The organism is Flavobacterium soyae (genome assembly GCF_021245985.1).
Lineage (GTDB): Bacteria > Bacteroidota > Bacteroidia > Flavobacteriales > Flavobacteriaceae > Flavobacterium > Flavobacterium soyae.
In genome coordinates this window covers 173015-230685 of record NZ_JAJQXA010000006.1, presented here as the reverse complement: position 1 = coordinate 230685, position 57671 = coordinate 173015, and the positions used below count along the sequence as shown (strand labels likewise).

The 57671-nt window shown below is 32.7% G+C and carries 50 protein-coding genes and 2 tRNA genes (2 of these 52 running past the window's edge); 18 read left to right on the top strand and 34 right to left on the bottom strand.

Annotated elements, in window-relative coordinates; translation table 11 throughout:
• Nucleotides 1–77 carry the 5' portion of an HmuY family protein gene (locus LUU93_RS10185; RefSeq protein ID WP_232680868.1) on the bottom strand. 1009 nt of this gene lie to the left of the window's left edge, so 77 of the gene's 1086 nt are visible here — the first part of the coding sequence; the start codon lies at nucleotides 75–77; the stop codon falls past the left edge of the window.
• A 19-nt stretch (nucleotides 78–96) separates the two neighbouring features.
• On the bottom strand, nucleotides 97–2211 hold the full coding sequence (locus LUU93_RS10180; RefSeq protein ID WP_232680866.1) for a TonB-dependent receptor plug domain-containing protein: 2115 nt from the start codon (nucleotides 2209–2211) through the stop codon (nucleotides 97–99).
• 102 nt (nucleotides 2212–2313) lie between these two features.
• Here LUU93_RS10180 and LUU93_RS10175 point away from each other — a divergent pair, with 102 nt between their 5' ends.
• Entirely contained in the window at nucleotides 2314–3219 is a 906-nt protein-coding gene (locus tag LUU93_RS10175) for a DUF6607 family protein (protein ID WP_232680865.1), read from the top strand.
• Nucleotides 3220–3287: 68 nt separating this feature from the next.
• On the opposite strand, the gene LUU93_RS10170 is transcribed toward LUU93_RS10175, so the two are convergent.
• The 5 genes from LUU93_RS10170 to argS form a co-directional block, all read right to left on the bottom strand.
• Complete coding sequence (locus LUU93_RS10170) at nucleotides 3288–4790, bottom strand: SusD/RagB family nutrient-binding outer membrane lipoprotein (protein ID WP_232680863.1); 1503 nt, start codon at nucleotides 4788–4790, stop codon at nucleotides 3288–3290.
• Nucleotides 4791–4802: 12 nt separating this feature from the next.
• Nucleotides 4803–8057: a SusC/RagA family TonB-linked outer membrane protein gene (locus LUU93_RS10165; protein ID WP_232680862.1), complete on the bottom strand. Its 3255-nt coding sequence runs from the start codon at nucleotides 8055–8057 to the stop codon at nucleotides 4803–4805.
• Between the two features lie 369 nt (nucleotides 8058–8426).
• Nucleotides 8427–9902 (bottom strand): RagB/SusD family nutrient uptake outer membrane protein, encoded by a 1476-nt coding sequence (locus tag LUU93_RS10160; RefSeq protein WP_232680859.1) that lies wholly within the window; start codon nucleotides 9900–9902, stop codon nucleotides 8427–8429.
• A gap of 12 nt (nucleotides 9903–9914) precedes the next feature.
• The gene (locus tag LUU93_RS10155) at nucleotides 9915–13055 is read right to left on the bottom strand and encodes a SusC/RagA family TonB-linked outer membrane protein (RefSeq protein ID WP_232680858.1); all 3141 of its coding nucleotides are present in this window, start codon (nucleotides 13053–13055) and stop codon (nucleotides 9915–9917) included.
• 231 nt (nucleotides 13056–13286) lie between these two features.
• Nucleotides 13287–15068 (bottom strand): arginine--tRNA ligase, encoded by a 1782-nt coding sequence (gene argS / locus LUU93_RS10150; protein WP_232680856.1) that lies wholly within the window; start codon nucleotides 15066–15068, stop codon nucleotides 13287–13289.
• 326 nt (nucleotides 15069–15394) lie between these two features.
• Between argS and LUU93_RS10145 the strand changes: the two genes are divergently transcribed.
• The gene (locus LUU93_RS10145) at nucleotides 15395–17797 is read left to right on the top strand and encodes a TonB-dependent receptor (protein ID WP_232680853.1); all 2403 of its coding nucleotides are present in this window, start codon (nucleotides 15395–15397) and stop codon (nucleotides 17795–17797) included.
• 102 nt (nucleotides 17798–17899) lie between these two features.
• On the opposite strand, the gene LUU93_RS10140 is transcribed toward LUU93_RS10145, so the two are convergent.
• From LUU93_RS10140 to LUU93_RS10115, 6 genes are all read right to left on the bottom strand, one after another.
• Nucleotides 17900–18571 carry a copper homeostasis protein CutC gene (locus LUU93_RS10140; protein WP_232680851.1) on the bottom strand — a complete coding sequence of 224 codons (672 nt, stop codon included), beginning with the start codon at nucleotides 18569–18571 and terminating at the stop codon, nucleotides 17900–17902.
• A 106-nt stretch (nucleotides 18572–18677) separates the two neighbouring features.
• The gene (locus tag LUU93_RS10135; protein ID WP_232680850.1) at nucleotides 18678–19001 is read right to left on the bottom strand and encodes a GIY-YIG nuclease family protein; all 324 of its coding nucleotides are present in this window, start codon (nucleotides 18999–19001) and stop codon (nucleotides 18678–18680) included.
• A gap of 386 nt (nucleotides 19002–19387) precedes the next feature.
• Complete coding sequence (locus LUU93_RS10130) at nucleotides 19388–20395, bottom strand: 3-oxoacyl-ACP synthase III family protein (protein WP_232680849.1); 1008 nt, start codon at nucleotides 20393–20395, stop codon at nucleotides 19388–19390.
• A 494-nt stretch (nucleotides 20396–20889) separates the two neighbouring features.
• Nucleotides 20890–21840: an ABC transporter ATP-binding protein gene (locus LUU93_RS10125; RefSeq protein ID WP_232680848.1), complete on the bottom strand. Its 951-nt coding sequence runs from the start codon at nucleotides 21838–21840 to the stop codon at nucleotides 20890–20892.
• 106 nt (nucleotides 21841–21946) lie between these two features.
• Nucleotides 21947–22642: a YiaD family glycine zipper/OmpA-like lipoprotein gene (locus tag LUU93_RS10120; protein WP_232680847.1), complete on the bottom strand. Its 696-nt coding sequence runs from the start codon at nucleotides 22640–22642 to the stop codon at nucleotides 21947–21949.
• A gap of 18 nt (nucleotides 22643–22660) precedes the next feature.
• Entirely contained in the window at nucleotides 22661–23167 is a 507-nt protein-coding gene (locus LUU93_RS10115; protein WP_232680846.1) for a lipocalin family protein, read from the bottom strand.
• 202 nt (nucleotides 23168–23369) lie between these two features.
• Between LUU93_RS10115 and htpG the strand changes: the two genes are divergently transcribed.
• From htpG to LUU93_RS10090, 5 genes are all read left to right on the top strand, one after another.
• Nucleotides 23370–25253 (top strand): molecular chaperone HtpG, encoded by a 1884-nt coding sequence (gene htpG, locus LUU93_RS10110; RefSeq protein ID WP_232680845.1) that lies wholly within the window; start codon nucleotides 23370–23372, stop codon nucleotides 25251–25253.
• 208 nt (nucleotides 25254–25461) lie between these two features.
• Nucleotides 25462–26733: a patatin-like phospholipase family protein gene (locus tag LUU93_RS10105; RefSeq protein ID WP_232680843.1), complete on the top strand. Its 1272-nt coding sequence runs from the start codon at nucleotides 25462–25464 to the stop codon at nucleotides 26731–26733.
• 124 nt (nucleotides 26734–26857) lie between these two features.
• Entirely contained in the window at nucleotides 26858–27676 is an 819-nt protein-coding gene (locus LUU93_RS10100) for a hypothetical protein (RefSeq protein ID WP_232680842.1), read from the top strand.
• Between the two features lie 135 nt (nucleotides 27677–27811).
• On the top strand, nucleotides 27812–28537 hold the full coding sequence (locus LUU93_RS10095) for a DUF4369 domain-containing protein (protein ID WP_232680841.1): 726 nt from the start codon (nucleotides 27812–27814) through the stop codon (nucleotides 28535–28537).
• 218 nt (nucleotides 28538–28755) lie between these two features.
• Nucleotides 28756–30015, top strand: a complete 1260-nt coding sequence (locus LUU93_RS10090; RefSeq protein WP_232680840.1) for a hydroxymethylglutaryl-CoA reductase — start codon at nucleotides 28756–28758, stop codon at nucleotides 30013–30015.
• A 169-nt stretch (nucleotides 30016–30184) separates the two neighbouring features.
• Here LUU93_RS10090 and LUU93_RS10085 read toward each other — a convergent pair.
• The 7 genes from LUU93_RS10085 to idi form a co-directional block, all read right to left on the bottom strand.
• A tRNA-Thr gene (locus LUU93_RS10085) sits at nucleotides 30185–30258 on the bottom strand.
• A 106-nt stretch (nucleotides 30259–30364) separates the two neighbouring features.
• Nucleotides 30365–30438, bottom strand: a tRNA-Thr gene (locus LUU93_RS10080).
• Between the two features lie 76 nt (nucleotides 30439–30514).
• A complete protein-coding gene (locus LUU93_RS10075) occupies nucleotides 30515–30781 on the bottom strand; it encodes a hypothetical protein (RefSeq protein ID WP_012022371.1) in 267 nt (88 codons plus the stop codon).
• A gap of 57 nt (nucleotides 30782–30838) precedes the next feature.
• Nucleotides 30839–31810: a type I phosphomannose isomerase catalytic subunit gene (locus tag LUU93_RS10070; protein WP_232680839.1), complete on the bottom strand. Its 972-nt coding sequence runs from the start codon at nucleotides 31808–31810 to the stop codon at nucleotides 30839–30841.
• 64 nt (nucleotides 31811–31874) lie between these two features.
• Entirely contained in the window at nucleotides 31875–32333 is a 459-nt protein-coding gene (locus LUU93_RS10065; RefSeq protein ID WP_232680838.1) for a peroxiredoxin, read from the bottom strand.
• A 3-nt stretch (nucleotides 32334–32336) separates the two neighbouring features.
• Nucleotides 32337–32747 (bottom strand): 6-carboxytetrahydropterin synthase, encoded by a 411-nt coding sequence (locus tag LUU93_RS10060; RefSeq protein WP_232680837.1) that lies wholly within the window; start codon nucleotides 32745–32747, stop codon nucleotides 32337–32339.
• A gap of 21 nt (nucleotides 32748–32768) precedes the next feature.
• On the bottom strand, nucleotides 32769–33296 hold the full coding sequence (gene idi, locus LUU93_RS10055) for an isopentenyl-diphosphate Delta-isomerase (protein ID WP_232680835.1): 528 nt from the start codon (nucleotides 33294–33296) through the stop codon (nucleotides 32769–32771).
• 294 nt (nucleotides 33297–33590) lie between these two features.
• On the opposite strand from idi, the gene msrB reads away from it, so the two are divergent.
• Both msrB and msrA read left to right on the top strand, forming a co-directional pair.
• Nucleotides 33591–34145, top strand: a complete 555-nt coding sequence (gene msrB / locus LUU93_RS10050) for a peptide-methionine (R)-S-oxide reductase MsrB (RefSeq protein WP_232680834.1) — start codon at nucleotides 33591–33593, stop codon at nucleotides 34143–34145.
• Nucleotides 34146–34153: 8 nt separating this feature from the next.
• Nucleotides 34154–34771: a peptide-methionine (S)-S-oxide reductase MsrA gene (gene msrA / locus LUU93_RS10045; protein ID WP_232680833.1), complete on the top strand. Its 618-nt coding sequence runs from the start codon at nucleotides 34154–34156 to the stop codon at nucleotides 34769–34771.
• Nucleotides 34772–34912: 141 nt separating this feature from the next.
• Here msrA and LUU93_RS10040 read toward each other — a convergent pair whose 3' ends face one another.
• On the bottom strand, nucleotides 34913–35350 hold the full coding sequence (locus tag LUU93_RS10040; protein ID WP_232680832.1) for an META domain-containing protein: 438 nt from the start codon (nucleotides 35348–35350) through the stop codon (nucleotides 34913–34915).
• Nucleotides 35351–35689: 339 nt separating this feature from the next.
• Between LUU93_RS10040 and LUU93_RS10035 the strand changes: the two genes are divergently transcribed.
• Nucleotides 35690–36649 carry a quinone oxidoreductase family protein gene (locus LUU93_RS10035; RefSeq protein ID WP_232680831.1) on the top strand — a complete coding sequence of 320 codons (960 nt, stop codon included), beginning with the start codon at nucleotides 35690–35692 and terminating at the stop codon, nucleotides 36647–36649.
• A gap of 123 nt (nucleotides 36650–36772) precedes the next feature.
• On the opposite strand, the gene LUU93_RS10030 is transcribed toward LUU93_RS10035, so the two are convergent.
• A complete protein-coding gene (locus tag LUU93_RS10030) occupies nucleotides 36773–37861 on the bottom strand; it encodes a DUF6630 family protein (protein WP_232680830.1) in 1089 nt (362 codons plus the stop codon).
• Between the two features lie 65 nt (nucleotides 37862–37926).
• On the bottom strand, nucleotides 37927–39486 hold the full coding sequence (locus tag LUU93_RS10025; RefSeq protein WP_232680829.1) for an NAD(P)/FAD-dependent oxidoreductase: 1560 nt from the start codon (nucleotides 39484–39486) through the stop codon (nucleotides 37927–37929).
• A 308-nt stretch (nucleotides 39487–39794) separates the two neighbouring features.
• Between LUU93_RS10025 and LUU93_RS10020 the strand changes: the two genes are divergently transcribed.
• Nucleotides 39795–40034, top strand: a complete 240-nt coding sequence (locus tag LUU93_RS10020; protein ID WP_232680828.1) for a hypothetical protein — start codon at nucleotides 39795–39797, stop codon at nucleotides 40032–40034.
• Between the two features lie 134 nt (nucleotides 40035–40168).
• Here LUU93_RS10020 and recQ read toward each other — a convergent pair whose 3' ends face one another.
• Nucleotides 40169–42364 (bottom strand): DNA helicase RecQ, encoded by a 2196-nt coding sequence (gene recQ / locus LUU93_RS10015; protein WP_232680826.1) that lies wholly within the window; start codon nucleotides 42362–42364, stop codon nucleotides 40169–40171.
• 88 nt (nucleotides 42365–42452) lie between these two features.
• Between recQ and LUU93_RS10010 the strand changes: the two genes are divergently transcribed.
• The 5 genes from LUU93_RS10010 to LUU93_RS09990 all read left to right on the top strand — a co-directional run bounded on the left by LUU93_RS10010 (nucleotide 42453) and on the right by LUU93_RS09990 (nucleotide 45748).
• Nucleotides 42453–43418: a KpsF/GutQ family sugar-phosphate isomerase gene (locus LUU93_RS10010; RefSeq protein ID WP_232680825.1), complete on the top strand. Its 966-nt coding sequence runs from the start codon at nucleotides 42453–42455 to the stop codon at nucleotides 43416–43418.
• Entirely contained in the window at nucleotides 43418–44233 is an 816-nt protein-coding gene (gene tatC / locus LUU93_RS10005; protein WP_232680823.1) for a twin-arginine translocase subunit TatC, read from the top strand. Before LUU93_RS10010 ends, tatC begins: the two co-directional genes overlap by 1 nt.
• A complete protein-coding gene (locus LUU93_RS10000; RefSeq protein ID WP_232680821.1) occupies nucleotides 44226–44576 on the top strand; it encodes a carboxymuconolactone decarboxylase family protein in 351 nt (116 codons plus the stop codon). The genes tatC and LUU93_RS10000 overlap by 8 nt, the downstream gene beginning before the upstream one ends.
• A 141-nt stretch (nucleotides 44577–44717) precedes the next feature.
• Complete coding sequence (gene lptB / locus LUU93_RS09995; RefSeq protein WP_053470913.1) at nucleotides 44718–45458, top strand: LPS export ABC transporter ATP-binding protein; 741 nt, start codon at nucleotides 44718–44720, stop codon at nucleotides 45456–45458.
• 65 nt (nucleotides 45459–45523) lie between these two features.
• Nucleotides 45524–45748 (top strand): DUF5808 domain-containing protein, encoded by a 225-nt coding sequence (locus LUU93_RS09990; protein WP_232680819.1) that lies wholly within the window; start codon nucleotides 45524–45526, stop codon nucleotides 45746–45748.
• A gap of 68 nt (nucleotides 45749–45816) precedes the next feature.
• On the opposite strand, the gene LUU93_RS09985 is transcribed toward LUU93_RS09990, so the two are convergent.
• Together LUU93_RS09985 and LUU93_RS09980 are read right to left on the bottom strand one after the other, a co-directional pair.
• A complete protein-coding gene (locus LUU93_RS09985; RefSeq protein ID WP_232680817.1) occupies nucleotides 45817–46671 on the bottom strand; it encodes a glycoside hydrolase family 25 protein in 855 nt (284 codons plus the stop codon).
• A 10-nt stretch (nucleotides 46672–46681) separates the two neighbouring features.
• Complete coding sequence (locus LUU93_RS09980; RefSeq protein WP_232680816.1) at nucleotides 46682–47395, bottom strand: CDP-alcohol phosphatidyltransferase family protein; 714 nt, start codon at nucleotides 47393–47395, stop codon at nucleotides 46682–46684.
• Between the two features lie 192 nt (nucleotides 47396–47587).
• Here LUU93_RS09980 and LUU93_RS09975 point away from each other — a divergent pair, with 192 nt between their 5' ends.
• The gene (locus LUU93_RS09975) at nucleotides 47588–48655 is read left to right on the top strand and encodes a putative type IX sorting system protein PorV2 (protein WP_498072026.1); all 1068 of its coding nucleotides are present in this window, start codon (nucleotides 47588–47590) and stop codon (nucleotides 48653–48655) included.
• Nucleotides 48656–48678: 23 nt separating this feature from the next.
• Complete coding sequence (locus tag LUU93_RS09970) at nucleotides 48679–49818, top strand: lipoprotein N-acyltransferase Lnb domain-containing protein (protein WP_232680814.1); 1140 nt, start codon at nucleotides 48679–48681, stop codon at nucleotides 49816–49818.
• 1 nt (nucleotide 49819) lies between these two features.
• On the opposite strand, the gene LUU93_RS09965 is transcribed toward LUU93_RS09970, so the two are convergent.
• The 8 genes from LUU93_RS09965 to LUU93_RS09930 all read right to left on the bottom strand — a co-directional run.
• Entirely contained in the window at nucleotides 49820–51214 is a 1395-nt protein-coding gene (locus LUU93_RS09965) for an exopolysaccharide biosynthesis polyprenyl glycosylphosphotransferase (protein WP_232680813.1), read from the bottom strand.
• A gap of 63 nt (nucleotides 51215–51277) precedes the next feature.
• Nucleotides 51278–52618, bottom strand: coding sequence for an O-antigen ligase family protein (locus LUU93_RS09960; protein ID WP_232680812.1), 1341 nt, complete (start codon nucleotides 52616–52618; stop codon nucleotides 51278–51280).
• 8 nt (nucleotides 52619–52626) lie between these two features.
• Nucleotides 52627–53715: a glycosyltransferase gene (locus LUU93_RS09955; RefSeq protein ID WP_232680811.1), complete on the bottom strand. Its 1089-nt coding sequence runs from the start codon at nucleotides 53713–53715 to the stop codon at nucleotides 52627–52629.
• Nucleotides 53716–54579: a hypothetical protein gene (locus tag LUU93_RS09950; protein WP_232680810.1), complete on the bottom strand. Its 864-nt coding sequence runs from the start codon at nucleotides 54577–54579 to the stop codon at nucleotides 53716–53718.
• The gene (locus LUU93_RS09945) at nucleotides 54576–55694 is read right to left on the bottom strand and encodes a glycosyltransferase (RefSeq protein ID WP_232680809.1); all 1119 of its coding nucleotides are present in this window, start codon (nucleotides 55692–55694) and stop codon (nucleotides 54576–54578) included. The genes LUU93_RS09950 and LUU93_RS09945 overlap by 4 nt, the downstream gene beginning before the upstream one ends.
• Entirely contained in the window at nucleotides 55694–56248 is a 555-nt protein-coding gene (locus tag LUU93_RS09940; RefSeq protein ID WP_232680808.1) for a serine O-acetyltransferase, read from the bottom strand. The genes LUU93_RS09945 and LUU93_RS09940 overlap by 1 nt, the downstream gene beginning before the upstream one ends.
• 12 nt (nucleotides 56249–56260) lie before the next feature.
• The gene (locus LUU93_RS09935; protein ID WP_232680807.1) at nucleotides 56261–57415 is read right to left on the bottom strand and encodes a glycosyltransferase family 4 protein; all 1155 of its coding nucleotides are present in this window, start codon (nucleotides 57413–57415) and stop codon (nucleotides 56261–56263) included.
• A 6-nt stretch (nucleotides 57416–57421) separates the two neighbouring features.
• Nucleotides 57422–57671: the 3' end of a CDP-glycerol glycerophosphotransferase family protein gene (locus tag LUU93_RS09930; protein WP_232680806.1), read on the bottom strand. It continues 1127 nt past the right edge of the window; only the last 250 of its 1377 coding nucleotides appear in the window; its start codon lies beyond the right edge, outside the window — the gene reads right to left on this strand; the stop codon is at nucleotides 57422–57424.

The window sequence follows — 57671 nt, the reverse complement described above, 5'->3', positions numbered from 1 at the left end:
TCTGGAGTATTATCATCATCACTTGAACAAGATGCAAGAGATAAGAACGCGAATGATAGTAATAATAATTTTTTCATTTTTATTTCTGTTTTTATATTAAAGATTAAGGTTATATGCTAATTTTAAAAAGTAGGAACGTCCGTATGCAAGTAGTAAATTTGATGCTGAGGCATGTCCAGCTCCTTCATTTGTTCTAGATTGATTTACATTGGTTACATCTAAAATGTTCCTTGCTCCTAATGTTACTTCAAACTGATCTTGAAAAAAGTTTTGTCTAATAGATGCATCTAACCAGCTGCTTGGATCAATTTCGGATATAATGTATGCAGAATTCCCTTCTACAAACTGTTGTGTTTTCCCGTTATACTTATAATATCCAGAAATTATTGTCTCCCATTTTGGAATTGTATAAGAAACACTTGCGTTTAAATTAAATGAATACAGAAATTGGTCATCTGAAACAAATACTGCATTATCAATTTTTTGTGAAACGCCTATAAATGCGGCACCAATATTAATTGTCAGGTTATCTATTTTTAACTGGTTCGTTGCAGAAAAATTCCACATTCTATATTTACTAATGTTTATATATTGATATTCCGGACTTCCTGTATCCGGATTATCTCTTACATACGCCATATCAATTCTGTCATTTACATCTAGGTAACTTCCGGCAATGGTATTTGAAAGCTGTACCCCTGAAGAAAATGAAGTGAATTTTTTAACACTCGCTTCATAAGAAGTGCTGGTTTCCGGTATCAAATTTTCATTTCCAACAAAGAAATGCCCGTCAAAAATTTGTTTTGAATATAATTCTTCAAAATTTGGTGTTCTAAAACCTGTACCATAAGACCCTCTAATTTCCAACCCTTTATCAAATAAATATCTTAGTCCGATAGAAGAAGCATATTGATTTTCAAATTTTGACTGTGCTGAAAATCTTAATCCTGGTTTAATTGAGAATCGCTCAGTAGCCATGATTTCTGAAGATGCGAAAAAATCATAATTTTCGAGCTTTTTATGTACCGAAGAAGTCTTATTATTTGCTTCCTGAACTAATGCAAAACCATTATTATTTACAAACTCATATCCTAATTGTAAGTCAACACTTTTATCAGAGAAAAAATTATTTAAAGTTCCAGTAGAGGAAAGAACTTCCATAGACTGATCTTTTACAGTAATATTTTTGGCTTCTTTTTTAGTATACAAATAATATTCAAAATCTTCTACTTCACGCTGTTGTTTTTGATGAGAAACAGATACATTATAATTTAATTGAGAAAACAATGTCCCCGCAACATTTAAATTGTGAAAATATCTATTAGTAAAATATCTTTTGTCATTGGCATAACGATAGGAACCTAGCTCCGGAGTATAATTTGATTGTACCGTACTATTATAATAGTCTACATTTTCATCTAAATATTCGAATTTATAGAAAAATCTAAAATTATCCTTGTGATAAGATATTAATGCACTTCCATTTAATTGGTCTTTTGGCAGCCAGCTATAACCTCTCGTAGTATCATTTTCAAGATAATCTTTTCCGTTTTTATCTGCTAAATATCCTTGAAAATCATTTCTATTTGCTCCAACACTTACAAACCAATTTTTACTGAATGTATGTGCAATGCGTAAAGATTGGATATGGCGCCCTTTTTCAAAAAGAGAATATTCATTATTAACCGTTTCTTCTTGAACAGCTGCATTTATATTCCATTTATATTTCGAAGATTTTTTTGTTATAATATTTAAAACACCGCTTACAGCGTTAGCTCCATAACTAACTCCCATTGAACCTTCAACAATTTCAATATGATCAACATCGTTAAGGTTAATTTGTGATAGATCTGTATTATTTCCCAGACCACCCTCATTAACCAATGGAATGTTATCTACCAAAATTTTAAAATATTGTGCATCTAATCCAAATAAAGAAACTGTAGAACGTCCGCTTGTGCTGCTTGGTCTTACTGTAATATTTAAATATTGGTTTAAAACATCTCCTAAATTATTGGCTGCTAAATTTTGTATATCCTGATTTGATATAACTCGAACATTAAATACCGATTTTTTTATAGACTGTGGCTCAAACTGTCCTGTAACAACCACTTCTGAAAGTTTTTCTTGAGATGCAATAGTATCTTTTTGCTGCGCAAAAGAAATTTGACAGAAAGTTAATACAGCAAAAAGAGGTGATTTTATTTTCATTATTTTTATTCAATCTTAATAATCGATGCAAATATATAACTATTTTTAATTGTTCTAAATAAATTTTATATATTTGCAAAAATTAAAACTAATAACTAAGTTATGATTACAAAAAGCCTCTATTTTTCAGCCGTTATGGCTTTAACATGCAGCCTAGGTTTCAGTCAGGACGCAAAAAAACAGCAAGACATAAAATCAATTAAATCTATGTGTGGCTGTTATGAAGTGAAGTTCAACTTTGCAGAAACTTTTCAATACGCAAAAGATTCGGCTGCATACAAACCTTCACAAACTAAACATGAATCTGCTTTAGAATGGGTAGAATTATTAGAAGATACTCCAAACAAAATTGTTATGCAGCACTTATTAATTGTAAGTGACGATATGATTATCAAACACTGGAGACAAGATTGGTTATTTGAAAACACAGACTTATATTCTTTTGATAAAGGAACTTCTTGGAAATACAAAAAATTAGACAAAAAGGCTGTTAAAGGACAGTGGACTCAAAAAGTGTATCAGGTAGATGACAGCCCAAGATATGAAGGATCTTCGACTTGGGTACATGTTGACGGACAAGATTACTGGGCAAACGTTGCTGATGCTCCACTTCCAAGAAGAGAGCAGACAAAACGTAATGATTATAATGTTTTAAAAAGAAGAAACATTCACCAAATTACTGCTACAGGATGGAACCATGAGCAAGATAATGATAAACTTATTCGTGATGATGCAGGAAAAGATGTTTTGTTAGCGCAAGAAAAAGGATTTGATGTTTATACTAAAGTTCCAGACATCAAATGTGTCGCTGCTCAAAAATGGTGGAAAGAAAACAATGCCCTTTGGAAAAATGTTCGTGATAAATGGCAGACTCTTTTTGACAGACATAAAGACTTAAACTTAGAAGCTAAAGTTGATAGAAAAGCACTTTATTCTCTTTTGTTTGATTTAAAACCAACAGCAGCAAAAGCAGAATCTGATGCCATTATCGACAAATTTGTAAAATAAAAAATGGTTTGTGTTAGTTGTAAAAAGCCGGTAATTTTTAGGGTTACCGGCTTTTTTTAATTTAAAAATTAATCTATATCCCAGAATAATTTTGTTTTTAGTTTATCCCCACCTATCGAAGAGGAAGCAGCATTATAATTTACCGCATTCAATGTTTGCTCTCTAATTGGATAGGTCATTCTAGACGGAATTTGACCTTCAGCAGCTGCATCAGCGTTTGATGGAGGTACTAATGCAGGAAAATTAAGTCTTCTTGTAGATGTCCAACCTTCAAATCCTCTATTAAATAAGGAATACCATGCCTGCTCCCCAATTTTTTGCTGCCAAGTTCCCGTTGCCGTAGCATATGCTACAGTTGATTGAGTCAGATAAGTATTTATGTCGCTTTCTGATACTCCCCAATCTCTCATAGAGGCTTTTATAGCATTTGTATAATGAGATTCAGCTGTTCCATCAACAGCTATTCCTCTTTCTATAGCTTCTGCTAATAAAAACTCAACTTCGGCATAGTCTAAATAAGTTCCTTTAAAGTTAGGTAATTGAATTACATCTCCTACATGCGTAAATTTTCCATAACTATTTTTAACTCCAATTACTCCTCCTTTATATGGCAATGCGTTCCCATCCTCATCTTTTAAATTTTGAGCAAAGTAGACTTTTGTTCTAGGATCGTTTTTTGATACTAATGCATCTACGAATGGTTTTGCAGGCACAAAATCATGTCTTCCTGAAAAAACTAAATCAACATAAATTGGGTTTGTATTTGGAACATTTGTTTGATATTCAATTTTAGCATTGTCTTCATTTGATGTAAATGTACCTTTTGCCGCTGTGACAATCGCTTCATCAGCAATTGTACTCTCTAAACCAGAAGCTTTTAAGTTAATCCCTAGCTTTAATTTAATACTATTTGCAAATTTCACCCATTTTGACAAATCATCTCTATAAATTACATCTGCGGTTCCAAAACCAGCATAAGCAGTATTTATATTTTTAATGTCGTTATCAAGACGCTTAATTAGATCTTTATAGATTTCTAAAGCTTTATCATATTTAGGCAGATAATTTCCTGCGCCTTTTTGAGCATCAGAATATGGTATATCTCCAAAAGTATCTACTAGAATTTGATATGAATAAACAGTAAGAATGTCTATCATTGCAAGTCTATTATTTTTAATAATTGTCTTAGACGAAAAATTAGGATCAGAAGCAATTATAACTTCGTCTTCAACATACGATTTAGCCATTATCAAATCATTAATAGATCCATCATTTGTAGATGTTCCAGAGAAAAAGGCACCCCAATGGTTATCTGAAATCTTTCGTGTTGTCCACTGATAAACTGACTCATCTATATAAGTCGTTTCTGTCCATTGCTGATTAACTAATCTAAAAATATTTTTGTTTACACTTGTATTAATAACTTGTTCAGCGATACCTTTTTGTGCACTGGTAAACAAAGAAGAAGCTGGTACTTTTGATGGGTTTTTATCATCTTCATTTAAGTCCGTTAAATCGCTGCAAGAACTTGCAAGTAATACGAAACTAAAAAAATAAATTATTTTTTTCATGCTTTTTATATGTTAAAATTTGAATGTAAGATTGAACCCAATGTCTCTTGTAGTTGGCAGTGAACCTACAGAATAACCTCTGGATTTGTTTCCTGATGATAATCCACTTTCCGGATCTGCATATGGTAGATTCTTGCTTATAATCCATAAATTTGATCCTAACAAACTTAATGTTGCTGCGTTTACAAATGTTCCTTCAAACATTGTTTTTGGAAAAGTGTAAGTAATAGAAACCTCTCTTAATTTTATGTAAGAAGCATCATAAACAAATGCTTTCGCCGGCTGTGCCAAGTATCCGTAATTATTGGAATATGCACCTGGTCCTGTTTTAGCAGGTGTATCGTTTGTATTTACAGTTGAAACTGTATTTGGAATCACGGTTGTACTGCCATCTGAATTTGTTATAACTCCTACGCCTTGGTTTACGATACCATTTTCTCTTTGATTTCCAATGGCAGTTTCAGGATATAATCCATTTGCAAGACCATAATACATATCTAAAGAGAATATATCTCCACCTTTTTGAGTATCAATTAAGAATCCCATAGATACATTTTTATAAGTAAACTTATTTCTAATGCCGCCAATCCAATCTGGAGTAATATTTCCTATCACATTATCTGATGTACTGGATATAAGATATTTTCCCGTTTTTTGATCTACTGTACGCTCCCCATTCGTGTAAACATAATCTGTTCCTTTTAGAGTACCATAAGCTTCTCCAGGGGTTGCATTAATCGTTACACCTCCCTGAAAAGATGCAATTTGTAAGTTATCAACTCCTGACGGTAATGAAACAACTTTGCTTCTATTATTAGACCAGTTTACGGTTACATCCCATCTAAAATTTTCTGTTTTTACAGGAGTACCTGTCAACTGTATCTCTAATCCACTATTTTCAATATTTCCTCCATTAACCCATGCAGTAGTAAATCCAGAAGAAGATGATACAGCTGTAGAGACAATTTGATCTACTGTATTTGTTTTGTAATAGGTAATATCAAGTCCTAAACGTTTATCAAAAGTGCTTGTTTCCAGACCAACTTCAAATGATTTTGTACGTTCTGGTTTTAGATTAGGGTTTTTATTTGTGTTTGGTAAAGTATACATTGATTCCCCATTAAAATTAGAACTTCTTGTATAAGTGTTTACTAAACTTTGTGGTTCTGCATCATTACCAACTTCTGCATAATTTACTCTGAATTTTCCTAAGTTCAACCAATTAGTTTTTACTAAATTGGAGAATAGTAATGATCCAGATATTGCAGGGTATGTGTATGCGTTATTACCTTTTGGCAGTGTTGAAGAAACATCTCTTCTCACAGAAGCATCTATAAAATAAGTATCCTTATATCCTAGAGAACCTTGGGCATATATTCCATTAACTCCCCAATCTGCAACATTTTCTGTAGGAAAAGGCAATTCATACCTGGAATTTGAAAGTGCATACATCCCCGGCTCAACTAATCCTCCAATTGTAGAAGAGAGTACATTATCTCTTTTATCTCTTCTAATATTTGATCCCAATACTCCTGTCAAACTGATATTATCTCCAAATTTTTTATTAAAGTTCAACATAAAATCATAATTGATTTCCTGAAAATTAATATCATATCTTTGATAACCAGATTTTTCATCAACAGGTGACAATCCAAATCCGGTAGCAGTAGATCCCACAGCTCTTCTTTCTTCTTGAAGTTGTTTATAAGTATCTAAAGAAACTCGTCCCAGTGCACTTAACCAACTTGTAATCTCATAATTAAGAGAGGCATAACTAAATAATCGAGTCTTATTATCCGAAGAATAGTTTTGGTAGCGGGTAAAATATGGGTTGTCCCAATACGCAGGCTGTAAATCCGCAGAAGTAGGATCTGCCCAGTTCCATGTAATATTTTGACCTCCAGATGCATTATAAACATTTTTCAATTCCTTAACGTCTACATTTGTTTGCCACCATTGTCTAAATTCTCCCATTATATTATCATTATAACCAGTTGAATTTCTACCAACAGTATTTTGCAATGTAACTGCTGCATATGCATTTGCCGTTAGCTTATCTGTAATTTTTTGACTAAATCTTGCACTCAGCTGATTTTTCTTCAATTCACTATTTGGCAAAATTCCTGTTTGAATTGTATTTACATACGACATCGACAAATTAGATCTTTCAGTTGATTTTTCCAGAGATATACTATTTGTATTAGTTTGGGCAGTCTGGAAAAAAGTGACTGGTCCATTAGCTGCTGCACTCCAGGGAGTAGCTTTTCCATAATTTTCTGAATAAGGTGTTACCGAATTCCATTGGTAAACTGGTTTTCCATTGAAAGCATCACCGTATGAAGCATCGTTTGAAGTATCAACTGTAGGGATTGCATTTTCATCAAGGAAAGAAGTTCCAAACCCATATCCGCTTCCATATTTATTTTGATAGGTCGGAAACGTCGATTTATCAACTGTACCCACACTCATACTGCTCGAAAAGGTAAATCCAACTTTTTTATCATCACCCTTTTTCCCTTTTTTTGTCGTTACCATTACAACTCCATTTGCAGCTCTTGATCCGTATAATGCAGTTGCAGCAGCACCTTTAAGAATATTTATGCTTTCAATATCTTCTTGGTTTATGTCTGCAACACTATTTCCATAATCGTAACCTCCTCTTCCTGTAGTTTGATTCGCTGTATTATTATTGGAATTATCCACTGGCACTCCATCAATAACCCAGAGTGCTTGATTATTTCCTGTTAAGGATTTATTTCCACGGATTACTACGTTCGTAGACCCCCCAAAGTTTGTGTTTCTTGAAACTTCTACCCCAGCAGCTTTACCTGACAAAAGATTCGAAACGTTTTGACTTCCTGCACCTCCACTCACAAGGTCTGCACCAGAAATTTGTTGTGAAGCGTAACCTAAAGATTTTTTCTCTCTCTTAACACCTAATGCTGTAGTAACAACCACTCCTTCAAGCTCTACCGATTCATCTTTTAGCGTTATATTTATAACCGAAGAATTTGCAGGAACTTCTTGTGTTTTCATTCCAATATAACTAAATATTAGAATTTGATTTGACTCAGCCTTAATAGCATATTTTCCGTCAAAATCTGTTTGTGCTCCTGATGTTGTTCCTTTAACTAATACACTAACACCTGGTAAAGGTATTCCTGCATTATCAGAAACTGTTCCTGTAATTTTTTTTTCCTGAGCATATGATATTTGTAATACACATACGCAAAAAAGCAGCCAAAGCCCTTTTAATTTTTGATTCATTTATTTATTATGTTTTGATTAAGGGGCGCAACTTATTAAAATTTTACAATTTTAACAAGAATTATATATTATTTAACACAGTAAAATATAAAATAAATACTACAAATAAAGTTTAAAGCTAATCTGACCTAAATATTCATTAATAAATGATTAAGGGCTTTATTAAAAATCCGCTCTAAACAAAAAAACCGCCTAAATACTTAGACGGTTTATCCTTTTATTATTTCTACTAAAAGCTTACTAATTCAAAATAGTTAAAAATTAATATAAGGAAAAGATTTTAATCGTATTTTTTGTTTTTGCTATATATATACAGTGCAAATATAGTTATAAACAACAATAAAAACAAGTATATTCTTACATTTTTAATTATAACTCATTTTGCTCAATTAATGGATTAGCATCTATTTCGACTCTTGGAATTAGCCACTGCCATCTTTTATCCTCAGCAGGAACAATAAAAATTCCATTTATAATCGATGAATCATGGTTTGCTCCTGTTCTATCAAGATTAGAATTTGTTCTTTTTAAATCAAAAAATCTAAATCCTTCTCCCCATAATTCAATTCTTCTTTGCAACAATATTTCATCCACCAAGGGTTGTCCAGTATTAGTAGACAACTTATACTCTGGATCTCTTGCTTTTTCAAAATCAAAAAGTATTTTTGCTGCATCAGGCCGACCCAATCTTGCTTTAGCCTCTGCTTCAATTAAATACATCTCAGCAACGCGCATATATGGGACGTCGCATCTACTATCTCCAGTGCTTACAGATAAAAATTTCTGACTAGTATATGGAAATTTAGAATAATTGCTTGGAAGTGATAAATCAGGATGATTACCATCTGGGCTAAAAATAGTCGATCTTACATCGGTAACAGGAATTAAACTATACAATTTGCTATTTATAGCTTTTGGGCATGACCGAATAACTGTTGAATTGTAATTTCTTGACATGAATGCTCCAAAATTTCCAAAGTAATCCGTTTGAACTTCACTAATATGGCTAGCCCACATCCATTCTTTATTTGTGAAATCATTAAATCCTTCTCCATATTCTAGAATAGACATTAAACTTAATCCAGTTCTGGCTTTATTCGCGTATTCTGCTGCAATCTCCCAATTCCCTTGAGCCAGTGCTACACGAGCTTTTAAGCCTTGTGCAACACTTAAATTTAAATGCGATTTATTAGGCCTTGAATATCCAAATAACAAAATATTAGCTTCATCAAGATCTTTATTTATTTGGGTATATACTTCTTCTACAGTAGAACGAGGAAAATTATCATTACCAACAGTTAGAATAATAGGAACTCCCAACTGAGAATTTATTACCCCATTTACATACCGTTTACCATATAATTGCACCAATTGAAAGTGACAAAATGCGCGATATAATAGAGCTTGTCCCTTTACAATGTTTTTATCAGCTGTCAATCCGATAGCAACATCTGCGGCATTAATTATTGTATTAGCATTTCTTATTATTCTATAATATGTTCTGTAAGGAAATCGAATATCTTGAGAATTTTCATTATGCAGACCACTCCAGTTATATACGGTTAAAAACCAACCATTTGTAACTGGAAAAACCACATCTTCCCCAGCAATATCAGTCTGTTGCATTAAACTTCCAAGACCATTTTCACCTTGAGATTCATATCTGACATATAAAGACCTGTGTATACCATTTAATGTCGTCATTAAATTTTCAGTTGTCTTAGTTGCAGCATCATAGTCAACAAATTCTGTTGGTTTTTTATCCAAAAAATCTTCCGAACAAGATCCGAAAAATGCGATTACAGAAATTGTAAAAAATACCTGTTTTATATAATTTGATTTCATGTTATATTAAAATTAAAAATTTAAATTAAACCCAATAGAAAATACTCTTGACGGAATATATCTGTTTTGAGTCGTACCATTAAAAGTTTGAGTTGGATCCATACCTTGACGTTTTGTAAACAACAATAAATTCTCTCCATTTATATAAAAAGTTGCATTATCAATATCCAATTTTGATATTAAATCCGAAGGTAATTTATATGACAAATTAATCTGTCTCAGCGATAAATAATCTGAACCTTTTAACCATCTGTCAGAAGCAGCAGAAGATTGAGTACTCCTATTAATATCTAAACGCGGAACATCTGTAATATCACCTGGCTTTTGCCATCTTCTAAGAATATCTGTGCTAAAAGCGGAACCATAATTATTCCCTGTGTGCATCAAAGCCGCATAATTACTATCATACATTTTGCCTCCTAATTGATATGAAAACATAATATCAAGTTGAATTCCATTATATTTGAACGTATTCCCAAAACTACCAAACAAGTCAGGAATTGCCGAACCAGCATAATGATAAAGAGCCTTATTTTGATCCGTTGTTACATTAATTCCATTAACAACCCTTCCGGTTGGATCATTCGCGATCATTAAATTGGGATCAGCAACATATAAAGCATAACCATCTGATGGGTCAACTCCATACCAGCTTCTTAACCAGTAATCATAAATTGATTTACCAACCATCAACTTTTTTGTCCCATTTATAATCTCTTCTTGAGGCAGACTAGTAATTTCATTTTTAATAGTAGATGCATTAACATTTAATTCCCATGAAAACTCTTTAGTTTGAAGAATGATACCATTCAATGATATCTCAAAACCTTTATTTACCATAGACCCAATATTCTCAACTCTGTTATCTAAACCTGATGATAATGGATTTGGCACTGAAAAAATAAGACCATCAGTATTTCTATTATAATATTCAACACTGCCTTTTAATCTGTTTTTAAGCAATGCAAATTCAACAGCTACATCTCTTTGAGTATTTACCTCCCACTGTAAATTTGTGGCTGCAGCAGCATAAGTAATTATTCCTCCTTCATTACCATTGTCATATCCCAAACTATAAGTAGGCTGACTCGCATAATAATTCAATCCATCATTACTAATATGGGAATCATTTCCAACACCACCAATTGAAGCTCTTAATTTTAAATCATTTATATATAAATTATTCGTTAGGAAATTTTCTTTAGAAAGTATCCAGGCTCCACTTAAAGACCAAAAATTTCCCCATCGATTATTTCTATCAAATTTTGAAGAGCCATCTCTACGAAATGATCCTGAAAAAATATACTTATCCATATAATCATATCCTACTCTTGAAAAATAAGATTCAGTAGCATAATTTCTTGTGTACGAAGTCAACTCTGTTGTTGTAGCGTAATTAATAAATTCCATAATTTCTGGAACAATTTGACCTGTTTTAACCCCGTTTGTCAAACTTGCCGAATAATCAAAACTTTCATGACCTAATAAAGCCGTAACAGAATGATTTCCTATTTTTTTTGAATAGTTTAATAACTCATTGAAAGTAGTTCCTGTTAAAACTCTATCCTCTTTAGCCAACAATCCTGTTGGGGCACCATCACCAATTAATGTATTGTATGAATATGTTCTGTTAGAATAAGTTTTGTCAATAGAAATATTTGTTGTGAATTTGAAGTCTTTCAAGAAAGTAACCTCAAAATATGTTCGTCCAGAAAGCGCAAGCTTTTTAACATTATCCGTATCATTCAGCGTTTCATAAACTACGTTTCTACCATTAGAAGCACCCGAACCACGTATAGTAGAGTATACTTTGTCTCCATTTGAATCATAAGCATAATCACCATTTGGTGTATGAGCAAAAACAGGATAAATTGGTCCCATATAACGCATTGATCGAAATGGATTTTTAAAAGAATTTGTATCAGTTACACCATCGATCCCTAAATTAGAATTACTAATTGTACCAGAAATATTAATTCCTGTTTTAAACCAATCCTTTAAACTTGTATTTAAATTTAAACGCCCAGTTGTCCTTTCAAAATCAGATTTTTGAAGATACCCTTCTTCATTTAAATATCCTAGGGAGGCAAAATAATTTGACTTCTCAGATTTTCCCTGATATGAAAAATCTACATTCTGACGAACACCAGCTCTTTCTAATTGTTTTTCCCAATTCAAATCTTCAGGATATAATAATTGTGCGTCTGGATTTAATTTTCCATCTGTTCCTACAATACTTGAATTTGGAACATTAAACGGATTTGTTACCAATACAACTGGCACTCTAGCAGAAGCATAAGTATTAGCCGCATCTTTCTGAGCTTGTGTTGCCATAGGTCTACTGTTTCTAATCGCTTCCCATTCTAAAGGATAGTAATCATAAACATTAACTCTGTCATAGTCTTTGATTGCACGTGAGGTCATTCCTGTACTAACGTTCAAAGAAAATTTATCTTTAGGTGATTTACCGGTTTTTGTTGTAATAATTATAACACCATTTGCTGCTTTTGAGCCATAAAGAGAAGTTGAAGCTGCATCTTTTAAAACAGTTAAACTTTCAATATCGGCAGAATTTATATTACTTATATCTCCTGCAAATGGAACTCCATCCACAATATACAATGGGTTATTCGAACCATTTACTGAACTAAATCCTCTAATTCTTATTTCTGGTGATGCCCCTGGCTGTCCAGCTGAACTCTGAATTTGAACTCCAGAAGTACTGCCTTCTATTACCGAAAGGGAATTAGTTAATGGTCTGTTCTCAAGTTGTTCAGACTTAATTTGAGCAGCAGATCCAGTATAAGTTGATTTCTTTGTTTTACCATAGGCAACCACAACAACTTCATCTAACACTTTACCCCCTTCTTTCATTTTAGTATTTATTACCGAAGAAGAGCCAACAACAATACTAACATCTTCCATTCCCATATACGAGAATAAAAGAACATCTCCCGTTTTTGCTTTAATAGCGTATTTACCGTCAAAATCAGTCTGAACACCATTATTTGTTCCTTTAACTACTACATTAATACCCGGTACCGGCCCCATATCATCAAATACAGCTCCTGAAATTACCCTTTCCTGTGCAAAAAAGAACTGCGTACAAAGCACTAAAAGCAGTACTAAAAACCTTTTAATTTTCCTTCTCATAATCATCTATTTTGAATTAAGGGTTGCAACTTATAACATTATATTAATTTTAACAAGATTTTATTTAGTTTTAACAAATAATATTATAATCTTTTTACTACAGTTAAATGATTCTAAATTAAAATTAATAACTTATTTAGAATGGAATGAGTAACCGATTTTGTAGATAGTCTATAAAACAAAAAGCCGATAGTTTTGAACTATCGGCTTTTTTAATTCTTATATAAAGTTTTACATTCTTTCGGGAACTTCAATTCCTAATAACGCAAAAGCAGATTTTATAACTTCGGCAACTTTCTGAGAAAGCTGTACTCTAAAAATCTTTTTAGTCAAATCAACTTCACCTAAAATGTGAACAGATTGATAAAACGAATTGTATTCTTTAACTAAATCATAAGTATAGTTTGCAATTAATGCCGGGCTATGATTTTGTGCAGCATTTTGAATTACTTCTGGAAAAAGTTCGATTTGTTTTACCAGTTCTTTTTCTTTTTCGTGGAGCACTTCGACTTCGCTCAGTGTGACACTGTAATCAAAATCAGCTTTACGGATAATTGACTGGATTCTGGCGTAAGTATATTGAATAAACGGACCTGTATTTCCTGCAAAATCTACAGATTCTTCTGGATTAAACAAAATACGTTTTTTAGGATCTACTTTTAAAATGTAATATTTTAAAGCGCCAAGACCAATTGTTTTATACAATTTTGCTTTTTCATCGGCAGAATAACTGTCTAATTTTCCTAAATCTTCAGAAATTTGTTTGGCTGTATCTGTCATATCCTGCATTAAATCATCAGCATCTACAACAGTTCCTTCACGGCTTTTCATTTTTCCAGATGGTAAATCAACCATTCCGTATGATAAATGAAATAAACTTGAAGCCCAGTCGAACCCTAATTTTTTCAGGATCAAAAACAAAACTTTAAAGTGGTAATCCTGTTCGTTACCAACTGTGTAAACCATTCCGCCCACATCTGGCATATCTTTAACACGCTGAATAGCAGTTCCAATATCCTGCGTCATATAAACTGCAGTTCCGTCAGAACGCAATACAATTTTACGGTCAAGCCCTTCATCTGTCAAATCAATCCAAACAGAGCCATCTGGATCTTTTTCAAAAACACCTTTATCAAGACCCACCTGTACAACATCTTTTCCTAATAAATAGGTATTGCTTTCGTAATAATATTTATCAAAATTAACTCCAAGATTGGTGTATGTAGTTGCAAAACCATCGTAAACCCATTGGTTCATTTTTTTCCAAAGCGCAATAACAGCTTCATCACCAGCTTCCCATTTTTTAAGCATTTCCTGCGCTTCGATAATAATTGGCGCTTGTTTTTTAGCTTCTTCTTCTGTTTTACCGCTTTCAATTAATTGGTTAATTTGTGTTTTGTAAGCTTTATCAAACTCAACATAATATTTACCAACTAATTTATCTCCTTTTAAATCAGAACTTTCAGGAGTTTCTCCGTTTCCGAATTTCTCCCAGGCCAGCATTGATTTGCAAATATGAATTCCACGATCGTTGATGATCTGTGTTTTATACACTTTTTTACCCGATGCTTTAATAATTTCTGCAACAGAATATCCTAACAAATTGTTACGAACATGTCCTAAGTGCAAAGGTTTATTTGTGTTTGGAGAAGAATATTCAACCATAATTGCTTTATCGGCAGGATCAGGCGTTACATATCCAAAATTTTGATTGTTTTTTATTTCATTGAAGAAATTCAGATAATAACTATCTGAAATTACAATATTCAAAAACCCTGAAACTACATTGAAACGAGCAACTTCAGAAACATTTTCGACTAAGTAGTTCCCAATTTTATTTCCTAATTCGGCAGGATTGCTTTTAATCAATTTCAACAAAGGAAAAATTACCATTGTAATATCGCCTTCAAACTCTTTTCTGGTAGTTTGAAACTCGATTTTATCAACAGAAACGTCAAATAATGCCTGTATTGCTTTTTGTATAGAAGGTGTAAGAATTTGTGATAATGACATGTAAACTTATTTTAAAGTGAGCAAAGATACTGCTTATTCATCAATTACAGAAAATGAAAAACATATTAAATAACATAATCCTGTTAGAATTTCTTAAAAAACGTTTTGTTTTGAATGTTAAAATTATCAAAAAATTAAAACGCTAACCTGCTACAAAACAGAACTTCCCAAAAAATCAAAAAGTTTTTTTTGCATTTTATGTAACATATCTACAACAAAATAGTCTTAATAGAGACTTTAAATTTTATTTGAAGCAAAAGAAAATCAAAACAAAAACAAAAAAACAACCTCATCATCAATCAAATCAAAATAATCATTATCTCATTATGAAATTAAAATTCTTTCTGCTTGCATTACTGGGGGTAATTGCAACAGCACAAGCCCAGAATTCAGGAACGGTCACGGGAAAAATTACCGAAAAATCAAACAATGCACCAATTTCTTATGCAACAGTTTCTCTTAAAGAAAACGGAAAAGTGGTATCTGGAGTTAATACTGATGACAATGGAGATTTTACTTTTAAAAACGTAGCACTAAAAAGTTATACTATCGAAATTCAATACATTGGATTTAGAAAATATATTGGCTCTGTAATTTTAGCCGATAATAAAAAATCTGCCACTATGAATGTTTCTCTTGAAGAAGAAGCAACACAGCTAAAAGGTGTTAATATTGTTGCCGAACGTTCGACAATGGAACAAAAAATTGACCGAAAAGTAATTACTGTAGGAAGAGATTTGACAACTGCCGGAGCCTCTGCATCAGATATTATGAGCAATATTCCATCTGTAAATGTAGATCAGGACGGAAAACTTTCGCTTCGCGGAAACGACAATGTTCGTGTGTTAATTGACGGAAGGCCTTCTAATATTGATCCTGCACAGTTATTAAAACAAATTCCTTCAACTTCTATCAAAAAAATTGAGTTGATTACAAATCCTAGTGCAAAATACAATCCGGAAGGAATGTCTGGAATTATCAATATTATTTTACATAAAAATTCGAATACTGGTTTTAACGGAAGTTATAGCGGCGGAATTACTTTTGGTGAAACGGCAAAATACAATCAGTCTTTAGACTTAAACTATAAAACCGGAAAAGTAAATTTCTTTGGAAATGCCGGTAATAATTTTGGAACTTATTTTAATGATGGCCATATTAAAAGATTAGATCAGGATGTTATTCAAAAATTAGAAATTTCTAATGATAATGATAACTATTTGTATAAAGTTGGAATGGATTATTTAATCAATGACCACAATACTTTATCTTTCTATACAAACCAAAATAAATCAAAAGGAACTGGATTAGTTAATACTGATATTGATTATAATAACGGTGACCCGGATATTAAAAATATTTACCAAAAATCGAGATATGAAGGTCCAAACGAAACAGGAACTTATAATTTAGCATACAAACATATCTTTAAAAAAGAGGGGCATACTTTAGATTTTGAAGGGAACTTTAGTAATACCAGAGAAACTCAAGATGCAAGTTTTGACACTAAAACAACGAAGCCAGATAATAGTGCCAGCTCACTTTTGTACAGCGATTATATTAATGACAAAAGAAAATTAGGTACAGTAAACGTTGACTATGTTAATCCGCTAAATGACAAAACGACTCTTGAAGCAGGTGCAGAAGCGAGAATAACAAGAACAGACAATATTTACAATACAACCAATCCGGCATTTGCTAATTCTATTTATACTTATGATACAGATATTTATTCTGCATATGTAACTTTTGGTCAGAAATACAAAAAATTCAGTTATCAGTTAGGAGCTCGTTTTGAGAGTTATGATGTGAAGTCAAATTTAAATTCTGGTGAGAAAAAATTTAATGATGACTACATTACATTGTATCCATCAGCTTATTTAACGTATAACTTAAATGAGAAAAACGTTTTGCAATTAAGCTACAGCCGTCGTGTTGACCGGCCAAGTTTAGAGCAGACAAAACCTATTCGTGAATTTTCTACTCCATTGGTAACTTCATACGGAAATCAAGAATTAAGACCTCAGTTTACAAATTCTGTTGAAGTAAATTATACTAAAACTCTTGAAAAAGGAAGCATTACCGCCGGCGTATTTGTAAGAGCTATTAACGATCAAATTAGCCGAACTTTAAGCCCAGATCCTGATGATCCTTCTGAGAAACAAATCTTAAGTTTTACAAATTTCGATCACAATAGTGCTTATGGTTTTGATATTTCTGCAAACTATAAACTTACTAAGTGGTGGGATATCCAGCCATCAATTGATTTCTCAAGCATAAACCAGCAAGGTGTTGTGTTCCAATATGATCCTGCAACAAAATTAAGTTCGCCTTTAGAGCGCAGTGTAACAACTTCTGCATTCAATGCCCGTATGAACTCAAACTTTAAACCTACAAAACGTTTAAGCTTTTTATTATTTGGTTTTTACAGAGGTCCGGTTAATGAAATTCAGCAGAAAAGAAACGAAATGTACAAAATGGATATTGGTTCACGCTATACATTGTTAGATAATAAAATGAATATCAGTGTACGCTTTAATGACGTTTTCAATACAATGAAATATTCATTTGATGGTATTTATCCTTATCCTCAAACTGGTCAGTTTACCTGGGAAAGCCAAACAGTTTATTTAGGTTTAACTTATAACTTTGGTGGAGCAAAAATCAAAAAATTAGAGCGTAAACAAAGAGAAGAAAACACTAATCAAGGTGGTGGCGGAATGTTCTAATCACTGCTTTTATTAGAATCAATTTTAATATTTTTAAATAATTTTCTTGTAGAAAAAAGCCTGAAGTTTGCCAGCTTCAGGCTTTTTTATTTTTGAGAAGTGTTATAGGAAATTTTTTAATTCTTTTATTTCTTCGGGATTTGCAGTTTCTGAATTGTTTGTAATTGCTGATGAATGGTAAAAAGTCAAATCTAATCTTTCCTGTAATAATTTAATATTTGAAGATCGTAAACCGCCGCCCGGCATTATTTCGATTCTGTTTTTAGCAAGGTCTTGTATTCGTTCCAAGGCCAAAATTCCTTCCTCTACATTTATTGCCTGTCCCGAAGTCAAAATCGTTTTAAACCCGCAATCGATAATATCTTCAAGAGATTTTTCTACATCTTTGACCACATCAAAAGCACGGTGAAAAGTACAAGGAAGCGGATGTGCCAAATGCACTAATTCCCTATTCTGTCTTTTATTAATATTTCCGCTGTCTTTTAAAATTCCAAAAACAAAACCATCAACACCTAGTTTTTTATACTGTTTAATATCCTGTTTCATTTCTGTTAGTTCTTCATCAGAATAAACAAAATCACCGCCGCGAGGCCTGATTATAACATGCATTTTAATAGATAAGCTTTCGCGGACTTTTACGACTAAAATAGAGTTTGGTGTTGTTCCGCCAAGTTTCATGTTTTCGCATAACTCAATTCGATCTGCACCATTTTCCTGAGCTATTATGGCCGATTCGTAATTAAAGCATGCTATTTCCAGTTGATTTTTTTTCATTGTAATTATCAAAAAAGGGGCTTCGACTTCGCTCAGCCTGACAAAAAAATTAAAACGACTTTTGGCTCAATTGTCACCCTGAGCGAAGTCGAAGGCTAAGTTACAATTAAAGTTCTTTTTTATTAAAATTTTTATGACTTGTTTTATTTAAACATTCGGATAACTTTTTTAAATCTTCCCACTTATCATTTATTATTGCTTCTTTCTTTTTCCTACTCCAGCCTTTTACTTGTTTTTCGAATGCAATAGCCTGATTCACATCATTAAATTCTGTACAAAAAACTAATTCCAAAGGTCTTTTATTAAATGTATAGCATTCTTTATTTAAACCGTAGTTGTGTTCATTTAATCTTCTATTAATATTATTTGTAAATCCCGTATAATAACTATTATCAGAACATTTTAGTATATAGACGTAATATTGTTTCATTTTATTAAAAGTTTTGTTTTTAAATAAAAGTAAGAAAAATATTTCTTTTAATTCAGTAAGTATTGAACTACGATTGTCAGGCTGAGCGAACTCGAAGCCCCGCTCCTATTGGCACGTCCATAAATTAGCGCAGCGAACAAAGTTTGTTTTGTGTAAAATTGATAGTTTGTCAATTAGGACGTAGGCTTCGACTTCGCTCAGCCTGACAAAATGCTATTGCTTAATTTGAAACCAAATGTCATCCTGAGCGAAGTCGAAGGCTTGCCAATTGGAACGGGGCTTCGACTTCGCTCAGCCTGACAGATCGTTATTCATCCAAATAAAAAGTATAAAAAAACCTGCTCCAAAACAAAGCAGGTTTTAAATATAATGTAAGATGAATTAATTTACCATTTGATGATTGCACTTGCCCAAGTAAATCCACTACCAAAAGCGGCTAAAACAACGGTATCACCAGATTTGATTTTACCTTGTTCCCAAGCTTCTGTTAAAGCAATTGGAATAGATGCTGCGGTTGTGTTTCCGTATTTCTGGATATTATTATGAACCTGATCATCTGTCAATTTGAATTTGTTCTGAATGAACTGAGAAATTCTCAAGTTGGCCTGATGTGGAATCAACATATCAATATCTGAAACCTGAAGTCCATTTGCTTCTAAACCTTCGTTAATAACTTCGGCAAAACGAACCACTGCATTTTTAAATACAAACTGACCGTTCATGTAAGGATAATAGCTTTCGTCATTAGGATCATTATCTGCTAAAATATCTGTTACCCAGCGTGCTCCCATTCCCGGTGCCTGCAAAGCCAATTCTTCGGCATGCTGTCCTTCTGAATGTAAATGCGTAGATAAAATTCCTTTTGTCAAATCTTCTTCACGGCTTAAAACTGCCGCTCCTGCTCCATCTCCAAAAATTACTGAAACGCCGCGTCCGCGAGTCGTCATATCTAATCCAGTTGAATGAACCTCTGAACCAATAACCAAAATATTTTTATACATTCCGGTTTTAATATATTGATCTGCAACAGAAATTGCGTAAACAAAACCAGAACATTGATTTCTAACGTCTAAAGCTCCAACGGTTCTTAATCCTAAATCACGCTGTACTAAAACTCCGGGTCCTGGAAAATAATAATCCGGGCTTAATGTAGCAAATACTACAAAATCAATATCTTCTTTGGCAACGCCAGAACGTTCTATAGCAATTTTAGCGGCTTTTACACCCATTGAAGTTGTTGTATCTTCTCCACGAATGATGTGTCTTCTTTCCTGAATTCCTGTTCGTTCCTGAATCCATTCGTCATTGGTATCCATTATCTTAGACAAATCATCGTTTGTCACAACATTTGAAGGAACATAATATCCTAAGCCTGCTATTTTTGAATGATACATATAATATTGTTATTTGTTAAAATTTTAGAATGCAAATTTACGTATACTTTAAAACATAAGAGTACAAATTACTATTTTTTTCGGTATTAGCAATTTAATATACTTTAATTATGAGACTGTTTAAAAACAATTACTTTTTGAAAAAACAGTTTTTAAAGCAATTCATTGAAAAGAATGGAAAATAAGATTTTAATGCCTGTAAGATTTCTTGGCTTTAATTTTTTTACCACGAATTACACTAATTTACACTAATTTACACTAATTTTTTTTCTGCCACAGATTAAAATGATTTTAATGATTCTTAAAAAGCATTGAAGCTAATCCCTTAAATCTGCAAAATCTGCGAGAAACTCTTTTTACAAAATTTAAAAATAAATCTGCTTCAATCTGTTAAACCCGTGTCATCTGAGTGCCATCTCACATTTAATTTTTAGCAAGCAACTAGCTTATGTAAAAAAACAAACCCGACAATTTCAAAACTGTCGGGTTTGTTTTTACAAATAATTCAGCCCAAGAAATATTTCCTGTTCGAGTGGAAGATCGATTTCACTTTCGAAAAATATTAACTGCCTTTTGTAAACGGTTTCAACTAAATAATGCCCTCCTCTAAAATAAGTCCTTCTAATTTTTACCGGAAGTTTAGATTCTGAAACCATTTTAAACTGATGCGGATACACTAATGTTTTGTGAGTTTCATCTTCATACGGAAGCAATAAATGTGTTGCAATTTCATTTACCTCTCCAAATAACGAAGCCACATATTTAGTTTGCGGATCTTCGTATATTTTTGCCGGATCACCTTTTATGATAATTTCGCCATGTCGCATCACAATTGCTTCATCTGCAAAAGACAAAGCATCTGTACTGTCATGTGTTGCGATAATGCAGGTAATTCCTTTTTGTTTTAAGTATTTAAATAAGTTTCGACGTAAAGCATTTTTACGAAAAGCATCAATCTGGCTAAAAGGTTCATCTAGCAAAATTACTTCTGGCTCTAAAGCCAAAACCCTAACCAAAGCTACTCTCTGCTGCTGTCCCCCGCTTAAAAATTTAGCTTTAACATTAGAAAATTGTTCCATTTCTACCATCTCTAACAATTCCTGAACACGAAGTCTTTTCATGTTTGCAAAACCATTCGAAAGAAACTTTCCAACGTTCTCTGCCACTGTTTCATAAGGAGACAAATCGAAATCCTGCGCCAGATATTTCATATATGGCATTCCGGGAATCAAATTGTATTTTGGCCCCAGAATAGGTTTTTCGTTATAAAATATTTTGCCTTCGTCTAAATCGAACAAACCGTACATAAGCTTTAAAAGCGTACTTTTTCCACAACCGCTTTCGCCAATAATGGCAATATTTTCGCCTTTATTGATCGTAAAAGAAACATTATTTATAACTGGTTTATCAGTATACGAAAAAGATATATTTTGAATATCAAGCATGTGTTGTAATTAGAGAGGTCAAATTTACGATGTTTAATTTCTAAAGTCAAAAAAAAAGCTGCTTCAATTATGAAACAGCTTTTTTTAAATTTTATTTTATCTGAAATTACTTTCCAGCTTCAGCTTTTGCATCGTTAACCATTTTGTCATTTGCTGTAATAGAGAATTCAACACGACGGTTTTGAGCTCTTCCTTCCGGAGTATCATTTGTTGCAATAGGATCAACAATACCTAAACCTGAAGTTTTAAAACGGCTTGATTTTAATCCTTTAGAAACTAAATAAGCCTGCACAGAAGCCGCTCTTTGTCCTGAAAGTGTCAAATTATATTCTGGTTTACCTGTATTATCAGTATAACCAAATATTTGAATATCAGTATCTCCATACTCATTAAAAACAGGAACTAATTTATCTAAATTTGCTTTTGCCTGAGGAGTTAAAGTTGATTTGTTTGTATCAAAACGAACAGCATTCTCATTTAAAGTTAAGTGAATTCCCTCACCTACTCTTTCTACAGAAGCACCTGGTAAAGCCTGATCAATTTCACGGGCTTGTTTATCCATTTTGTTACCAATTAAAGCTCCGGTTCCACCACCTACAGCAGCTCCAATTGCAGCTCCTAAGGCAGCGTTTCCGCCTTTTCCTAGATTATTTCCTAAAATACCTCCAATAATACCACCGGCAACTACTCCAATTCCGGCACCCTTTTGAGTGTTATTAGCATTTTTTACTGAATCGCAGCTTGTAAATAAACTAACCAATACAAGTAAACTACTTAAACCTAAAACTGTTATCTTTTTCATTTTTTATCTTTTTAAATATTAATTAGCTCTTTGAAATTGGTAAGTAACATCCTTTACTTGTCCGCCAACATTGATATTATCGATCAACTGAAAAGAAGTATCAGTTAAACCAGCGACTTTTAGTAAGTATCCTTCTTTTACATTTTTTGATTTTGTTCCCGGATTAACAATTTTAAGAACAAAAAGTCCCTGATTGTTAATGCTCCAGACAATTGGCGAAGTAAAAGCTGTACAGCTTGCAGAATTCAATGTCATTGTACCTTTATTGTTATTAGAAATAAAGTTCCATGAACTGCCAATAAAACATTTAGAATCTGCCAGATCGAATGAGGTGACTTTAATATAATCAGAACCTGGATAAGTTACATTGGTAAGCACCCAATTTCCTTTAATAGCTACTTGAGTGGGTCTGTCAAGTTTAGTAGAAAGCGTAGTTGCTTCTGTTGAAGTTGAAGCTGTAGACGAAGCTGATTTACACGCAAATAACGTCGCAGCAGCCATGCAAATGAAAATAATCTTCCTCATTTTGTACATTTATTTAAGTTAATACTTACACGTTTAACAATTATTATACCACAAATATACAATTCATTAAGCGAATTTCTTTTTTAAAATTTAATTATTTTCTTTCAAAATTAACATTTACGCCAATTTGTCACCTTAAAAAAAATGGTATTTTATTTGACTAAATGAAAATCATCAAGTTAAATTCAAAAAATAAAAAAATATGACAACAGGTAAAATTAATGTTTCAGTAGAAAACATCTTTCCCTTAATCAAAAAGTTCTTATACAGCGACCACGAAATCTTTTTACGTGAGCTGGTTTCAAACGGAACTGATGCGACATTAAAATTAAAACATTTAATAAGCATTGGCGAAGCTAAAGTAGAATATGGAAACCCGATTATCGAAATTAAAGTAGATAAAGAAGGTAAAAAAATCCATATTATTGACCAAGGTTTAGGTATGACAGCTGATGAAGTTGAAAAATACATCAATCAGGTTGCTTTTTCGGGAGCTGAAGAATTTTTAGACAAATACAAAGATTCTGCAAAAGACTCTGGGATTATTGGTCACTTTGGTCTTGGTTTCTATTCTGCTTTTATGGTTGCAGAAAAAGTAGAAATCATTACAAAATCATACAAAGATGAGCCTGCTGCACACTGGACTTGTGACGGAAGCCCTGAATTTACTTTAGAGCCAGCTGACAAAACTTCACGTGGTACAGAAATCATTCTGCACATTGCCGAAGATTCTTTAGAATTTTTAGAAGATTCTAAAATCAGCGGATTATTAAATAAGTATAATAAGTTTATGCCTATTCCAATTAAATTTGGAACAAGAACAGAAACCCTTCCAAAACCAGAAGATGCTCCGGAAGATTATATTAATGAAACTATCGAACTTGATAATATCATTAATAACCCAAATCCGGCCTGGACAAAACAGCCTTCTGAATTATCTGATGAAGATTACAAAAATTTCTACAGAGAATTGTATCCAATGCAGTTTGAAGAGCCGTTATTCAACATTCACTTAAATGTAGATTATCCGTTTAACTTAACTGGTATTTTGTATTTCCCAAAATTGGGTACAGATATGCAAATCCAGAAAGATAAAATTCAATTGTACCAAAACCAGGTTTACGTTACAGATAACGTAGAAGGAATTGTACCTGAATTTTTAACGATGTTAAAAGGAATTATCGATTCACCGGATATTCCATTAAACGTTTCTCGTTCTGGTTTACAAGCAGATGGAGCAGTTAAAAAAATCTCTAACTACATTACTCGTAAAGTAGCAGATAAATTAAAAGCTTTATTTAACGAAAACCGTGCTGATTTTGAAGCAAAATGGAACGACATTAAAATCGTTTTAGAGTACGGAATGCTTTCTGAAGATAAATTCTACGAAAAAGCAGGCGCATTTGTTTTATATCCAACGGTTGACGATACTTACTTTACTTTAGAGGAATTAAAAGAAAAACTAAAAGAAAACCAAACTGATAAAGATGGTAAATTAGTAATTCTTTATGCTGGTAACAAAGATGCACAGCACTCTTATATTGAAGCAGCAAAAGAAAAAGGATACGAAGTATTGCTTTTAGACTCTCCTATTATCTCGCATTTAATTCAAAAAATTGAAGGTGATAACAGCGGATTAACTTTCGTTCGTGTAGATTCTGATCACATTGATAATTTAATCAAAAAAGAAGAAAACACGATTTCTAAATTATCTGATGAAGAAAAAGCAGCTTTAAAAACTTCATTAGAAGCCTATATCCCTAAAGCATACAGCGTTCAGCTGGAAGCTATGGACAGCCAGGCAGCTCCATTCATTATTACGCAGCCAGAATTTATGCGTAGGATGAAAGAAATGAGCCAAACGGGCGGCGGCGGAATGTTCGGAATGGGAAATATGCCGGAAATGTATAATCTGGTTGTAAATACAAATTCTGATTTAGCTTCAAGTATTTTAAATACCGAAGACAAAACACATCAGGAACATTTAGTAAAACAAGCTTTAGATTTAGCTAAATTATCTCAAAACCTATTGAAAGGTGAAGCGTTGACTGCTTTTGTAAAAAGAAGCTTTGAAATGATCAAATAAAAACCTTTTACAAGAATATTTCAAAATCCTGCAGATTAGTTTCTGCGGGATTTTTTTTACCTTATACTAATTTCAAATATTTTAAAAAAGGGGAATTCTCCCCTTTTATGCCTATAATCGAATTTATAATTTTACACATCTGAAAATCAAACAATTAAATAAAATTATTTTGCAGAAACACAAACTACAAACATAAACTCTGGAAATCATGGAGAAAACGAAATTTACAGAAAACGGTGAAGTCTTATCGATTATAAAAGATTTAAAAGAACAGATCAAAGAGAAGAAAAAGAAATTCTCAGATATTGTAGATGTAAACGGTAACGAATATGTAGATTTAGTTCAGGAAGGCGGCGGTGTTCTTGGTGTTGCATTAGTTGGATATGTCTATGTTTTGGAACAAGTAGGGATTCGGTTTCTAAGTTTAGCCGGAACATCGGCCGGAAGTATTAATACCATGCTGATGGCTGCTGCCGGACCAATTGATACAACAAAATCTGAATGGATTTTAGAGTGTTTATGCAATAAGAATTTATACGATTTTGTAGATGGCGATCACGATGCACGCGAATTTATTGATGCATTATTGAGCGATGCCGGCAACTTAAAACTGGTAATGAAAGGCTGTCAGGTTGTAGATAATTTTAAAGATGATTTAGGATTAAATCCTGGTACTAATTTTCACCAATGGATGACTAACCTGCTTTCGCAGAAAGGAATTAAAAATTATGCCGATTTAAAAGCACTGCGCGAAAAAGGTGTTTCAAACGACAACAAATTGTTTCGAATAATGGAAACAAATCCAGAAGACAAACAAGAATATACAAGAAAAGATCATTGGAGTGAAATAGCTATAATAACCGCTGACATTACTACAGAAAGTAAAATTATTTTTCCTAAAATGATTGACTTGTTTTATTCTAATCCTGATGTTCAAAATCCAGCCGATTTTGTGAGGGCTTCAATGTCGATTCCGCTTTTCTTTACTCCATTTAAAATTAAAAATATTCCCGGCGGTATTGAAGCATGGAATAAATGGAACGAAGCAACATGTCTGCGTGCATCGGTTCCGGCAGAAGTTATGTTTATGGATGGCGGTATTATCTCTAATTTTCCTATTGATATATTTCATGAAAATTTAAATGTACCGGCGTCACCAACTTTTGGTGTAAAACTCGGATATGATAAAAACGAAATCAATAAAAATGAAAAAATCACGAATATTATAAGTTCTATGTTTGACACCGCTAGATTTGGATATGATTCAGAATTTTTAAGAAAAAATCCCGATTTTAAAAACCTTATAGGATATATTGATACCGGAAACCACAACTGGCTCAATTTTAATCTTACTGACGATGCAAAAATTGATTTGTTTATTCGCGGCGCCCAAAAAGCTGCAGAGTTCTTAAACAAATTTGATTGGGAAGAGTATAAAAAAATCAGAAAAGCCAAAAGCGAATATTACAAAACCGTTTAAAACAATTGATTTACAAATAACTAAACAACAAAATCCTGAAAGTAGAATTTTCAGGATTTTTTTTACGAGTTATTTTTTTCATTACATTTGAATGCCTTTAATCTAATCTTAAACAAAAACCAATATGAAAAAAACTGCTATTTTACTTTCTATTATTTGTGCTTCGGCATTTATTTATGTTTCATGCTCCAGCGATGAAGTCGTCAATCAGGCCGACACAACAGCTGTTAGTGCCTCTGTTGTAATTGACGCTGTAAACGAAATGGATGTTAAAACAGGATTAACTGTAACGAATACAAATCCTGCTGCAAAACCATCAGAAACTTCTCCCGAAGTCTGTGCCAGCATTACTATTGAAACCCCAAACGGAACACCTTACCCAAAAGTTTTTACTGTTGATTATGGTACAGGCTGCACCACAAATCAAATTACAAGAAAAGGGAAATTAAAAATTACGCTTTCTGGTCCGGTAATTACAACTGGAAGCAAAATGACTGTAGAAAGAATCGATTATTCTATAAACGGATTTAAACTGGAAGGAACTATAGAATACACTAATACAACTACTGTTGCAACTGTACCGCAATGGAGCAGAAAAGTAACAAATGGAAAATTTACAGATTTGCTTGGAAGGGTTTTTACAAATTCAGGCACACATACTATAAAACAAACTGCCGGTGTTGATACTCCATATGTTTTAGAAGATAATATTTATGAAATGCCAGAAGGAAGCCACACTGTTACTTCAGAAAAAGGAGGGACTTTGACTTTAACTGTACAGGAAACCTTAGTTAAAAAATATTCGTGCGAGTATGTATCTAAAGGGAAATTAAAAATCCAGGGAGGGTTTTTAAACGGTGTTATAGATTATGGAAATAATGACTGTGATGCCAAATATACTTATACACACGAAAATGGAGCAACTTACACTTTATCAATGTAACCAATTCATTTTTAAAAAAATATGCAGATCCCAATTTAGAAATAGATTGGGATTTTTATTTTTTAGAAAAATTAAACAGCGACTTATTTACATTCAAACTATTTTCTTTATTTTGCACCAAAATCCAATAAACTAATGAAAAAATCAATTATTGCCTTTGCCATTCTTACATTACTTGCATCATGCAGCAAAAAAGAATCAGCCGCAGATAACTTACACCTTACAGGAAATATAAAAGGATTAAAAACCGGAACTTTATATATTCAAAGAATCGTTGATACATCGCTTGTTGCAATCGACAGTATCAAAATTGACGGAAATGCAGCTTTTGAAAGTGACATCAAATTAGAATCTCCAGAAATGCTTTACCTGTTTCTGGATCGCGGGGTAACAAACTCTTTAGACAATAATATTTTATTCTTTGCTGAACCGGGAAATATTAATATTGATACCAATTTAGACAGTTTTATTGGCAGCGCAAAAATTACCGGATCTAAAAACCAGGAATTATTTGAAGAATACAAAAAAGTAAACTCTCGTTTCATTGATGAGAACTTATCAATGGTTGAAGCCAGATTTAAAGCTACTAAAAGACAAGATCAAAAAGCAGTTGACAGCATTGATGCAAAACAACAGTCAAATATTAAAAGAAAATATTTGTATGCTACAAACTTTGCCATTAACAATAAAGATCATGAAGTAGCGCCTTATATTGCTCTAGCAGAGATTTATGATATCAACATTAAGTTTCTTGATACGATTCAAAAATCGATGACTCCAAAAGTAGCACAGTCATTTTACGGAAAAAAGCTTACTAAATATGTAGCCGATATTAAAAAAGAAGAACAAAAACAAGACTAAACAACTCAAAAACAACGTATTACACTTAAAACTCTGTTTTTTAAATTATAAAAAAATCCTGTTTTTATCATTATAACAGGATTTTTTTATTTTGTTTATTTTGTTTTGCCATATTAAATCATAAATAACTGACAATTAGATAATTCTAAGTAAAAAAGTCAGAAATTACATTACTATTTTTATTATTTGTAATACCTTAGCTTCATAAAACCAAACTTATGAAGAATTTACAAAGCAATATCAGTCACGCAAAGTATGATTTTATAAATTCGTTAGTTTTCGAAAAATTAGAATCTTATACTCCGGAACCTAGTTCAAATCTTGAAAAAATCCCCTCTCAAGATCCATACACTTTAAACGGTCAAAAATTACGTCTTAATTTTATCCGTCAGCACCTAAAATCAAATGTAGATTACCTGTCAGGAGAAAAGATTTTTGATAATAACGAAAGCCTGAAAGGTAATATTGAAAATTACATTGGGATGAGTCAAATCCCAACCGGAATTATTGGACCTTTAGTTGTAAATGGAAGTGTAGCTCAAGGTCATTTTTATGTTCCTCTTGCCACTACCGAAGGAGCCTTGCTTGCATCCTATAACAGAGGTGCTAAAGCTTGCAGGGAATCAGGAGCAATTACAGTAATTACCCTGCAAGAAGGCGTGCAAAGAACTCCAACCTTTAAATTTAAAAATTTAATTGATTTAGGAAAATTTGTCTCTTGGGTATTAAACCACAAAGAAACTTTTGCATCGTTAACCAGAGAAACCAGTAATTATGCCATCTTAAATGATATAGGTGTAAATATAGAAGGAAACATTCTAATTTTAAGATTCGAATTTACCTCTGGCGATGCATCTGGTCAAAACATGGTTACGATATGCAGCGATAAAATCTGTAAGTACATTATAAGCAATTGCCCTGTTAAACCTGTATTTTGGACTATTGAAGGCAATGCTTCCGGAGATAAAAAAGCCACCTCATTAACCACAAGGGTTAGAGGAAGGAAAGTAACTGCCGAAATCACATTAAAAAAAGAAGTTATTGCCTCTGTTCTTAAGGCAACACCGGCATTACTATATCATCAATGGAAAATATCTCATTTGGGCTCTATAAAAATGGGTTCCATTGGTACAGGTATGCATCCTTCAAACGCTCTTGCTGCATTATTTATAGCTTGCGGACAAGATGTAGCCTGCACCGGCGAAGCTTCTACCGCCATTACAAGAATGGATATTGACGAAAACGGTGATTTATATTGTGCTATTACGATGCCAAATATAATTGTGGGAACTGTTGGCGGCGGAACTTCATTTCCTACACAAAAAGAATGTCTTGAACTAATAGACTGTTATGGCCCGGGTAAAAGCGGTAAACTTGCCGAAATTGCTATTGCATTATGCCTTACAGGAGAAATTTCAATTATATCAGCTATGTCAGCAGGACATTTTACCGATGCTCACCAAAAACTTGGAAGATAAAGACACAATCCTGTTATTTCGGCGAAAGGAGAATACTTTGCGCTCATTTATTATTTCATCGTAAATACTATTCTAAAATCTAAATCCTAAAAAACTTGGAATTTGGAATTTAAAAAAATGGAATTTCTGAGGCATAAAAAAACCATCACAGATTATGATGGTTTTTTTGAGCCGATAGAGGGACTCGAACCCACGACCTGCTGATTACAAATCAGCTGCTCTAGCCAGCTGAGCTACATCGGCCTATTTTACGGGTGCAAATATAAAATTGTTTTTTAATATTCCAAAATATTTTCACACCTCTCTCTATAAATAAAAAAACCATCACAATTTGTGATGGTTTTCGTTGAGCCGATAGAGGGACTCGAACTCACGACCTGCTGATTACAAATCAGCTGCTCTAGCCAGCTGAGCTACATCGGCCTCATTACGGGTGCAAATATAAAGCGGTTTTTCGTTTTCCCAAAATAAATTTGCACTTTTTTACACTTTTTTTTGCTTACAATGCATTGATTTTTTCAATCAATTGATTAGCAGTTTGTTCTAATTCAACATTGATTTGTTTGAAGTGTGCTTTTTTATTTTCAACGTTTTTAGCGTTAACTTTTGTAATCAAAGTATCAAATGCAGCGATAGCTTCATCGATTAAAGCATTCGTTTCTGGAGTAGGATTTCCTGTTGTAGACATCTCAAACAAATAAACTGCCTCAATAATATCTCCTAATACAAAATTGATGTCTTTCTTTAAATTTTTAACGTTTGCCATTTTTATTATAATTTTAATTTGCGTCTGCAAAAATACACATAATCTTTAGATTACATGCTATGAAATGTAAATTTCTAAAATTGAAGCTTTTCCACTTAAATTAAATGCATTTATCGCAGCCGGAACTAAAACTGTGTCACCTTTTATATAAGTGTGTTTAAATCCGTCATATTCAATTTCAAAACTTCCCTCAATACACATATAAACCGTAAATGTTTCGCCAGATTTAGAAACTTGTACTTTATCTTCTAACGGAATAAGGTTTGTCGTAAAATAAGGACAATCTACGACTACGTTTGAAGTATTTGCTTTTGAATCGTATTTCTTTTGTGTATCAACTTTATTGTAATTAATCGCATCAAGTGCTAAATCTACATGCAGTTCTCTTTTATTTCCCTGAGCATCTACACGATCAAAATCATATAAACGATAGGTAATATCAGATGTCTGCTGAATTTCGGCAACTACCAAACCGGCACCAATAGCGTGAACAGTTCCTGTTTCTAAAAAGAAAACATCTCCGGCTTTTGCTTTTACGCCATCTAAAATAGAAACTAAAGTATTATCATGTAAATGTTTTAAATATTCTTCTTTACTTGAATCTTCTTTAAAACCAACAATAATTCTGGAATCAGTATCAGCCTGCATTACGTACCACATTTCGGTTTTACCAAATGAATTGTGACGCTCTTTTGCTAATTTATCGTTTGGATGAACCTGAATCGAAAGATCTTCGCGTGCATCTAAGTATTTAAAAAGTAATGGAAACTGTTTTCCGAAACGCTCGTAAACTCTCGTTCCTAAAATTTCATTTGGAGTTTCATTAATAAGTTCCATTAACGATTTTCCTTTTAAGTCTCCGTTTGCAACAGTACTTACATCACCTTCTACTGTAGACAATTCCCAGCTTTCACCGGTAATTTTAGAAGTAATTGGTTTGTTTAATAATGTTTTTAATTTCTCTCCGCCCCAGATTCTTTCTTTTAGGATTGGTTCAAATTGAAGCGGATATAATTTTTCTGGTTTCATAATTTTTAAGTTTTCGGCAAATATCTATATTAATTAAACAATGGTGTAATACTATTTTCTAAATCTACAATACTAATTCTTTTATTATCTCCAGCGCTTTCGAAATATGTTTTGCGGCATTCATACTATCAAAAATATAAATAACCACTCCGTTTCTGTCGATAATATAAGTTACTCTTCCCGGTAAAAGCCCGAACAGATTATTTTTCACCCCAAAAAGATGTCTCAATCTTTTGTCCTGATCTGAAAGTAAAATGAATGGCAGTTTGTGTTTATTGGCAAATTTATGATGCGATTTTACACTATCGGCACTTATGCCAATAACTTCAGCGCCTAAATCCTTAAAATCTTCATATTGATCTCTAAAACTGCAAGCTTCAGTTGTGCAGCCAGGTGTATTATCTTTTGGATAAAAATAAATCACTAGTGGTTTCCGGCCTAAAACACTTTTGCTTTCAAAAACTTCTCCGTGACTATCTTTTGCAGTAAAATTCGGAACTATATCTCCTATTTTTAATGACATTTATTATTCTCCTTTATAAGTTACAAAATTGCGGTCTGTTTCATAAAGCACGACTTCTAAATCAAAATCGGGCTGAATTCTTTTTCTAATTTTATTCCATATCACAACCGCAATATTTTCTGCAGTTGGATTCAAATCCTGAAATTCCGGAACATCCAGATTCAGGTTTTTGTGATCAAACGGAATTTCTACTTCTTCCAGTATAATATCCGCTAATACTTTCACATCTAAAACAAAACCAGTTTCCGGGTCAATTTTTCCTGTAACACTTACTGTTAAACCATAATTATGACCATGAAAATTGGGACTATTACATTTTCCAAAAACAGCATTGTTTTTTTCTAATGACCAATCTTTCCTGTGCAATCGATGTGCAGCATTAAAATGCGCTTTTCTTGATATGGTTACTTTCATTTAGGACTTTGGTTAGTTTGGTTATAATTTATGGTCTTCGAGATAATGATCAAATTCATCAAAAATTATCTTAAACCATACGGTATAAATTTCGGGCTGTTTCTCAATATCTGCTTTAACATCTCCAATACTCATCCATTTCCAGTCTTCTACTTCATCCAGATTTATATTGGGTTCTTCATCATAATAACCAATCATAACATGATCTAATTCATGCTCAGTTAAGCCATTGTCAAAAGGAGCTTTATAAATAAAATGAAACAGCTCTTTTAATTCTGCTTTAAAACCCATTTCTTCAAATAATCTTCGGCTTCCTGCCTCGATATTGGTCTCATCTTCACGTTGATGACTACAGCAAGTGTTGGTCCAAAGTAAAGGAGAATGATATTTATGATGAGCACGCTGCTGCAGCATGATTTCATTTTTACTGTTTAAAATAAAAACCGAAAATGCACGGTGCAAAAGCGCTTTTTCATGTGCTTCTAATTTTGGCATTAAGCCAATTTGTTCATCATTTTGATTAACTAATATTACGTTTTCTTCTGTCATAAGGCTTCTTAAGCAAACAAAAATACAAAAAAAGAAATGGCTTAAAAGTACTGCTCTAAGATTGTTAAAAGCTTAATTTGAAGGTGATTCCTATTTTTCTGATTTACAATGCAATAATTTATGCTAAAAATTAAAAGCTGTTAAAATTAAGACATAAAAACTACATTGCCTTGTTTTACGTAACTAATAAAAAGTTAAAACACACTTAAAAAAATCTCAATTATAACATAGAACATAATTTGAAGCTAAATCTCGATGTATCTTTGAAATACATATTAAAGCATCCAAAAATTTATGAAATCGAAAAACCTATTTTTTAGTCTTTGCTTTCTCGTTCCGCTTTTTATTTTACAGGCCTGCGGACAAAATACAAAAAAACAGCCTGTAAAAATAGTTACTATGGAAAACAAAATAAGTAAACCCGGAAATCCTTATTATTCAAATACTGATACGACTAAATTAAATGTAAGCAACGCCGAATGGAAAAGGGTTTTACCAGAAGACGTTTATGCTGTAATGCGTGAGGCTGATACCGAAAGACCTTTTACAGGAAAATATTGGAACACAGATGAAAAAGGAACGTACTACTGTGCATCTTGCGGAAACTTACTTTTTAAATCAACCGCTAAGTTTTCAAGCAGCTGCGGATGGCCTAGTTTTTTTGAACAAGACAACAAAAAAAGTGTTGTTTACAAAAATGATAACTCACTTGGAATGGAAAGAATTGAAGCGCTTTGCGGACGCTGCGGCGGGCATTTAGGCCACTTGTTTGACGATGGTCCGGAACCGACCGGAAAACGTTACTGCATGAATTCGATTGCCCTTGATTTTATTCCTGATAATAAATAATTATACAAATGAAAAATATACTTTTAATCTGCCTTTTTACTTTATCATTAAACGGCTTTTCACAAAATAAAAAAACTGATTATGAAACTATTACGCTTGGCGGAGGATGTTACTGGTGCGTTGAAGCAGTCTACGAAAACCTGGATGGGGTAAAATCTGTCGTTTCAGGATTTTCCGGAGGAAATATAGCCAATCCTACTTACGAAGAAGTTTGCACGGGAGAAACCGGTCATGCAGAAGTTGTACAAATTACGTACGACAAAAACATAACGGATATTAATGAAATCTTTAAAGTCTTTTTTACCGTTCACGATCCTACAACTTTAAACCGTCAGGGTGCCGATGTTGGAACGCAGTACCGCTCTGTAATTTTCTACAAAAATGCCGAACAGAAAAAAGCCGCAGAAAGTATCATTGCCGAATTAAACAAAGCAAAAGTGTACAACAATCCGATTGTAACGAAAGTCGAGCCTTTTAAAGTTTTTTATAAAGCCGAAGATTATCATCAAAATTATTATGCAAACAATAAAAATCAGCCGTATTGTAAAATGGTGATTCAGCCGAAAATAGAAAAATTTGAAAAGGTTTTTATAGACAAACTGAAAAAGAAACAAAACAACAGCTAACAAAAAAGAGGCTGTCTCAAAAGTAAAATCAAGCTGTTGAGAATCGCGTAAATGGAAAATTTCTCCGATAGGTATCCGAATAAAAAAGAGGCTGTCTCGACTTTTGAGACAGCCTCTTTTTCTTATATATAGATTTTGAAACTATTGTTTTGCCGCTTTTTTAAATCTCATCATAGGTACATCGCCCTGAATTAAATTTAGTTTTCCATCTTTATCAACAGAATAACTTGTAATTTTTTTCATTTGCTGTAAAAATTGCTGTTCTCCACCGCCTTCACAAAACATCATTGTAGTTGGTCCCGGCTCTCCAAAAGTTAAAGATTTTCCGCTTAAAGTATATGGCGCGCTATAACCGTTACAACCATTATTACCATAAACTTTTGTTTCTTTTTGATCAAAAGTAATTTGTGGTTTTTTATTTGGAAACAACCCTTCAAAAGCGATTCTTGGACCCGAAATATATTCTAATTCCCAAGTTGTATCATAAATATTGGCTGTACCTTTTGTATCTTTTGATGCCATACACGAAGTTATTAATAAAGCTAAAACCGAAACGATTGCAATGGTATACTTTTTCATAAATTTTACTTTTTAAAGATTAATATAATTTGTTTTTTGAAGATTAAAATTATGCGGCAAAATTACTTTCTCAATATTCATGCCCAGTTAGAAGCTTTAGTAAAAAAAACAGCGTGCTTGACTAACAGCCAAATTGTAATTTTCTGATCTCTAATTTACGTTATTTTATTTAAAACAATATTAATCAAGTATTTAAATTCTAATATGTGACTGCATTTTTTTGTAATTTGTATCAATAAAAAATCATCAATAAAAAACCAATTCAAAGCCTCATTTAACTTTTTAAGTGAGGCTTCTTTTTTGATTTTTCACGTACTTTGTATTCTAAATTAATTTAAAATGAAAGCACTTACCTTCTCTACTTTCGGAGATTCAAATGTTTTAGAATATATCGAAATTCCAAATCCTCAATTAAAAAACGATGAAATTTTAATCGAGATGAAAGCCATCGGATTAAATTTTGCAGACGTTTACAGACGAAAAGGAAATTATCATTTAAAAGGGAACCCTCCTTTTATTGCCGGTTACGAAGGCGCCGGAATTGTTGTAGATGCCAATAATCATTCTGAATATAAAGTTGGCGATCGTGTAGCTTTTGCCGATGCTCCTTTTGCAAATGCAGAATTGGTTGCCGTAAATATAAATCACGTCCTTCCTTTACCTGAAAACATTTCGTTCGAAACCGCTGCTTCTGTTTTATTACAAGGTTTAACAGCACATTATTTAGCAACAGACAGTCATAAAACAGTAAAAGGCGAAACAGTTTTAATTCACGCTGTTGCGGGCGGCGTTGGACAAATTCTAACACAAATCAGCAAACTTCTGGGCGCAACTGTTATTGGATTAACCTCATCTGCCGAAAAAGCAAAAGTTGGTTTTGACCAAGGTGCAGATCATGTTTTTCTTTATAGTGACGATTGGAAATCACAGGTTTTTAAAATTGCATCAAATGGCGTCGATGTTGTTTATGACAGTATTGGAAGTACTTTAAAAGAAAGTTTCGAAGTCACAAAAGAATGTGGTCAGGTTGTTTTCTTCGGAATGGCGGGCGGTGATCCTGAACCTGTAGATCCGAGAATGTTAATGGATGGTTCAAAAACTCTAACCGGCGGCGATTTATGGAGTTATTTAAATTCTAAAGAAGAAAGAATTAAACGTGCAACACAATTATTCAATTGGATTATTGAAGGAAAAATTAAATTTTCTGAACCTACTTCTTTTAAATTATCAGAAGGAAAACTGGCACATGATTTTCTGGAAAGCAGAAAAAGTACCGGAAAAATTATTTTGATTCCGTAAAGAACTATTTACTCAATTTTGTCATCCTGACGAAAGGAAGGATCGCACTAGTAATTCGACAAAGATTGGCGACATTCTGTGCGGAGTTCTTGTGCGATCCTTCCTTTCGTCAGGATGACAAATTTACAATTGATCAATCTCAATTTTCGTCAATTCAGATAATTCTAAAATCCTGCTAACATCATCTTTATTGGCAATAAAAAATAAATAATTATCACCATTAGTATTATAACTCATCAATTCCAAACCATGCTTTTCTAAAGCGGATTGAATGTAAGGAAATAAATCATGGCTATAAGTCTCTTCTGGATATTCGAAATTTAAATCTTCACCAATCATTTCAGAAATGAAATATTCAGCATCTTCGGGATCAAATTTCCAGTCGCTGTTCCAGGCATTTATGCTTTCGAACAAATCATAATGTCCTTCAATAATTGTGTGATATTCATTAGTCTCTTTTTGATAGTTTTTGAAAAGCTTTTTAGATTGCATTTTCAGTTCTTTTTCTTCAGTATTTCCTCTTGAAACTAATTTGACAAACTCTTCAAACGTTTCTATTGTAACTTCTTCATTTTCTATTAAATTTTCTGATGAAGGAAGTTCAACACTTTGTGGGATTTCGATATTTAAATACTGACAGATTCCCTGCAATACTATTTTAAAATCCTTAACTGCAATTTGCTGTGTTTCATTTTTAGGGTTATTTATATCCAGTAATTCAGCATCCAATAAACCTTTTGTATAATCTAAAAAATGACTGCCTGAATATAAAATTTTGAAATCGTTTGTTTCCAGACTATTTGTGCAGCAAAAAAAGATTATAAAGTTATTGACAACACGTTTCAAATACTTTTTTACTTCAGCACTCGGCTCTGAATAGAATTCAATATGTATGAAATCGTATTCTAAACCCTGTTCTATTGTTTCTTGGAAAAGAACTCCAATATCGATTTTTTTATAAAGTTCATTTAAAACCTCATAAGCATTATTAAAACCCGCTTTTTTAATCTCTGCCCTTCCTTCTTCATGATCGAGTGAACCGGGAAAATAATACAGATTGACCAAAACATTATCCTGAATTCCTTTTACTTTAAATTCAAGATTGGGCTGCTCATTATATAAATACGAATAAATTGGATCTATAACGTCAAAAGAAATAATCGATTTTGGATCATTATTTCTATTAAACAAATTCGAAAAGAAGTTTTTCATTGGGTATATAATTATTAAAACTAAATATATTACAAATTTTAATAATCAGAAAGCCAATCGACAAGTTACTTCAAAGATTCAGCAATCATTAAAGCACATTTTTCACCATCGATTGCTGCAGAAATAATTCCGCCGGCATAACCTGCTCCTTCTCCGCACGGATATAATCCTTTTATCTGCAAATGCTCTAAAGTATAAGCATCTCTCGGAATTCTTACGGGCGATGAAGTTCGGCTTTCCGGTGCGTGCAAAATGGCTTCATTAGTTAAATAACCTCGCATTGATTTTCCAAACTCCTTAAAACCTTCACGTAAAATCTGCGATAAAAATCCTGGGAAAACCTGCCCCATTTCCACAGATGTTGTTCCCGGAACATAAGACGTTTTTGGAATATCAGCCGAAACTTTATTTTGGGTAAAATCGATCATTCGTTGTGCCGGAACTTTTTGAGTTCGTCCTGCCAAATGCCAAGCTTTTTGTTCGATACTTTTTTGGAATTCAACTCCGGCCAAAGCACCAAATTTTGCAAAAGGCTTAAAATCTTCTAATTTCAATTCGATTACAATTCCAGAATTTGCCGTTGCCTGATCACGTTTAGATGGCGACCAGCCGTTTGTAACTACTTCACCCGGACTTGTCGCGCAAGGCGCAATTACACCTCCAGGGCACATACAGAACGAGTACATTCCACGTCCGTTTACTTGTTTTACAATTGAATATGGTGCCGGAGGCAAATGTTCGCCGCGATAATCACAACTGTATTGAATACTATCAATTAATTCCTGAGAATGTTCTGCACGAACCCCCAAAGCAAAAGGCTTAGCTTCGATTAAAATTTTCTTTTTATCCAATAATTCAAAAATATCACGAGCCGAATGTCCGGTTGCTAAAATCAATTTATTAGCCAGAATCTTATCTCCGTTTTGAGTTACGATTCCTTCAACTTCATTATTTTTTACCAAAATATCAGTAACTCTGGTATCAAACAAAACCTGACCGCCAAACTCAATGATTTTATTTCGAATATCTTCAATGATTTTCGGAAGTTTATTTGTTCCGATATGTGGATGCGCTTCAACCAAAATATCTTCTGAAGCGCCAAAAGCTACTAAAAGTTCTAAAATTCTAGTTACATCGCCGCGTTTTTTAGAACGCGTATATAATTTCCCATCGGAATAAGTTCCGGCTCCACCTTCTCCAAAACAATAATTAGAATCTTCGTTTACGATATGTTCACGATTAATTGCTTTTAAATCACGTCGGCGTCCGCGAACATCTTTTCCGCGTTCGATTACAATTGGCTTTAAGCCTAATTCGATTAATTGCAAAGCAGCAAAAAGTCCGGCCGGGCCTGCACCAACCACAATTACTTCCTGTGCAGAAGAAACATCTTTATATAGAGGAAGTTCAATTTTAGTTTCCTGAAAAGCTTCTCCTTTTAAATATATAATAACTTTCAAATTGATTTTAATCGCTTTCTGGCGTGCATCAATCGAACGTTTTAAAATGGTTATATGCTGAATTTCCTGCGGAGAAACTTTTATTTGTTTAGACAAATAATCTTTAAGCAGCGATTCGTTTGCTGCAATTTCCGGCGTTACCTGAAGTAAAAGTTCTCTTGGCATTGTATCTTTTTTATTCTATTAGCTTTTCTTTCTATGAAAAGAAGATGCAAAAGTACTATTTTGAAATGAGATTTTATGTTTGCTGTAAAATTTGCCCACAGGTTTGCACAGATCTAAACAGATTTATATTTAATTATCTTCTTTACAATCATTGTCGTTATTTTTTTTGCCACAGATTATTTGGATTAAAAAGATTCCTTTTAAGCAGTTAAAAAAACTTAGAATCTTAGCATCTCAGAACCTCAGTACCTTTTATTAAAAATAGACTTTGTACCTTTACCTCTCTGAACCTTTGCACCTTTAAAAAAATGTCTAGAAAAATAAAACTGATTTGGGATTTCCGTGGTCCTGCTTCTGCAAAAACCGCAGAACATCACGAAATTCACCTGAAAGAATATATTCTAATTGAGAAATTACCTTTGAATATTACAGGTTTTTCAATTCTTAATGATATGCATGCAACCGCTTTTATGGTTGTAACCGATGAAAATATGATTCAGGTAAGAGATGCTTTGAAACCGCATCGTGGGGAAGTTTATGAAGGTTAAAATTCCAAACTTGAAGAAATTCCGATAAAAAAATTCCAAATTCCAATTGCTTCGACTGCTTGGAATTTGGAATTTATATTTTACTATTGCTTTTTTTGGAATTTGGAATTTAAAAAATTGGAATTTATTTTTTTTTAATTCGCCACCTCGCTAATAAACTTTATACGCATTAATCGTAATTCGTCAATATCATAATCACCGTCGAATTCTTTTAAAGCGTCTTCGATTTTATCTGATTCTGATTCCATGAAATAATCGTGGATTTCTTCCTGCTGATCATCGTCTAGCATATCGTCAATCCAGTATTTGATATTTAATTTTGTTCCAGAATATACGATTTGCTCCATTTCTTTGATTAAAGCATCCATCGTTAGACCTTTTGCAGAAGCAATATCGCTTAATGGCAATTTTCTATCGATATTTTGAATGATGTATAATTTATTGGCAGAGTTTACTCCTGTAGATTTTACAACTAAATCGTCTGGGCGAATGATATCGTTATCTTCAACATATCTGCTAATTAAGGTAACAAATTCACCACCGTATTTTTTAGCTTTTCCTTCACCAACACCATGAATATTATATAACTCTTGTAATGTTATAGGGTATTTTAAAGCCATATCTTCAAGAGAAGGATCCTGGAAAACAACAAATGGAGGAACACCTAATTTTTTGGCTACTTTTTTACGAAGTTCACGAAGCATTCCCATTAAAACTTCATCGGCTGTGCCAGAAGATTTTGATGATGCCACTATTGCTTCGTCATCTGCTTCGCTGTATTCATGATCTTCAGACATCATAAATGAAACCGGTTTTTTAATAAAATCTAAACCTTCTTGCGTAATTTTTATTACACCATAAGTTTCGATATCTTTTGATAAATATCCGGTTACTAAAACTTGTCGTAATAGTGCCATCCAATATTTTTCATCATGGTCTGAACCAGAACCAAAATAAGGCTGTATATCTGTTTTATGTGCTTTAATTACCGCATTAATTCGTCCAATTAAAGTGAACACAATTTCTTTTGATTTGTAGATATGTTTGGTGTCCCGAACAATTTCAAGTAATTTGACAACCTGATCTTTGGCTTCAATTTTATTTTTCGGGTTACGAACATTATCGTCCATATCTGCTCCTTCTCCAGTTTCGCTGTCGAATTCTTCTCCAAAATAATGCAATAGAAACTTTCTACGCGACATTGAGGTTTCGGCGTAAGCCACAACTTCCTGCAAAAGTGCAAAACCAATCTCTTGTTCGGCAACTGGTTTTCCAGACATAAATTTCTCCAGCTTTTCTACATCTTTATAAGAGTAATAAGCCAGACAATGTCCTTCTCCTCCATCACGCCCGGCACGACCCGTTTCCTGATAATAACTTTCTAATGATTTTGGAATATCATGGTGAATTACAAAACGAACGTCTGGTTTGTCGATTCCCATCCCAAAAGCGATTGTTGCCACAACAACATCCACATCTTCCATCAAAAACATGTCCTGATGTTTTGCTCTTGTTTTTGCATCTAAACCTGCGTGATAAGGAACCGCACTGATTCCGTTTACTTGTAAAACTTCGGCAATCGATTCTACTTTTTTGCGGCTTAAGCAGTAAATAATTCCAGATTTGCCTTTATGCTGCTTTATGAACCGAATAATATCCGATTCTATATTTTTTGTCTTTGTACGTACTTCGTAATATAAATTTGGCCTGTTAAATGATGCTTTAAAAGTATTGGCATCGGCCATGTCAAGATTTTTTAGAATATCTTCCTGAACTTTTGGGGTTGCAGTAGCAGTAAGACCAATAATAGGTACTTTACCTAATTGTTTAATAATGCTTCTTAAATTTCTGTACTCCGGCCTAAAATCATGTCCCCATTCTGAAATACAATGCGCTTCATCAATCGCAACAAAAGAAATAGGCACACTTTGTAAAAAGGCTACATATTCTTCTTTCGTTAAAGATTCGGGAGCAACATACAAGAGTTTGGTTAAACCAGCACTAATGTCTTTTTTTACTTGTGCAATTTCTGTTTTGGTAAGAGAGGAATTTAGCACATGCGCAATTCCGTTTTCTGATGAAAGGCTTCGAATCGCATCTACCTGATTTTTCATCAAAGCAATTAAAGGAGAAACAACAATAGCTGTTCCGTCCTGAATTAAAGCGGGTAATTGATAACAAAGAGACTTACCGCCGCCCGTAGGCATAATTACGAAAGTATTCGTTTTACCTAAAATACTCGTAATGACTTGCTCCTGCAAGCCTTTAAATTGGCTAAAGCCGAAATACTTCTTTAATTCCTTGTGTATTTCAATTTCGTTTGAATTCATTCTTTATTTAAATGGATATTTTTGTATAAATTTGCAACACATAAAGATACAACTTTCTTTTATACATACAAATTTTAAATATTCTGTTTTGATCTCAAAAGAAAATATACTGGCAATCGCCAAAAAAACTATACTCTCTGAAAGTGAAGCAATTATAAAGTTAATTGATTTTCTGGACGAAAATTTCTTCGAAGCAACACAACGTATTTACGAAACTAAAGGCCGATTGATCGTTACGGGTATAGGAAAAAGCGCCATAATTGCTCAAAAAATGGTGGCTACTTTTAACTCTACAGGAACACCTTCAATGTTTTTGCACGCTGCAGAAGCAATTCACGGTGATTTAGGAATGATACAAAATGACGATATCATTATATGTATTTCAAAAAGCGGTAATAGTCCTGAAATTAAAGTTTTGGTTCCGTTATTAAAACGCTTTGGGAATACCTTAATTGCTATTACCGGAAATGTAACTTCATTCCTGGCAAAAGGCTCTGATTTTGTTTTAAACACTACGGTTGATACCGAAGCCTGCCCTATAAATTTAGCCCCAACAAACAGTACAACAGCACAGCTTGTTATGGGCGATGCTCTTGCAGTTTGCTTAATGGAAATGCGCGATTTTAAACCAGAGGATTTTGCAGTTTATCATCCGGGTGGTGCTTTAGGAAAAAAACTTTTGCTTCGTGTAAAAGATATGATCGAGCATTCATTGAAACCAGCCGTAACTCCAGATACTTCTATCAAAAAAGCGATCTTCGAAATTTCTGAAAAAAGACTTGGCGTTACTGCTGTTATTGAAGATAATAAAATTGTTGGAATTATTACGGATGGTGACATTAGAAGAATGTTAAACGACCGTGATACTATTGCAGATTTAACAGCTAAAGATATTATGTCCAAAAATCCTAAATTAGTATCTTCGGAAACTATGGCAGTTGATGCTTTAAATATTTTAGAAGATTTTTCTATTACACAGCTTATCGTAGCTGACAACGGCGAGTACAAAGGAGTATTACATTTACATGACATTTTAAAAGAAGGAATCGTATAATGGCAAAGAAAAACCTTGGCGAGATGTCATTTTTAGACCATCTTGAAGAATTAAGATGGTTATTAGTTAGAAGTACAATTGCAATATGCATTATGGCATTTGTTACTTATTTTGTTAGTGATTACTTATTTGATGTAATCATTTTAGGTCCAACCAGACCTAGTTTTTTTACTTATGTGTGGTTTTGCGACTTATCACATCAATTAGGTTTTGCAGACAGCATTTGTATTACTGAACTAAATTTCATTATTCAAAACACTGAAATGGAAGGACAGGTAAATATATTTGTCTGGATGTGTCTTTTAGCAGGTTTCATACTAAGCTTCCCTTATATTTTATGGGAACTTTGGAAATTTATCAGCCCGGCGCTTTATGAGAAAGAAAGAAAACATGCTAAAATTTTTATCTTCACTTCTTCACTGCTTTTCTTTTTAGGGGTAATTTTTGGTTATTATGTAGTAATACCAATGTCGGTAAATTTCGTTGCTACTTTCTCTATAAGTGATGTTGTTGTAAACCAATTTACTATAGAGTCTTATATGGGAATGGTAAAAACGAGTGTTCTGGCCAGCGGCTTGTTTTTTGAACTGCCTATTATTATTTATTTCTTAACTAAATTAGGATTGGTAACGCCTGATTTTTTAAGAAAATATTGGAAATACGCTGTTATAATTATTCTGATTATTGCTGCAATTGTGACTCCGCCGGATGTTGTGAGCCAGACTATTGTAGCAATCCCAATGCTAATTATTTACGAAGTAAGTATCCTGATTTCAAGGATTGTTTATAAAAATAAATTGAAAGAAAATGTCTGATTTAATTCAAGATTTTAACGACTATCGTTCTAAAATGAACGAAAAATTACTCGCTGACAACAACAAAATTGTAAAGCGAATTTTTAACCTTGACACCAATGCTTATGCAGAGGGAACTCTTGATGTAAAAACAAAAGAACTTTTAGGTTTAGTTGCATCGGCTGTTTTGCGTTGTGATGACTGTGTAAAATACCATTTAGAAACGAGCTATAAAGAAGGTGTTTCTAAAGAAGAAATGATGGAAGCAATGGGAATCGCAACCCTTGTTGGAGGAACAATCGTAATTCCGCATTTAAGAAGAGCTTACGAATTCTGGGAAGCTCTCGAAGAACAAGGCAAATAAGATAATTTGATAATTAGTCAATTAGATAATTTCTTGACAATATGTTAATTCGTTTATTCTATTGATTTATTTTCATTTATTTTGCCCATTGGAGATACAATTATCTCATTATCAAATTGACACATTATCTAATTAAAAAAAATGAAGCTAAGAGCCGATAATTTAATCAAAACCTACAAAGGCCGAAGTGTTGTAAAAGGAATTTCTGTTGAAGTAAACCAAGGAGAAATCGTTGGGCTTTTGGGACCAAATGGTGCCGGAAAAACGACTTCGTTTTACATGATCGTAGGATTGGTAAAACCAAATTCAGGAAACATCTATCTTGACGATTTAAATATTACTGATTATCCTATGTACAAACGTGCACAGCAAGGAATTGGTTATTTGGCACAGGAAGCTTCTGTTTTTAGAAAATTGAGTATTGAAGATAACATTTTAAGCGTTTTACAATTAACTAAACTTTCTAAAGAAGAGCAGATTGCCAAAATGGAAAGTTTGATTGAAGAATTCAGCTTAGAACATATTCGAACCAACCGCGGGGATTTACTTTCTGGAGGAGAACGTCGTCGTACAGAGATCGCACGTGCGTTAGCAACAGATCCAAAATTTATTTTATTGGATGAGCCTTTCGCCGGAGTTGACCCGGTTGCGGTTGAAGATATTCAAAGAATTGTAGCGCAGTTAAAAAACAAAAATATCGGAATCCTGATTACAGATCACAACGTTCAGGAAACTTTAGCGATTACAGATAAAACATATTTAATGTTTGAAGGAGGAATCCTGAAAGCCGGAGTTCCGGAAGAATTGGTAGAAGATGAAATGGTTCGCCGTGTTTATCTTGGGCAAAACTTCGAACTTCGTAAAAAGAAATTGGAGTTTTAAAAAAAGTGGTCAGTGTTCAGTTTTTTGACTGAACACTAGAACACTGATCACTAATCTAAAATACGATGAATTCAGAAAAACCAACTCAGGAAGATTACGACAATTGGCACAAAGATCCAAACAATTGGTATTTGTTCTGTTTTTACTATAACCCTAAAGACAAACGATTGCTTCCGCCAAAAAGAATTCAATGGATGGGATATACGGTAAATTTTGCGAATCCTTATTCAGTTTTAATTTTTCTAGCTTTTATTGCCTTAATTCCACTAGCGCTTTTATTTTCAAAATAAGCATTAAAAAGTATTCAATCTCAATTTTCATTCTCGGCAAACTGAAAACTGCCACTGCGACTGCAAACTTATTCAACCGTAATAAACTGCAGCTGTTCTATATCGCCATTGTAAATATTAACATCAACACGATGTTCGATTCCCGGCAGAGAAGCTTTTTCTGTAAACTGCCAAAACAGCCAGTCGTCTTCAATTTTTTCCCGGTAGAAATTATAGTTGGCAATCCAAAACAAATATTCTCCAAATTCTTCTTTTAAGAAATCTGAATAATATCTTTCTCCTGAATAAATTATCGGGCGTACCTGATAGTGTTTTTCAACTTTAGTTAACCAACGCTTTAAACCTTTTTTTAAACTATCCAGAGATTGATTTTTTGGTAATTTCTCAATATCTAAAACAGGAGGCAGATCGCCTTTTTGCAATTTTACGGTTTTAATAAAAAGATTGGCCTGCTCTATTGAGTTTTCGTTTGGACGATAATAATGATAAGCGCCGCGTATTATTTTATTTTCTTTGGCACCTTCCCAGTTTTTCTTAAACTGACCATCAACGCGATCGTTGCCGGCAGTTGCACGAATGAAAACAAATTGTACGGGATATTTTTCGTCCAGAATTTCAACTTCATCCCAATCGACTTTTCCTTGAAATTCAGATACATCAATTCCAACAACTTTTCCTTTATGATTTTCGAGAACGCGAATATTCCTCACATCAGAAAGATGTTTGTCTACCTCATCTTCATCTAAAACTTTTTCTGATTTAAATCCTAAATAATAAGCTAGTCCTTTTCGATAGTGATAAATAATTCCAATAAAAAGAAGCGCAAAGAAAATTAATAAAAGAGATCGAAAAAGCCTGCTTAGAAATGATCTTCCTGCGGGTTTTCTTGAATATGTTTTACGATAAGTCGTTTTTCTTGCCATTCGAATAAAACTACTTTTTTTTCAAAAACAAATTATTTACAATTGATAACAACACGTAAAAAATGATGATTAACGGAACGGCTCCAAAATGAAACAACAGAAGTAAAGCGAAAGAAATCAAAAGAAATACGATCTGCAAAGCATTATCTTTCAAATTAAACTTCTTCACTTTTAAAGCAAACAATGGAATTTCGGCATTCAAAATATAAGCACTGCATAAAGTGATTACTAAAAGAATCCATTGGTTTGTCAGGATTTCAAGCAATAATAAGGAATCTGAAAATTTTAAAACTAACGGAAGGCTTAAAATAAAAAGAGAATTTGCCGGAGTTGGCAGTCCTATAAATGAATCTGTCTGACGTGTATCAATATTAAAATTGGCTAAACGATAACAAGAACCTAAAGTCACGATAAATCCTAAAAACGGAATAAAAGCATTTGTTCCTAATTCGTGTGCGCTGTTTGTAAACAAACTGTACATAACGTAACCCGGAGCAACTCCGCTGGTTACCATATCTGCCAATGAATCTAACTGCAGACCAAGCGGACTTGAAACTTTGAATAATCTGGCGAAAAAACCATCAAAAAAATCAAAAAAGATCCCTAAACAAACCATGTAAAAAGCCATTTCGTAATTGGCCTGAGAAATAAAAACTATTGCAATGCAGCCACAAAAAAGATTAATTAATGTAATTAAATTCGGAATGTGCTTTTTAATATTCATGTTTTATAAATTTTGATAATCTTGGAGAACAAATTTAGCATAATATGCACATGAAAAACGTGTTTTCGCAATTGTTTTTTATTTGAAATTCTAACTTTCACAATATTTCTAAAAAGGAAGAAATTAGATGGGTAAAATATTATATTTTTGATGGAAATTAAAAACAGGCATCAGTCTGCAAAAAAACAGCTTTTGAAAAAACTTTCTGCGTTTTTATTATTTTGGAGTTTTACTTCGCAATATGCTCAAACTGTTCGAAAATATTCGAATGAGTTTATGAATATTGGCGTTGATGCCGCTGCGTTAGGAATGTCGAGTGCCGTGACAGCTTCAACAAATGATGTAAATGCTGTTTACTGGAATCCGGCTGGTTTAACGCATCTCGAAGACCATCAGATTTCATTAATGCACGCCAGTTATTTTGCCAATATTGCGCAATACGATTTTATTGGCTACGCAAGCCCTATTGACGATCGAAGTGCCTGGGGAATTTCGATGATTCGTTTTGGAGTCGATGATATTATGGACACGACTCAATTAATTGACAGCCAAGGCAATATTGATTATAACAGAATTCGTTTATTCTCTACCGCCGATTACGGTTTTACTTTTTCATACGCCAGAAAACTTCCTGTCGAAGGGTTTCAATATGGGGTAAATGCAAAAATCATCCGAAGAGTGATTGGTAAATTTGCCAATTCATGGGGTTTTGGTTTTGATGTCGGACTTCAGTTTGAGCATAACGACTGGAAATTTGGATTGATGCTTCGCGATATTACGACAACTTACAATGTTTGGAATATTGATGAGGAGGAATATGAAAAAATCGCCAATGCTATTCCGGGAGAAAATAATGAATTACCGGAAAGCACCGAAATTACGCTGCCAAAGGCACAATTGGGAGTTTCTAAAAAATTCGAATTCCATGATGATTACAGCCTATTGGCAGCAGGAAATTTAAACATGCGTTTTGAGCAGACAAATGATATTATTTCGTCTAAAGTTGTAAGTATTGATCCTGCGCTTGGTTTTGAATTTGGTTATACCGATATTGTTTTTTTAAGAGCCGGAGCAGGAAATTTTCAAAATGTGATGCAGTTAGATAATAGCGAAAAATTAAGTTTTCAGCCTAATATTGGTCTTGGATTTAAATACAAAGGCATTCAGATTGATTATGCTTTAACCGATTTAGGAAACCAAAGTGCGGCTTTGTATTCTAATATTTTCTCTATAAAAGTTGATCTTGGTATTTTTAGATAATAAACTTCTTAAAATTTTAAATTATGAAAAAAGTCCTTTTACAAAAAACACTTTTTAGTTTACTATTATTACTAAGTTTTACAATTGGTTTTGGTCAAAATGTACCATTATCAAAATATGCTAAAATAAGCGTAATTACCTGCGGATTAGGAAACGAAACGTATTCTTATTTTGGACATACTGCCATTCGTGTTGCAGACCCAATAAACAATCTTGATGTCGTTTATAATTACGGTGCTTTTGATTTTAGAACGCCAAATTTTGTTGCCAAATTTGCGAAAGGCGACCTGCAGTATTTTGTAGCTGCGCATTCATTTCCAGATTTTATAAATGATTATACTTATGAAAAAAGAAGTGTTTTTGAGCAGGAATTGATTCTTTCGCCTCAACTAAAACAGAAACTTTTTGACAAACTAAACGCTGTTTTATTATCAGATGAACGCTATTATACTTATAAGTTTATTGATAAGAATTGTACATCGATGGTTGTTGATGTTATCAATTCAACTTTAGGCGGAAATGTAATTGTTAAAAAAGAAGACACAGATAAAACATACCGCTCTGTGCTGTTTCCTTATTTTAAAGGACATTTTTATGATCAATTAGGAACAAGTATTATTTTTGGAACTAAAGTTGATCAATTAGCAGCTAAAATTTTTCTGCCTTTTGAACTAAAAAACAGTTTAGATCAAACCACTTTTCAGAGTCATCTTTTGGCAGGGAAAAGCAAAACACTTTTAAGTTTTAAAAAAGAAACTCCAACATCTTGGTGGAATAACATTTATACTTATCTGTTTATTTTAGGATTTGTAGTTTTAGTACACAACAAAATTGTAGACAAAATCTATTTATTGATTTTGTCTTTAATGGGAATCTTTTTTGTTTCTGTTGGATTTTATTCTTTTCACCAAGAACTGGCGATGAATTATAATGTATTATTGTTTAGTCCGCTTTTGCTGATTTTGATTTTCTTTTCGATTGTAAAGAACAAAAGATGGACTTATAGATTTGCTGTTTTACATTTAATATTTCTGGTTGTTTACAGCTTATTTATGATCAATAAAGCACATTTTTTAATTGTACTGCCAATGATTATTACAAGTGGTTTTGTTTTGGTAAGAGTTGTGATACGCAACATAAAACGTATACCAATAATTATCTAATTTACTGGCCTCTGTAAAATAAAACAGTAGTAATTGTTTTAAAAGTAATACTCAAATCAAGAAAAACACTTCTATGTTTGATGTAGTATAAATCGTATTGCAGTTTTATCAGGCTTTCATCTATCGATTCTCCATAGGAATAATTTACCTGTGCCCAGCCGGTAAGTCCCGGTTTTATTACATGACGGGTTTCGTAAAAAGGCATTACCCTGGCAATTTCCTCTACAAAAAATGGTCTTTCAGGTCTCGGGCCAATTACCGCCATATCCCCTTTTAAAATATTATAAAACTGCGGCAATTCATCAATTCTTGATTTTCGCATGAATTTACCAAAAGGAGTAATTCTTTTATCATTAAAAACGGCAAAAACAGCACCGTTGGTTTCAGAAGCTTCAATCATGGTTCTGAATTTATAGATTTTAAAAACGTTGCCATTTCTCCCAACCCGATCCTGTGTATAAAAAAGACTTCCTTTGTTGCCAATAAGATTTGCGATAAAAATAAAAGGAATGAAAACCGTGCAGATTATTAAACCCGTAAAAGAGAACAAGAGTTCTATGAAACGTATTAAAAACAAATACAATTTATTGTTATTGCTGCGGCTGAAAGGGAAAAAACGATAAAAATCCCGAGCTATATAATGTACCGGAATACGTTGTGTTTTACTTTCGTAAACTTGTGTATATTCCCGGATAATATTTCCGGATTCCAGTAAATGAAGTAATTGCTGATATAAATCGGCTGTGATTCCATCTGTTTTTTGTGAAGCAATTACAATTTCAGAAACGCTGTTTTTGATTACAAAATCTTCTAATTCGCTTTTATCAATTTCTTTTACATAATGAAAATCAGAATTTGTTGTAGAAAGGGAATCAGAATTAACAAATCCAATAATTTTATAATGCGGATCAACATTTTCAAGTCCTAATACTAATTCTTCTACCTGATCCTGATCGCAAATTAAAACCACGTTTTGAGAAAAACGATAAGATGCCAGAAATAATGCATAAAAGAAACGCCATAATAATACAACTAATAACATTGTTAAATAAAAAATCAATATTATCAATCGCTGCTTTGGCAGTCCCGGCGATAAAATAGGCGTAAGAAGATAAACCAAAACAGTTATAGAAACCGAAAGAACTACACTTTTAAGTATTTGAAACTGATTACTTGCAACCTGAAGATTATACATTTCGAAAATTGTTCCGAAAATGTACAAATAACCAACTAGTATAATAGGTCTGTAAATAATTTGAATCTCTAAAGCAAAGTAATGATAGTTAAAAAAGAAACTTAAAAAATACAATGCAGACAAAACAAAAATAGCATCAAAAGCAAAAAGCAATACTTTTCGTTCTGAAATTTCAAAATGCATTTTATTACTTGAACGCATATTATGATAGGTTTAGGGGCTTAAACTGGATGCAAATGTATTATAAAAACAAAACAAATACTTCTATTTTTCTGTTTTTACTGGTAATTTAATCTGAACTGAAAGAAGTGTAAGTGCATAAACAAATGCAGGTGCTGCTGTTCTCATAGCCGCATGATTTATTGTTAACAGCCAAAAGATAAAAAAAGACAAGAAATAGAGGTGCTGTCGATTATTAATGTAAAGAATAAAAGGAACTGTCAATAGTATTAAAAGCCCTATTATCCCAAATAAGCCATGTTCACTTAACATACGAGAAATTTCATTGTGGGCAGCTACTTCTTCACCCAATGAATCTTTTCTTAATTCTTTCCCCATTCCTGCACCAATACCCAAAATTGGATTATCAAAAAATAATTTAAGATCTGCATCTATAATTGCCTCCCTGCCGCCTAACCGATCTTTTTTCTCTCTTCCTTTGGCATCCTTATTCGCATATCTTTTTTCTATCATTCCTCTAGTCTGAAGTGATGTATAACTCCATACCCCCAAGGCAAGAAAACCCATTAAAACAAAAATCAAGCCTATCTTACTCTTACCCATTGAATTAGAAAAATAATACAGCAGCATTAATAAGCAAATGATCATTACTATTCCTGCAATGACTCCTCCTCTGGAAAAAGTGACTATTGCCCTATAACTAATACAAATTAGCAAAATTCCATTTATAATCATTTCCTTTTTTGATTTTGAAAACAAAACCAATTGCGAAAAGAAAACAAACATTCCAAGTCCTAAAATTGTAGAAACCTGATTTGGCCCAAATCCTCCTGAGGTTTCAAAATTAGATTGAGTGCCCGTAACAACATCCTTAACACTTGGATTATATAAAAACAAATAAACGGTAGTAGTAATAATAGGAATCCCCATTGCTAATACAATATTTTGCAGATCAGAAAAAACAATTCTCCTATTAAACATATATATTGCACATATGCATAAACAAAATGGTCCTGATAAGTTAAAAACCAGTGCTTTTTTAATATCCACATCAAAATCAGCTGCGTTCATCGCTATAAGAACTCCCGGAATTAATAACAGCAGAAAGAATGCATAAATAAAAGCATTTGATGAAAAATTGCTGTATACCATTCCTAACAACATGAAAAAAATAACAGTTATTTTTACATATTCGTTATTAAAATTACCTCCTGTCATTCGTAAAAAAACTTCAACTCCAACTAAATATGCTGCTACTAAAAGTGCCTCATTGTTCCTGTTTTTTTTTCGATAAACTATAAAAAAACCAATTATTGGAATTAATAATGCATAAACTTTTGACAAAAAGGGTACTACAAAAACTGCCACTGCAATTATTGCATGTAATATGAGGAGTGAGATATATGGAATTTTATTATTTTTCATTATAAACTTTAGATGGTAAAGTTAATTAAAGAATTGAACCACGAAATATACTTTTCAATAACTGATTCTTCACTGTAATTTAGTTTTATTACTTTATTTAGCTCTAAACCTATTGCTTTTCTATAAATTCTATCTTCAATTAATTTTTGGATTGCTTTTGTAAATTGTTCCAAATCATTTGACGGGACAATTAATCCTGTTTTTTCAGAAGTAATTATTTTTGATATTTCTCCCACGTTTGCTGCAACAACAGGCATTTCATATAATCCATACTCTAACAAAGCCAATGGAAGCCCTTCTGAAAGTGATGGCAGTACTGCAATTTCAGACTGTTTTAAAACCGAAGGAATATTATTAATTGTACCATAAAAAAAGACATTCTCTGTTAGTTTTAAATCTTCAACTTTTCTCTTCAATTCATAAGAATGTATGTCTTCAAAATCTTTTCCTATTAAATGAAAAGTCCAGTCAGGAAATTTATTTCGAATTATACTCGCGGTATTAATCAAAAGTTCGTGATTTTTTTGAGGCCGAAGATTCGCTACGCAGACAATCCGTTTTCCGTCTAATCCTTTTAAGGAAATCTCAGCATTTAAATTAACATTGCTTTCAATAAAATTTGGCAGGTAAATAACCTTTTTACACCATAAATAATCTTGGGCCCAATTTTTTAGTGCTGAATTGACTGAAATAATTCCAGTAAAAAAAAGGGAACCAAATTTTAAGCTTAAATTTTTTCTTGATTTTAGATCTTGCGAAATTCCATAATGATCATGCCATATTATTTTAACTTTAAAGAAAGTCAATTTCACTAAAACAGCAATAAAAAAGGAAGAACTGTGAGCATGAATAAAATCTACTTTATTGTTTTTTACATAATTTCTCAGCTGGAATATAGACTTAAAATCAATTTGCTTTTTTTTATTTAAAAATAAATAATCGACATTATTATTAATTTGTTCTAAAAGCAATCCTTGTTTTCGGGTCGCAATTAATCCCGAAAACTCTATTTTTTTAGATAAAGCATTTGCATAATTAATGGCCATTTTTTCTGCACCGCCCACTTCGAGTGAATCTATAATTTGAATGATTCTCATTTACTTTTTCTTCAGCAAAATATTGATACTTCCAGCCATTAATTCCTGATCACTATAATTTTTGAAATCCTCGTGAATCTTTAATTCTTTAAATTTTTTAAAGCTCTTCGATTCCACATTTATTTTATCATGTTCAAAAAAAAGTATTTCAAATTTATCTTTAAAAATCTCTAAATATTGAGGAAGTCTTAATCTATTGTGATAATCAAATTTAGTTTGAATATGATTCCACTCTTCTTCACTATACTTTAAAAAATCCTGCAATGAAAGTGTTGAATCACTATAAGCACGATGGTCGCTTGGAGAAATTAAATGCAAAATATGACTCCCGGATTCTAAGTTAGAATAAAGAAAGTCATGAATTTTAATAATTTCATTTGGAGGAACATGCTCCAGAACAAATCTGGATAATACTAAATTTATGTCTTTTAGATTTCCGTCGCAAATATCTGTTTTAGGAAAATAGTTAACTCCTTTTGCTAAAGAATATTTCTTTTTTTCATTTACTGCAAAATCGTATTGTTTACTGAAATATTCATTGAGCTTTAAAATTTCTTTTTCGTTGTAATGCTCATTTATATCATATGTATCAACACATTTTGCATTTCCTTCAAAAATTAATTGATATGGAAAAACAGGAACCCACCCCGATCCTAATTCTGCAATTTTTGAATCTTTCAGTGTAATATCATTTTTTAATAAAATTCTTTTTACGGTTTCAAAAGTATTGTTTGTAGACTGAATTTTATTTTCAAGGGTTACTTTACTTCCAACGTTCTGCAAAAAGTGATATAAAAAATATCCTAAGCGATCTGGCAATAAAGAAATTGCTTTAAATATTTTGGTTTTTACTGTATGTTTCAAGGTTTTAGTATTTTTTCTATTTCTGATTCAAATAGATCCGTTGTATATTTTTGTGACCACTGTGCCGACAAGTTACTTTTAATGTCAAAGCTATTTTGCTGCTCTGCAATATTTAGTATTCGGGAAATATCTTCTTCTATATTCATTTCTAATAAAATCCCTCGATTGCCAAAATCTAACATAAAAGGAATGCATGAAACTTTTGTAGCAATAGGAATGCATCCCCAAAACATTCCTTCGGCAATTGCTTTTGGCCATCCTTCACTTTTTGATGGTAAGATAACAAAATGGCTTTTTTTGTATGCGCTTTTCAAAGTCTCATAATTTTGATTTCCGTGCAGGAAAACAAAATTTTCAAGTTTATTTTCTTTGATGTACTTTTCTAAAGATGCTTTTTCGCCGCCATTCCCATACAGGTTCAAAACTGCATTTTTCCCTCTTTCAATTAATTTTTGAACTAGTTTTATGGCATAAACGGGATTTTTGCCTTCAACTAAACTTCCAACAAAAATAAATTCTATCCCTGAATCAATAGTAGTTTTTTCAACTGTTTCTTTTTCAGATTCTGAATAGGTAGCCGTAAAAAAAGGTTTTACATTTTTAGACTGGTTCTCCCAATCTCCGTAAACCAGAATTTTAATGTTTTTGGTAAAGAATGTATTGCTTAAAATTTTCTTTTGCAGTTTATATGTCCAGGGCTGCTTGCTTTTTGGATCCCAATTTCCTGCATATTTTGCCGATTTTATTTTATTTGGAAAAAATACCTGAACAAAACTTCCTAACAAACCAATATTTCCCGGACATCGCAAATGAATGTGATCTGCATGATACATTGCTTTAAAAATAATCAGCGTATTTAGGATAGAACAAAAAACGCTTTTAATAATATTACTGAAAGTATTTAAATTAAAGTCAATTAATTTATAGTGTCTGCTAAATTTGAATGGAATTTCATCGATCAATAATCCATTCTCCTTTTTCCATACCGGACAGCAAAAAGCAATTTCATCTGCATATTTTTCCCAAATTACTAATTCTTTTACATAAGGGCTGTAAGCATAGCATTTGTTATCTTTAAATATAAATGGAGCCGATGAAAGAATTAGTAACTTCATTAAATGTAGCCTTTAGATCCGTTTTGTGATATTACAACTGCAGGAACTCCCAAAACTACCGAATTATCTTCAACAGAAGTATTTACCATTGAACAAGCTCCAATTAAAACTCCGTTTCCTATATTAATATTTCCTGATACAACGGCATTTGCTCCAATATACACTTCATTACCAATTACAGGAACTCCTCGTTTTTCGCCGCGTCCAGACACTCCTATTGTTACTCCCTGAGAAATATTACAATTATTACCTACAACGGCATCTGCATTAATAATAATACCTCCAAAATGCCCAATATAAAATGAATCTCCAATTTTTGAAGATGCTGAAATTGATATCCCTGTTACAATTTCAATAAATTTTTGATTGATAAGCATTATAAACAATCCTAAAAATCGAAATGGCTGCCATTTTATTTTTGAATAAATAAAATGAGCAATTCTATATTGAAAAATGGCCCAAAATCCCTGAGTTAAAAATATAATCCCAAAGAAACTGCCTCCATATTTTTTATATTTCCTGTAATCTGATTTTATGAGTTGAAATAAATTCATCTTTTTTATTTTTTAGTCTTCAGATTTAAGTAACGATTTATAAAAAACAATATTTTGATCCATAATAGTATTCAGTCCGTATTTTTGAACCACAAATTTCCTTGCTGCTTTTGCTATTATTTCTTTTTTTTCTTTGTTTGAAAGAAACCAGATAATTTTTTCAGCAATATCTTTTGGATTATAAGGGTCACATAATAATCCTGTTTTATAATCTTCTACAGCTTCTGGTCCTGGTCCTAGTTTTGTAAAAACAACTGCTTTTTCCATAGACATGGCTTCTGGTGCAACTAAACCCTGTGTTTCCATATGCGACGGAAATACACATACCGCCGCCTCCGAATATGCATTGGGAATACCATTAAATGAAATTGCTCCTTTAAAACAAACATCTTCTGCCGCTTTCTCTATTTTTGGTAATTCTTTTTCTTTCAACATCTTAATATAGGATGTTCCATCAGGAAAAAACCAGTCACGTCCATAAATTTCTAAAACAGCGTTAGGAATTTCTTTTTTTACAAATGGGAAAGCCTGAATCAATTGCCTTATTCCTTTTTTTTCACAAACTGTTCCGGCAAAAAGGATCTTGTTATCAGATTCATTTTCACTTATTGGTTTAAAAAAATCAGTATCAATAGGGTTACTTATATAGGCTATTGGTTTATTATTGTAACTTAAATATTGTTCGGTATGTTTTTTTACATACTGAGAAACAGCAATAAAAGCATCTGCTTTACTAAAAGATCTTTTTTCCTGAAATCCTTTCCATTTGTTGATTTTCCTGTTTTCACTTTCAGCAAAAAAATGATGGCCTCCGTGTAAACGGATAATATATTTTATGTCTTTTATTTTAGATAGGAAAGCAAGCCCAAGTTCCGAAGATTCAATAATATGTATTGGATTTTCTTTGTGAAGCTGCTTTATTTTTTCATTAAGTGCCTTCGAATTAAAATACCAGGAAAATCCTTTTATTGTACTTTTTTTTAGTCTATAAACATTTATTCCTTCTACAATTTCAGTTTCATTATTTGGAGTATAGTTAATTCCGACAACGGATATTTGAAAACCTTTTTTAACCAACGAAACAGCCAATGTCTTAACAAAGCTGCCAATTCCTCCATGTGGAAAACCTTCTTTTGGAAATTCGTTAGTTATGAAACAGATGTGCATATCTACCTAATTTATTATTTTCCGAATATTATTAGATGCATTTTTATAATCTCCAAGTATTATTTCTTTCCAATTAATCATATCAATATTATTGCTTGTCTGCATAACAATCTTTTGAGCGATTTCATTTTTACCATTTAACCAAATAACTGATTTTTTATTTGGCATACTTCTAAAATGTTGAAATTGATAAATTGTTTTCACCGACCAATCTTTTACATTTTTATTTGGCTGATCATAATTAATAAATATACAG

Bases quoted from the DNA above. Each gene is read 5' to 3' on its own strand.
- LUU93_RS10180 (WP_232680866.1), bottom strand. From the start codon at position 2,211: ATGAAAATAAAATCACCTCTTTTTGCTGTATTAACTTTCTGTCAAATT.
- LUU93_RS10175 (WP_232680865.1), top strand. From the start codon at position 2,314: ATGATTACAAAAAGCCTCTATTTTTCAGCCGTTATGGCTTTAACATGC.
- LUU93_RS10170 (WP_232680863.1), bottom strand. From the start codon at position 4,790: ATGAAAAAAATAATTTATTTTTTTAGTTTCGTATTACTTGCAAGTTCT.
- LUU93_RS10165 (WP_232680862.1), bottom strand. From the start codon at position 8,057: ATGAATCAAAAATTAAAAGGGCTTTGGCTGCTTTTTTGCGTATGTGTA.
- LUU93_RS10160 (WP_232680859.1), bottom strand. From the start codon at position 9,902: ATGAAATCAAATTATATAAAACAGGTATTTTTTACAATTTCTGTAATC.
- LUU93_RS10155 (WP_232680858.1), bottom strand. From the start codon at position 13,055: ATGAGAAGGAAAATTAAAAGGTTTTTAGTACTGCTTTTAGTGCTTTGT.
- argS (WP_232680856.1), bottom strand. From the start codon at position 15,068: ATGTCATTATCACAAATTCTTACACCTTCTATACAAAAAGCAATACAG.
- LUU93_RS10145 (WP_232680853.1), top strand. From the start codon at position 15,395: ATGAAATTAAAATTCTTTCTGCTTGCATTACTGGGGGTAATTGCAACA.
- LUU93_RS10140 (WP_232680851.1), bottom strand. From the start codon at position 18,571: ATGAAAAAAAATCAACTGGAAATAGCATGCTTTAATTACGAATCGGCC.
- LUU93_RS10135 (WP_232680850.1), bottom strand. From the start codon at position 19,001: ATGAAACAATATTACGTCTATATACTAAAATGTTCTGATAATAGTTAT.
- LUU93_RS10130 (WP_232680849.1), bottom strand. From the start codon at position 20,395: ATGTATCATTCAAAAATAGCAGGCTTAGGATATTATGTTCCTTCAAAT.
- LUU93_RS10125 (WP_232680848.1), bottom strand. From the start codon at position 21,840: ATGCTTGATATTCAAAATATATCTTTTTCGTATACTGATAAACCAGTT.
- LUU93_RS10120 (WP_232680847.1), bottom strand. From the start codon at position 22,642: ATGAAAAAGATAACAGTTTTAGGTTTAAGTAGTTTACTTGTATTGGTT.
- LUU93_RS10115 (WP_232680846.1), bottom strand. From the start codon at position 23,167: ATGAGGAAGATTATTTTCATTTGCATGGCTGCTGCGACGTTATTTGCG.
- htpG (WP_232680845.1), top strand. From the start codon at position 23,370: ATGACAACAGGTAAAATTAATGTTTCAGTAGAAAACATCTTTCCCTTA.
- LUU93_RS10105 (WP_232680843.1), top strand. From the start codon at position 25,462: ATGGAGAAAACGAAATTTACAGAAAACGGTGAAGTCTTATCGATTATA.
- LUU93_RS10100 (WP_232680842.1), top strand. From the start codon at position 26,858: ATGAAAAAAACTGCTATTTTACTTTCTATTATTTGTGCTTCGGCATTT.
- LUU93_RS10095 (WP_232680841.1), top strand. From the start codon at position 27,812: ATGAAAAAATCAATTATTGCCTTTGCCATTCTTACATTACTTGCATCA.
- LUU93_RS10090 (WP_232680840.1), top strand. From the start codon at position 28,756: ATGAAGAATTTACAAAGCAATATCAGTCACGCAAAGTATGATTTTATA.
- LUU93_RS10075 (WP_012022371.1), bottom strand. From the start codon at position 30,781: ATGGCAAACGTTAAAAATTTAAAGAAAGACATCAATTTTGTATTAGGA.
- LUU93_RS10070 (WP_232680839.1), bottom strand. From the start codon at position 31,810: ATGAAACCAGAAAAATTATATCCGCTTCAATTTGAACCAATCCTAAAA.
- LUU93_RS10065 (WP_232680838.1), bottom strand. From the start codon at position 32,333: ATGTCATTAAAAATAGGAGATATAGTTCCGAATTTTACTGCAAAAGAT.
- LUU93_RS10060 (WP_232680837.1), bottom strand. From the start codon at position 32,747: ATGAAAGTAACCATATCAAGAAAAGCGCATTTTAATGCTGCACATCGA.
- idi (WP_232680835.1), bottom strand. From the start codon at position 33,296: ATGACAGAAGAAAACGTAATATTAGTTAATCAAAATGATGAACAAATT.
- msrB (WP_232680834.1), top strand. From the start codon at position 33,591: ATGAAATCGAAAAACCTATTTTTTAGTCTTTGCTTTCTCGTTCCGCTT.
- msrA (WP_232680833.1), top strand. From the start codon at position 34,154: ATGAAAAATATACTTTTAATCTGCCTTTTTACTTTATCATTAAACGGC.
- LUU93_RS10040 (WP_232680832.1), bottom strand. From the start codon at position 35,350: ATGAAAAAGTATACCATTGCAATCGTTTCGGTTTTAGCTTTATTAATA.
- LUU93_RS10035 (WP_232680831.1), top strand. From the start codon at position 35,690: ATGAAAGCACTTACCTTCTCTACTTTCGGAGATTCAAATGTTTTAGAA.
- LUU93_RS10030 (WP_232680830.1), bottom strand. From the start codon at position 37,861: ATGAAAAACTTCTTTTCGAATTTGTTTAATAGAAATAATGATCCAAAA.
- LUU93_RS10025 (WP_232680829.1), bottom strand. From the start codon at position 39,486: ATGCCAAGAGAACTTTTACTTCAGGTAACGCCGGAAATTGCAGCAAAC.
- LUU93_RS10020 (WP_232680828.1), top strand. From the start codon at position 39,795: ATGTCTAGAAAAATAAAACTGATTTGGGATTTCCGTGGTCCTGCTTCT.
- recQ (WP_232680826.1), bottom strand. From the start codon at position 42,364: ATGAATTCAAACGAAATTGAAATACACAAGGAATTAAAGAAGTATTTC.
- tatC (WP_232680823.1), top strand. From the start codon at position 43,418: ATGGCAAAGAAAAACCTTGGCGAGATGTCATTTTTAGACCATCTTGAA.
- LUU93_RS10000 (WP_232680821.1), top strand. From the start codon at position 44,226: ATGTCTGATTTAATTCAAGATTTTAACGACTATCGTTCTAAAATGAAC.
- lptB (WP_053470913.1), top strand. From the start codon at position 44,718: ATGAAGCTAAGAGCCGATAATTTAATCAAAACCTACAAAGGCCGAAGT.
- LUU93_RS09990 (WP_232680819.1), top strand. From the start codon at position 45,524: ATGAATTCAGAAAAACCAACTCAGGAAGATTACGACAATTGGCACAAA.
- LUU93_RS09985 (WP_232680817.1), bottom strand. From the start codon at position 46,671: ATGGCAAGAAAAACGACTTATCGTAAAACATATTCAAGAAAACCCGCA.
- LUU93_RS09980 (WP_232680816.1), bottom strand. From the start codon at position 47,395: ATGAATATTAAAAAGCACATTCCGAATTTAATTACATTAATTAATCTT.
- LUU93_RS09970 (WP_232680814.1), top strand. From the start codon at position 48,679: ATGAAAAAAGTCCTTTTACAAAAAACACTTTTTAGTTTACTATTATTA.
- LUU93_RS09965 (WP_232680813.1), bottom strand. From the start codon at position 51,214: ATGCGTTCAAGTAATAAAATGCATTTTGAAATTTCAGAACGAAAAGTA.
- LUU93_RS09960 (WP_232680812.1), bottom strand. From the start codon at position 52,618: ATGAAAAATAATAAAATTCCATATATCTCACTCCTCATATTACATGCA.
- LUU93_RS09955 (WP_232680811.1), bottom strand. From the start codon at position 53,715: ATGAGAATCATTCAAATTATAGATTCACTCGAAGTGGGCGGTGCAGAA.
- LUU93_RS09945 (WP_232680809.1), bottom strand. From the start codon at position 55,694: ATGAAGTTACTAATTCTTTCATCGGCTCCATTTATATTTAAAGATAAC.
- LUU93_RS09940 (WP_232680808.1), bottom strand. From the start codon at position 56,248: ATGAATTTATTTCAACTCATAAAATCAGATTACAGGAAATATAAAAAA.
- LUU93_RS09935 (WP_232680807.1), bottom strand. From the start codon at position 57,415: ATGCACATCTGTTTCATAACTAACGAATTTCCAAAAGAAGGTTTTCCA.